This is a genomic window from Micromonospora sp. NPDC047187 (genome assembly GCF_040643355.1).
GTDB classification, from domain to species: domain Bacteria; phylum Actinomycetota; class Actinomycetes; order Mycobacteriales; family Micromonosporaceae; genus Micromonospora; species Micromonospora salmantinae.
Genome location: NZ_JBEYUF010000009.1, coordinates 1 through 55,592 on the forward strand (window position 1 = coordinate 1; position 55,592 = coordinate 55,592).

At 70.6% G+C, this 55,592-nt stretch carries 45 protein-coding genes and 1 pseudogene; 27 read left to right on the forward strand and 19 right to left on the reverse strand.

What is annotated here, in order from left to right; genetic code table 11:
* Positions 1-174 precede the first annotated feature (174 nt).
* The gene (locus tag ABZ794_RS16685; protein WP_357516145.1) at positions 175-1,860 is read left to right on the forward strand and encodes a molybdopterin-dependent oxidoreductase; all 1,686 of its coding nucleotides are present in this window, start codon (positions 175-177) and stop codon (positions 1,858-1,860) included.
* Positions 1,861-2,117: 257 nt separating this feature from the next.
* On the opposite strand, the gene ABZ794_RS16690 is transcribed toward ABZ794_RS16685, so the two are convergent.
* Entirely contained in the window at positions 2,118-2,684 is a 567-nt protein-coding gene (locus ABZ794_RS16690; RefSeq protein WP_357516147.1) for a hypothetical protein, read from the reverse strand.
* A 714-nt stretch (positions 2,685-3,398) separates the two neighbouring features.
* Positions 3,399-3,782 (reverse strand): WhiB family transcriptional regulator, encoded by a 384-nt coding sequence (locus ABZ794_RS16695; RefSeq protein WP_091406539.1) that lies wholly within the window; start codon positions 3,780-3,782, stop codon positions 3,399-3,401.
* 253 nt (positions 3,783-4,035) lie between these two features.
* On the opposite strand from ABZ794_RS16695, the gene ABZ794_RS16700 reads away from it, so the two are divergent.
* A complete protein-coding gene (locus ABZ794_RS16700; protein ID WP_210783334.1) occupies positions 4,036-4,851 on the forward strand; it encodes a response regulator transcription factor in 816 nt (271 codons plus the stop codon).
* A 150-nt stretch (positions 4,852-5,001) separates the two neighbouring features.
* Here the strand turns inward: ABZ794_RS16700 and ABZ794_RS16705 are convergent, their stop codons facing one another.
* On the reverse strand, positions 5,002-5,421 hold the full coding sequence (locus ABZ794_RS16705; protein ID WP_030337860.1) for a DUF5319 domain-containing protein: 420 nt from the start codon (positions 5,419-5,421) through the stop codon (positions 5,002-5,004).
* Between the two features lie 186 nt (positions 5,422-5,607).
* Here ABZ794_RS16705 and guaB point away from each other — a divergent pair, with 186 nt between their 5' ends.
* Complete coding sequence (gene guaB / locus ABZ794_RS16710) at positions 5,608-7,170, forward strand: IMP dehydrogenase (RefSeq protein WP_210783336.1); 1,563 nt, start codon at positions 5,608-5,610, stop codon at positions 7,168-7,170.
* Between the two features lie 30 nt (positions 7,171-7,200).
* Positions 7,201-8,319, forward strand: coding sequence for a GuaB3 family IMP dehydrogenase-related protein (locus ABZ794_RS16715; RefSeq protein ID WP_112589254.1), 1,119 nt, complete (start codon positions 7,201-7,203; stop codon positions 8,317-8,319).
* Positions 8,320-8,390: 71 nt separating this feature from the next.
* Here the strand turns inward: ABZ794_RS16715 and ABZ794_RS16720 are convergent, their stop codons facing one another.
* A complete protein-coding gene (locus ABZ794_RS16720) occupies positions 8,391-9,506 on the reverse strand; it encodes a sugar phosphate isomerase/epimerase (protein ID WP_210783338.1) in 1,116 nt (371 codons plus the stop codon).
* A 212-nt stretch (positions 9,507-9,718) separates the two neighbouring features.
* On the opposite strand from ABZ794_RS16720, the gene ABZ794_RS16725 reads away from it, so the two are divergent.
* Together ABZ794_RS16725 and ABZ794_RS16730 are read left to right on the forward strand one after the other, a co-directional pair.
* The gene (locus ABZ794_RS16725) at positions 9,719-11,116 is read left to right on the forward strand and encodes a M1 family metallopeptidase (RefSeq protein ID WP_238689866.1); all 1,398 of its coding nucleotides are present in this window, start codon (positions 9,719-9,721) and stop codon (positions 11,114-11,116) included.
* Positions 11,117-11,226: 110 nt separating this feature from the next.
* Positions 11,227-12,684: a M1 family metallopeptidase gene (locus ABZ794_RS16730; protein ID WP_357516150.1), complete on the forward strand. Its 1,458-nt coding sequence runs from the start codon at positions 11,227-11,229 to the stop codon at positions 12,682-12,684.
* Between the two features lie 7 nt (positions 12,685-12,691).
* On the opposite strand, the gene ABZ794_RS16735 is transcribed toward ABZ794_RS16730, so the two are convergent.
* Positions 12,692-13,810 carry an LCP family protein gene (locus ABZ794_RS16735; RefSeq protein WP_210783344.1) on the reverse strand — a complete coding sequence of 373 codons (1,119 nt, stop codon included), beginning with the start codon at positions 13,808-13,810 and terminating at the stop codon, positions 12,692-12,694.
* 145 nt (positions 13,811-13,955) lie between these two features.
* Here ABZ794_RS16735 and ABZ794_RS16740 point away from each other — a divergent pair, with 145 nt between their 5' ends.
* A complete protein-coding gene (locus tag ABZ794_RS16740; RefSeq protein ID WP_357516152.1) occupies positions 13,956-15,653 on the forward strand; it encodes a GMC family oxidoreductase in 1,698 nt (565 codons plus the stop codon).
* 66 nt (positions 15,654-15,719) lie between these two features.
* Complete coding sequence (gene guaA, locus ABZ794_RS16745) at positions 15,720-17,276, forward strand: glutamine-hydrolyzing GMP synthase (protein WP_124856346.1); 1,557 nt, start codon at positions 15,720-15,722, stop codon at positions 17,274-17,276.
* Positions 17,277-17,283: 7 nt separating this feature from the next.
* On the opposite strand, the gene ABZ794_RS16750 is transcribed toward guaA, so the two are convergent.
* On the reverse strand, positions 17,284-17,652 hold the full coding sequence (locus tag ABZ794_RS16750) for a PspC domain-containing protein (RefSeq protein WP_210783348.1): 369 nt from the start codon (positions 17,650-17,652) through the stop codon (positions 17,284-17,286).
* 143 nt (positions 17,653-17,795) lie between these two features.
* On the opposite strand from ABZ794_RS16750, the gene ABZ794_RS16755 reads away from it, so the two are divergent.
* From ABZ794_RS16755 to ABZ794_RS16765, 3 genes are all read left to right on the forward strand, one after another.
* On the forward strand, positions 17,796-18,746 hold the full coding sequence (locus tag ABZ794_RS16755; RefSeq protein WP_210783350.1) for an NUDIX domain-containing protein: 951 nt from the start codon (positions 17,796-17,798) through the stop codon (positions 18,744-18,746).
* Positions 18,747-19,099: 353 nt separating this feature from the next.
* On the forward strand, positions 19,100-20,050 hold the full coding sequence (locus ABZ794_RS16760; protein WP_357516155.1) for an NUDIX domain-containing protein: 951 nt from the start codon (positions 19,100-19,102) through the stop codon (positions 20,048-20,050).
* A gap of 345 nt (positions 20,051-20,395) precedes the next feature.
* A complete protein-coding gene (locus ABZ794_RS16765) occupies positions 20,396-21,340 on the forward strand; it encodes a CDP-alcohol phosphatidyltransferase family protein (protein ID WP_210783354.1) in 945 nt (314 codons plus the stop codon).
* A 61-nt stretch (positions 21,341-21,401) separates the two neighbouring features.
* On the opposite strand, the gene ABZ794_RS16770 is transcribed toward ABZ794_RS16765, so the two are convergent.
* The 3 genes and pseudogenes from ABZ794_RS16770 to ABZ794_RS16780 form a co-directional block, all read right to left on the reverse strand.
* Positions 21,402-22,655 (reverse strand): phosphatidylserine decarboxylase, encoded by a 1,254-nt coding sequence (locus tag ABZ794_RS16770; protein ID WP_357516157.1) that lies wholly within the window; start codon positions 22,653-22,655, stop codon positions 21,402-21,404.
* A 643-nt stretch (positions 22,656-23,298) separates the two neighbouring features.
* Positions 23,299-23,481: pseudogene (locus ABZ794_RS16775) on the reverse strand (hypothetical protein); the annotation flags it as partial.
* Positions 23,478-25,250 carry a PspC domain-containing protein gene (locus ABZ794_RS16780; RefSeq protein WP_357516159.1) on the reverse strand — a complete coding sequence of 591 codons (1,773 nt, stop codon included), beginning with the start codon at positions 25,248-25,250 and terminating at the stop codon, positions 23,478-23,480. The pseudogene ABZ794_RS16775 and the gene ABZ794_RS16780, both read right to left, overlap by 4 nt.
* Positions 25,251-25,405: 155 nt before the next feature.
* On the opposite strand from ABZ794_RS16780, the gene ABZ794_RS16785 reads away from it, so the two are divergent.
* The 7 genes from ABZ794_RS16785 to ABZ794_RS16815 all read left to right on the forward strand — a co-directional run bounded on the left by ABZ794_RS16785 (position 25,406) and on the right by ABZ794_RS16815 (position 33,674).
* Positions 25,406-26,671 (forward strand): ATP-binding protein, encoded by a 1,266-nt coding sequence (locus tag ABZ794_RS16785; protein ID WP_091406533.1) that lies wholly within the window; start codon positions 25,406-25,408, stop codon positions 26,669-26,671.
* Positions 26,672-26,673: 2 nt separating this feature from the next.
* Complete coding sequence (locus tag ABZ794_RS16790; RefSeq protein WP_030337843.1) at positions 26,674-27,360, forward strand: response regulator transcription factor; 687 nt, start codon at positions 26,674-26,676, stop codon at positions 27,358-27,360.
* 580 nt (positions 27,361-27,940) lie between these two features.
* The gene (locus ABZ794_RS16795) at positions 27,941-29,578 is read left to right on the forward strand and encodes an ABC transporter substrate-binding protein (protein WP_210783358.1); all 1,638 of its coding nucleotides are present in this window, start codon (positions 27,941-27,943) and stop codon (positions 29,576-29,578) included.
* A 148-nt stretch (positions 29,579-29,726) separates the two neighbouring features.
* Positions 29,727-30,653, forward strand: a complete 927-nt coding sequence (locus ABZ794_RS16800) for an ABC transporter permease (protein WP_210783360.1) — start codon at positions 29,727-29,729, stop codon at positions 30,651-30,653.
* A complete protein-coding gene (locus ABZ794_RS16805; RefSeq protein WP_210783362.1) occupies positions 30,646-31,614 on the forward strand; it encodes an ABC transporter permease in 969 nt (322 codons plus the stop codon). The genes ABZ794_RS16800 and ABZ794_RS16805 overlap by 8 nt, the downstream gene beginning before the upstream one ends.
* Before the next feature lie 25 nt (positions 31,615-31,639).
* On the forward strand, positions 31,640-32,668 hold the full coding sequence (locus ABZ794_RS16810) for an ABC transporter ATP-binding protein (RefSeq protein ID WP_210783397.1): 1,029 nt from the start codon (positions 31,640-31,642) through the stop codon (positions 32,666-32,668).
* Positions 32,661-33,674: a dipeptide ABC transporter ATP-binding protein gene (locus ABZ794_RS16815; RefSeq protein ID WP_210783364.1), complete on the forward strand. Its 1,014-nt coding sequence runs from the start codon at positions 32,661-32,663 to the stop codon at positions 33,672-33,674. Before ABZ794_RS16810 ends, ABZ794_RS16815 begins: the two co-directional genes overlap by 8 nt.
* A gap of 170 nt (positions 33,675-33,844) precedes the next feature.
* Here ABZ794_RS16815 and ABZ794_RS16820 read toward each other — a convergent pair whose 3' ends face one another.
* Entirely contained in the window at positions 33,845-34,234 is a 390-nt protein-coding gene (locus ABZ794_RS16820; protein ID WP_210783366.1) for a chorismate mutase, read from the reverse strand.
* A 326-nt stretch (positions 34,235-34,560) separates the two neighbouring features.
* On the opposite strand from ABZ794_RS16820, the gene pcrA reads away from it, so the two are divergent.
* A complete protein-coding gene (gene pcrA, locus ABZ794_RS16825) occupies positions 34,561-36,966 on the forward strand; it encodes a DNA helicase PcrA (protein WP_210783368.1) in 2,406 nt (801 codons plus the stop codon).
* A gap of 96 nt (positions 36,967-37,062) precedes the next feature.
* Here pcrA and ABZ794_RS16830 read toward each other — a convergent pair whose 3' ends face one another.
* Positions 37,063-37,833 (reverse strand): M23 family metallopeptidase, encoded by a 771-nt coding sequence (locus tag ABZ794_RS16830; RefSeq protein WP_357516163.1) that lies wholly within the window; start codon positions 37,831-37,833, stop codon positions 37,063-37,065.
* A gap of 274 nt (positions 37,834-38,107) precedes the next feature.
* Complete coding sequence (locus tag ABZ794_RS16835; RefSeq protein WP_210783373.1) at positions 38,108-38,815, reverse strand: M23 family metallopeptidase; 708 nt, start codon at positions 38,813-38,815, stop codon at positions 38,108-38,110.
* 486 nt (positions 38,816-39,301) lie between these two features.
* Between ABZ794_RS16835 and ABZ794_RS16840 the strand changes: the two genes are divergently transcribed.
* From ABZ794_RS16840 to sucD, 3 genes are all read left to right on the forward strand, one after another.
* The gene (locus tag ABZ794_RS16840) at positions 39,302-39,706 is read left to right on the forward strand and encodes a cobalamin B12-binding domain-containing protein (RefSeq protein WP_030491849.1); all 405 of its coding nucleotides are present in this window, start codon (positions 39,302-39,304) and stop codon (positions 39,704-39,706) included.
* Between the two features lie 431 nt (positions 39,707-40,137).
* Positions 40,138-41,316 carry an ADP-forming succinate--CoA ligase subunit beta gene (gene sucC, locus ABZ794_RS16845; RefSeq protein ID WP_210783377.1) on the forward strand — a complete coding sequence of 393 codons (1,179 nt, stop codon included), beginning with the start codon at positions 40,138-40,140 and terminating at the stop codon, positions 41,314-41,316.
* 2 nt (positions 41,317-41,318) lie between these two features.
* Positions 41,319-42,206 carry a succinate--CoA ligase subunit alpha gene (gene sucD / locus ABZ794_RS16850; RefSeq protein ID WP_357516166.1) on the forward strand — a complete coding sequence of 296 codons (888 nt, stop codon included), beginning with the start codon at positions 41,319-41,321 and terminating at the stop codon, positions 42,204-42,206.
* A 60-nt stretch (positions 42,207-42,266) separates the two neighbouring features.
* Here sucD and ABZ794_RS16855 read toward each other — a convergent pair whose 3' ends face one another.
* Entirely contained in the window at positions 42,267-42,533 is a 267-nt protein-coding gene (locus ABZ794_RS16855; RefSeq protein ID WP_196919730.1) for a DUF4190 domain-containing protein, read from the reverse strand.
* A 200-nt stretch (positions 42,534-42,733) separates the two neighbouring features.
* Between ABZ794_RS16855 and ABZ794_RS16860 the strand changes: the two genes are divergently transcribed.
* Positions 42,734-44,023, forward strand: a complete 1,290-nt coding sequence (locus ABZ794_RS16860; protein ID WP_357516168.1) for a DUF6350 family protein — start codon at positions 42,734-42,736, stop codon at positions 44,021-44,023.
* Positions 44,024-44,118: 95 nt separating this feature from the next.
* Here ABZ794_RS16860 and ABZ794_RS16865 read toward each other — a convergent pair whose 3' ends face one another.
* Positions 44,119-44,673 carry a DUF4190 domain-containing protein gene (locus ABZ794_RS16865; RefSeq protein ID WP_210783383.1) on the reverse strand — a complete coding sequence of 185 codons (555 nt, stop codon included), beginning with the start codon at positions 44,671-44,673 and terminating at the stop codon, positions 44,119-44,121.
* 289 nt (positions 44,674-44,962) lie between these two features.
* Here ABZ794_RS16865 and purN point away from each other — a divergent pair, with 289 nt between their 5' ends.
* Both purN and purH read left to right on the forward strand, forming a co-directional pair.
* Positions 44,963-45,583 (forward strand): phosphoribosylglycinamide formyltransferase, encoded by a 621-nt coding sequence (gene purN, locus ABZ794_RS16870; protein ID WP_112583771.1) that lies wholly within the window; start codon positions 44,963-44,965, stop codon positions 45,581-45,583.
* The gene (purH, locus tag ABZ794_RS16875; protein ID WP_357516169.1) at positions 45,580-47,151 is read left to right on the forward strand and encodes a bifunctional phosphoribosylaminoimidazolecarboxamide formyltransferase/IMP cyclohydrolase; all 1,572 of its coding nucleotides are present in this window, start codon (positions 45,580-45,582) and stop codon (positions 47,149-47,151) included. Before purN ends, purH begins: the two co-directional genes overlap by 4 nt.
* 117 nt (positions 47,152-47,268) lie before the next feature.
* Here the strand turns inward: purH and ABZ794_RS16880 are convergent, their stop codons facing one another.
* From ABZ794_RS16880 to ABZ794_RS16900, 5 genes are all read right to left on the reverse strand, one after another.
* Complete coding sequence (locus ABZ794_RS16880) at positions 47,269-48,303, reverse strand: dipeptide ABC transporter ATP-binding protein (protein WP_357516171.1); 1,035 nt, start codon at positions 48,301-48,303, stop codon at positions 47,269-47,271.
* A complete protein-coding gene (locus ABZ794_RS16885; protein ID WP_210783389.1) occupies positions 48,284-49,315 on the reverse strand; it encodes an ABC transporter ATP-binding protein in 1,032 nt (343 codons plus the stop codon). The genes ABZ794_RS16880 and ABZ794_RS16885 overlap by 20 nt, the downstream gene beginning before the upstream one ends.
* A 7-nt stretch (positions 49,316-49,322) precedes the next feature.
* Entirely contained in the window at positions 49,323-50,279 is a 957-nt protein-coding gene (locus tag ABZ794_RS16890) for an ABC transporter permease (RefSeq protein ID WP_145789084.1), read from the reverse strand.
* A 42-nt stretch (positions 50,280-50,321) separates the two neighbouring features.
* Positions 50,322-51,260: an ABC transporter permease gene (locus ABZ794_RS16895; RefSeq protein WP_091406336.1), complete on the reverse strand. Its 939-nt coding sequence runs from the start codon at positions 51,258-51,260 to the stop codon at positions 50,322-50,324.
* A 197-nt stretch (positions 51,261-51,457) separates the two neighbouring features.
* The gene (locus ABZ794_RS16900) at positions 51,458-53,059 is read right to left on the reverse strand and encodes an ABC transporter substrate-binding protein (RefSeq protein WP_210783391.1); all 1,602 of its coding nucleotides are present in this window, start codon (positions 53,057-53,059) and stop codon (positions 51,458-51,460) included.
* Between the two features lie 481 nt (positions 53,060-53,540).
* Between ABZ794_RS16900 and ABZ794_RS16905 the strand changes: the two genes are divergently transcribed.
* Together ABZ794_RS16905 and ABZ794_RS16910 are read left to right on the forward strand one after the other, a co-directional pair.
* Positions 53,541-54,401, forward strand: coding sequence for a bifunctional methylenetetrahydrofolate dehydrogenase/methenyltetrahydrofolate cyclohydrolase (locus tag ABZ794_RS16905; RefSeq protein ID WP_088950132.1), 861 nt, complete (start codon positions 53,541-53,543; stop codon positions 54,399-54,401).
* 139 nt (positions 54,402-54,540) lie between these two features.
* Positions 54,541-55,491, forward strand: a complete 951-nt coding sequence (locus ABZ794_RS16910; RefSeq protein ID WP_112583765.1) for a malate dehydrogenase — start codon at positions 54,541-54,543, stop codon at positions 55,489-55,491.
* Positions 55,492-55,592 lie beyond the last annotated feature (101 nt).

Genomic DNA, 55,592 nt, shown 5'->3' on the forward strand with positions numbered 1-55,592 from the left:
CCCACTCCCCCCCCCCCCCGCCCGCGCCGTGTTTAGTGTTGGCTTACCACCCCGGGTGGGGGGGCCCCCCGGGGTTGGGGGGGCCCCCCCCGGCTCGTTCTCGCGGGCTGGTAGGTCATTACCGAACGCTGACGTTGTTGGCGACCGGGCGAGATGATCGCGCACACTGGGCCGATGAGCACCACGTCACGGCGGTACGCCGCGTTGGCCGGAATCACCGCCGCCGCCGTCGCGATCGGGATCGCCGAACCGGTCGCGGTGTTGACCGGTCCCCGGTCGGCGCCCCTGGTCGCGGTCGGCGGGGTGATCGTCGACGCCGTCCCCGAGTCGCTGAAGCAACTAGCCATCGACCTCTTCGGCACCGCCGACAAGATCGCGCTGCTGGTCGGCACTGCCGTGTTGCTGGCAGGCTTCGCCGCGCTCTTCGGCGTACTGGCGGTCCGCCGACTGGCACTCGGCCTGGCCGGTATTGCCGCGTTCGGCGCCATCGGCGTGGCCGCCGCGCTGACCCGCTCCGGCGCTGACCTCGCCGACGCGCTGCCGTCCCTGGTCGGCGCCGGTCTCGGTGCCCTGGTGCTCTGGCTGTTCATCGGCGGACCGTTCGAGCTGGACCCCTGGTCCTGGTCACCACCCACGCCGCCCGCCGACCCGGTGTCGTCCGCTGGCCCGGGGTCGTCGGTTGGTCCGGGGTCGCCGGGTGAGTCGGTGCCGGTGTCTCCGGCGGGGCCGGTGCCGGTGACTCCGGCCGGGCCGACGGCGGCTGTCGAACCGGTCGGGCCTGCCGAAGTGGACCCGGAGTCGCGGCGGCGGTTCCTCACCGGCAGCGGGGTGCTGCTGGGCACGGCCGTGGTGGCCGGCCTCGGTGGGCGGTGGCTGGCGGGACGGCGCGGTGTGTCCGCAGCCCGCGACGCGATCCGCCTGCCCGCGCCGGTCGCCGCCGCACCGGCCGTACCGGCGGGCGCGGACCTCTCACTGGCGCAGCTCGCGCCGTACGTCACCCCGAACTTCGGGTTCTACCGGATCGACACAGCGCTGGTGGTGCCCCAGGTCGACCCGGACACCTGGCGGCTGCGGATCCACGGACGGGTCGGCCGGGAACGCACCTACAGCTACGCGGATCTGCTGGCCCGACCGCTGGTCGAGCGGTACGTCACGCTGGCCTGCGTCTCCAACGAGGTGGGCGGGGACCTGATCGGCAATGCCCTGTGGCTCGGCGTACCCCTGCGGGAACTGCTGGACGAGGTCGAGCCGGACGACGACGCCGACCAGGTCGTCGGCCGGTCGGTCGACGGCTGGACCTGCGGCACCCCCACCGCCGCGCTGCGCGACGGACGGGACGCGCTGCTGGCCGTCGGGATGAATGGCGAGCCGCTGCCGGTCGAGCACGGCTTCCCGGTCCGAGTGGTGGTGCCGGGCCTCTACGGCTACGTGTCGGCCTGCAAATGGGTGACCGAACTGGAGCTGACCCGGTTCGCCGACTTCGACGCGTACTGGGTGCCGCGCGGCTGGTCGCCCCAGGGGCCGATCAAGACCCAGTCCCGGATCGACACGCCCAGAGGACGTAACCGGCTGACAGCCGGCCCGGTGACCGTCGCCGGGGTGGCCTGGGCGCAACACCGGGGCATCCGCCGAGTCGAGGTACGCGTCGACGACGGCCCGTGGCAGGAAGCCGCGCTGGCCCCGACCGTGTCGGTGGACACCTGGGTGCAGTGGTCCTGGCGCTGGGACGCCACACCGGGCGAGCACCGGCTTCAGGTCCGCGCGACGGACGCGACAGGTGAGACCCAAACCGAACGTACGCAGGACGTCGTCCCGGACGGGGCCACCGGCTGGCACACGATCACTGTCACCGTCCGCTGATCCACGCCATGACGTCGCCACCCGGGCGGTGTCCGTGACCTGCTCTGCGGGTCGGCGGGCCGGCTGGTTGACCGGTGGTACCCCAGAACCCGGTCCGCAGATCTTGGACACTTTCCGTTAGGGCCGGACGGAAAATGTCCAAGATCTGCGCACTCAGAGCCAAGAAACGCCGCTGGCCGGCGCCCCGGGTTGCGGGGTGCCGGCCAGTGGTCGGTGTGGTGCTGTGGTGCTCAGGTGCGCGGGTTTCCGCAGTGCTGTCAGCTGTTCCAGTGCTGGGCGACGAGGTCGGTGGCCTGCTGCTCCCACTGGGCGTAGGCGTCCGGGTAGGCCGACACCTGCACCGTCTGCGCGGCGTCGGTCAGCGGCATGTCCTGCCACCCGTCAACCTGCTTCAGACCCTTCAAGAACGCGGTCGTCGAGTACTCAGGGTCGGTGATCTGCTCCGGAGTACCCCAACCCGAACTCGGGCGCTGCTGGAACAGACCCAGCGAGTCATGGTCGTTCCGGTCACCCAGGTGACCCAGGTTCTCCAACTTCGACTCCTGCAGGCTCGTCGCGATCGAGATGACCGCGGCCCGCTCCGGCAGACCGGCCTTCTTGGTGGCCGCGATGATCGCCTTCACATTCGCCGTCTGCTCGTCGTTGAGGGTGATGCGGGACTGCTCGCCCTGCGGCTTCGGCGCCGCCGACTGCACGGCCACCGCAACCGCCTTGGCATCCACGGCCGGGGTAGCGGCGTGGGCGGCGATCGGGCCGGCGAACACACCACCGGCGAACGCGAGACCAGCAACAGACAGCATGCTCTTACGGAAGATCGTGTTCATGGGGGTAGCTCCTTCGGGGGTAGAACACCCACACCGCCAAAGAGGGGGACGGCGGTGATGGGTGTGAGCACCTCGTCCGGCGCTGCACTAAGGGGAAAAGTCTTGGGGGGTGACACCCGGTCGGGCGTCGGGGTCGGCGACCTGGCGAGCGGGGAGCTCGTGGCGCCGGGTCCCTGTGTAACGACCGGGGGGCCGGGGCCATTCCGGGGTCGGCCCATCCATCAGCACCCTCGTCGTGGCGGTGCCCGGTGGTCGTTCGTGGGGACTGTAACGACCCGGTGGAGGCTGGCATTCCGGCCTGTGCGACCAGCCCATGGGTGCGGCGGCCGGTCGGTGGTGCTGCGATCGTCAGGGTGTGTAACGACCCCGGCCCGGCCATGATTCCGGCCCACGAGTGCGCCCGATCACCGGACAAAGGTCGCGTACCTCGCAGCAGCCTAAGCCCTGTACCCGCCTGAATGCCCCCAGAACGGACAAACCTCCCAGGCCGTTTAATCTGCCTGCCCCTCGGACCGGCCACTTGGCATGATCCACTCGGGTTCTTTGAAGTCGGGGGGTGTCCGGGCCGACGGGATGCCCCGACATCAAGGAAGCCGTGTTGATCAAGGCATTGGCGGCGGCGGGGGCCTTGGTGGTGGGGGAACCGCATGAACGACAAGAAACCGCGCCCCCAGGGTGAGGGCGCGGTTTCGTGGATGTTGGAGACGCGTCGGGTCAGGCGACGTTGCGTTGAGCCGGGACGGTCGACTTGTGCGGGCGGCCCAGTCGGGCCTCCAGCCGTGCGACGTCGACCCGGGCGTGCCGGCGGTCTGCCAGGTCCTCCCAGCCGACGGCGAGCAGCCGCAGGCGCTCCGACTCGCTGAAGCCGCCCCACACGCCGTAAGGCTCCCGTACCGACAGGGCATGGGCGGCGCACTCGGCGCGAACCGGGCAGGCGCGGCAGACCGACTTGGCAGCGGACTCGCGACGCAGCCGGGAAGAACCACGCTCACCGTCGGGGTGGAAGAACTGGGCGCTGTCGCGCCCTCGGCAGGCACCGAGTCGCTGCCAGTCCCAGAGATCGACGATGGGTCCGGGCAGTCTACGTACGTTCGACATCAGCACCCCTCCTCCCGCGCGGCTCCGCGAGAATCCTTATGGCCGGCATCCGGGCGGCGGGCCGCGCAGGCGCACCGTTCCCGGCCTGGATCTCCCGGTACCCGGGCTGTCGTCAACTCACACGTCTGTGATCGAAAACGTCCAGGAAATTGCGGCTTTTGCCCCATCTGTCGGAAAAGTTCGAAGGATTGCCGGGAACCCCCTCCCCAGCCGACCGCGTCATGGTCTGCTCGTTGGCGGAGAGGAGACCACAGTGCGTACCGTTCTTGTGTGCGTTCGGACACCACTCGCGGCCCAGCACCTTACTTCTGCTGCCGCGCGGCTGGGGTTGTCCGCGATCGTTCGTACCGCCGTCTCTGATCCCGAGGTGATGCTGCGGCTGGCCGAGCGACCGGCCGACGTGGTCCTGGCCGACACGGCCCTGACCCGGCCGGACAGCGCCGGCTTCGTCCGCCGGGTGTTGGCACGTGCGCCGCAGGCGGCGGTGCTGCTGCTCGGCACCGAGGAGTCCGAGGCCGCGGCGGCCACCATCAGCGCCGGCGCCCGGGGGCTCATCCAGAATGTCGACCATGACCTGACCAGCGCGGTGGCCAAGGCGCTCCTGCTGCTCACGGCGCCTGGCCGAGCCTCCCGGCAGCGGATCACCGATCCGGCCCGCGACGCGGCGGCGGTGGGTGGTTCCGGCCGTTCCGGGCCGTCGCCGCGCGGTTCCGGTGAGCCCGGCTGGGCGGCCGCAGCCGCCGACGGGCCGGCCGGGGTGGCGTCGGTGCCGGTGCAGCGGGGCGACGACGAGGCGGAGGCGGGGACCGGCGAGTCGCCGGCGCAGACCGACCCGGGCCGTCCCGCCCCGAACGCCCGGCCCAGTCGGGCGTCGATCGGCCTCACCGAGCGTGAGCTTCAGGTGCTCCTCGGCATGGCCGAGGGCAAGAGCAACGCGGAGATCGGCCGGGAGCTGTTCGTCTCGGAGGACACCGTCAAGACGCACGCCCGCCGGTTGTTCCGCAAGCTTGGCGCCCGGGACCGAGCCCACGCGGTGGCGGCGGGCTTCCGCGCCGGTCTGGTCGCCTGACATACGCACGCCGCGTGGCTGCAGGGCACCGGGCGCGACTGCAGGGCACGCTGCGCTACTGCAAGCGCCCGGGGCGCGCGGCAGCCGGGGCACGCCGCGCGGCAGCGGGGCACGCCGCGCGGCAGCGGGGGTACCCGCCGCCCGGCGGCGTTACTTGGTGGCGGTCGGGGCGCCCGGCTCGTCCTCGGTGCCCTCGGACAGGGTGTCGTGCACCCCGTCCGCGTACCCCCGGGCGTAGTCCCAGGTCACGTAGTGGTCCGGGTCCGGGTCGTAGGCGGGCTCGTGCACCCGGGGTCGGCCCGAGTTGAGCAGGTGCCGCAGGTTGCCGCGGAGCAGGTCCCAGTCGAAGTAGTGCGGCTCGCGACAGTCCTCGCATTCGATCACCAGCCCGCGAACCCCGATCGGGGCCAGCAGAGCCTGGTAGATCTCCAGGTCAGCGAGGTCTTCCAGCACATCCTGCCGCTCGACGTCGGTCAGCGGATCCGGCGTCGCGTCATCGCCCGGGTCATCCAGACCCGCGGTCGGATCGGCCGGGTCGCCATTGAACGGGTCGATGGGCTCGTCGTGCACCCCCTCACCGTAGACCCAACGCGGCGCGAACGTCCGCCCCCCGGCCTCCGCGCCGGCCCGGCCTGCCACGGACGGGTCGCCCAGCTCACTGGGTACGATGAGGCGACGTGCCGGCATCGTGGCGCGCTCCGGTGCCCGCCCGCGCCACCTCGCTGAAGCCCATCCGAGCAGCTCAGGGGAGCAATCGTGGAAAATTCGCCCAGCACCGATCTTCCGGCCGGCGTCGAGCACGCCGACCTGGGCGGCCACCTGCCCGAGCTGCCGGCCGGCTCCGCCCGGGTGGTTCCGCTCGGCCTCACCTTCGACGACGTGCTGCTCCAGCCGGGCGAGTCGGACGTGGTGCCCAGCCGGGTCAACACCCGGACGAAGCTCACCCGCAACATCGAGTTGTCCATTCCGCTGCTGTCCAGCGCGATGGACACGGTGACCGAGGCCCGGATGGCGATCGCCATGGCCCGCCAGGGTGGCATCGGTGTGTTGCACCGCAACCTCTCCCTGGAGGACCAGGCCCTCCAGGTCGACCTGGTGAAGCGCTCCGAGTCCGGCATGATCACCAACCCGGTGACCGCCAGCCCGGACGACACGCTGCGCGAGGTCGACGAGCTGTGCGGCCGTTACCGCATCTCCGGCGTTCCGGTGGTGGACGGCGACGGCCAGCTGGTCGGCATCGTCACCAACCGGGACATGCGTTTCGTCTCCGAGCCGAACACTCCGGTTCGGGAGATCATGACCCACACCCCGCTGGTCACCGCGCGGGTCGGGGTGAGCAAGGACGACGCCCTGGCGTTGCTGCGTCAGCACAAGGTCGAGAAGCTGCCGATCGTCGACGAGTCGGGCCGGCTGCGTGGCCTGATCACCGTGAAGGACTTCACCAAGAGCGAGCAGTACCCGGACGCCAGCAAGGACGACGCCGGCCGGCTGCGTGTCGCCGCCGCCATCGGTGTGGGCGAGGACGCGTACAAGCGGGCCCGTGCCCTGGTCGACGCGGGCGTCGACGTGCTGATCGTGGACACCGCGCACGGTCACCAGCGGGCCGTGCTGGACATGGTCCGCCGGCTCAAGGCCGACGTGGCGGTCGACATCATGGGCGGCAACGTGGCCACGTACGCCGGCGCGAAGGCGCTCGTCGACGCCGGCGCCGACGGCGTCAAGGTGGGCGTGGGGCCGGGCGCGATCTGCACCACGCGGATCGTCGCCGGGGTCGGCGTGCCGCAGGTGACCGCGATCATGGAGGCGGCCCGGGCCGCCCGCCCGGCCGGCGTGCCGGTGATCGGCGACGGTGGCATCCAATACTCCGGCGACATCGCCAAGGCCCTGGTGGCCGGCGCCGACACGGTGATGCTCGGCAGCCTGCTGGCCGGTTGCGAGGAGAGCCCCGGCGAGCTGATCTTCGTCAACGGCAAGCAGTTCAAGACGTACCGCGGGATGGGGTCGCTCGGCGCGATGCAGTCCCGGGGTCAGGCCAAGTCGTACAGCAAGGACCGTTACTTCCAGCAGGACGTGCTCAGCGACGACAAGCTGGTCCCCGAGGGCGTGGAGGGTCAGGTGCCCTACCGGGGGCCGCTGTCCCGGGTCGCCCACCAGTTGGTCGGCGGGCTGCGGCTGGCCATGGGGTACGCCGGTGCGGAGAACATCCCCGATCTGCACCGCCGGGGCCAGCTCATCCGGATCACCGCGGCTGGTCTGAAGGAGAGCCACCCGCACGACATCCAGATGACCGTCGAGGCGCCCAACTACCACACCCGCTGACCCAACACCCCCAACCACCTGGAGTCCCCCATGCGTGACGTGGTCGAGATCGGGCTGGGCAAGACCGCGCAGCGCGGCTACCACCTGGACGACATCGCCATCGTGCCGAGCCGCCGTACCCGCGACGTCGACGACGTCTCGACGTCGTGGCAGCTCGACGCGTACCCGTTCGGCATTCCGTGCGTCGGCCACCCCTCCGACGCCACCATGAGCCCGGCCTCGGCGGTGCGGCTCGGTCAGCTCGGCGGCCTCGGCGTGCTCAACGTCGAGGGGCTCTGGACCCGCTACGAGAACCCGACCAAGGTGCTGGACGAGCTGGCCGGCCTCGACGAGGAGGCCCGCGCCACCAAGCGGCTCCAGGAGGTGTACGCCGAGCCGATCCGCCCGGACCTGATCGCGGAGCGGGTCCGCGAGCTGCGCGCCGGTGGCAGCACGGTGGCGGTGCGGGTCTCCCCGCAGCACACCCTCGCGCTGGCGCCGGTGATCCTGGACGCCGGGGTGGACATCCTGGTCATCCAGGGCACCATCGTCTCGGCCGAGCACGTGTCGACCACCGATGAGCCGCTGAACCTCAAGGAGTTCATCGCCGACCTCGACCTGCCGGTGATCGTCGGTGGCTGCACCGACTACAAGACGGCGCTGCACCTGATGCGTACCGGCGCGGCCGGCGTGATCGTGGGTATCGGTGGCGACGAGTGGTCGACCACCGAGTCGGTGCTGGGCATCCGGGTGCCGATGGCCACCGCGATCGCCGACGCCGCGGCGGCCCGCCGTGACTACCTGGACGAGACCGGCGGCCGGTACGTGCACCTGATCGCCGACGGTGACATCCAGACCTCGGGCGACATCGCCAAGGCGCTCGGCTGCGGCGCGGACGCGGTGATGCTCGGTGAGCCGCTGTCGCTCTGCGACGAGGCCCCCGCCGGTGGTGCCTGGTGGCACTCGGCGGCGAGCCACCCGTCGCTGCCCCGGGGTGCCTTCGAGGTCTCCGGTGAGCCGCTCGGGTCGATGGAGCAGCTGCTCTTCGGGCCGGCGGACGAGGCCGACGGCCAGCTCAACCTGTTCGGTGGGCTGCGTCGGGCGATGGCCAAGTGCGGTTACCGCGACCTGAAGGAGTTCCAGAAGGTCGGTCTGGTCCTCGACCGCTGACCGATCCGTCAGACGCCGGAAGGCCGGCCCCGCCTGGTGCGGGGCCGGCCTTCGTCGCGTTCAGCGCGGAGTCACTTCTCCACGTAGATGGTCAGGTCGGACATGTTGCGGTAGCTGGTCGCCGCGAAGTCGAGCGATTGGCCCTTGTTGTCCACGCCGCCGGGGGCGGTGTCCATCTCCCAGTTGGCGTGGTGGAAGTTGCGTTCGCCGATGGTCTGGAAGAACTGCTGGAAGTTGAGGTCGCCGTCGCCCAGCGGGGTCATCTGGTACCCGTTGGGCACGCTGGTGTCCCGGTCGCCGTCCTTGGCGTGGAAGAGCGGGAACCGGGTGGTCCGGTCGGCCACGGTGAGGATCGGGTCGAACAGGTCGGTCACCTCCTGGCCGGCCGGGTTGACGTACTTCTGGTGCTTGTAACGGGCCACGTAGGCCCAGTAGATGTCCAGCTCGAAGAAGACGTACCGCGGGTCGGTGATCTCGAAGAAGTACTCCAGCCGGCGGATGCCGGAGGACCGGGTCTGCCGGCCCTGCGCGTCGCGCGGGCCCCGGTCGATGAGGAAGTTGTACGCGGCGTCGTGGTTGTGCGTGTAGAGCCGCATGCCCCGGGCCTTGGCCTGCCGGCCCAGCTCGTTCCAGATGTCCGCGGCGGCGTCCCACTCGGCCTTGTACGCGCTGCTGGTCGGGTCGCTGCCGGTGCCGATGTTCTTCATGCCGAGTTCCTCGGCGATGTCCAGCTGTTGCTGGAAGGTGGCCGGCTGGATCGAGGCGTGGGTGCCGTTGGCCACCAGGCCGTTGTCGTCGAGGATCTTGCGGATCTCGGCGGGGGTGATCTGCCGGCCCAGGATCTCGGTGCTCTGGGTGTAGCCGGCGAACTCGATTTCCTTGTAACCGATCTCGGCGAGTCGGGCGAGGACGCGCTCGAAGCCGTACGGCACCCCGCTGTCGTCGGGTGCGGCGGTGATCCGGTCGCGGACGCTGTAGAGGATGATGCCGCGGTTCCTGGCCGGGATCAGCGGCTCCACCCGCAGCTTGCTCGCGTTGCCGGGGTTGGCGAGCGCGGGGGTGCCGGTGGCGAGGACGGGTAGCCCGGCCGCGCCGATCGCGGCGGCGGCGCCGGCGGAGGCGGCGAGCAGGGATCGGCGGCTGAGCCGGCCGGTGGGGGTGGCGTCGGGGGCGGTGTGGTCTGGCATGGTTCCACCTTTCGCGACGGTGGTCGGAGACAGACACTAACGTCGGTCTAAGTCGAAAGAAAGGTTCGATCGACGGCAGCTTTTGTTCGATTCGACGAAAGTCACTGATGATCGTCGATACCGGCCGCTCGGCCCGCGATGCTGACTACGCTCGTCCTGACCGGAACGCCGCGAAAGGCCGGAACGCCGCAGGAGGGGTGCGCGTGGTCCTGATCAGACGGAGACTGAGCGTCGCCGCCGCGCTGACCTGCGCGATCGGGCTGGCCGCCGCCGGTTGTACCGGCGATGACCGCGACGGCTTCCGGCCCGGCGCGGCCGACGTCGGCGACCCGTACGTGCCGGGGCACGGCAACGGCGGCTACGACGTCGGGCACTACGGCCTCGACGTCCGCTACGACCCGTCGACCGACCGGCTGACCGGTCGAGCCGTCATCACGGCCACCGCCACCCAGGACCTGTCCCGGTTCAACCTGGACCTGGTCGGCCTGGAGGTTCGCGCGGTCAGCGTGGGTGACGCGGCGGCCGAGCACAGACGCGGCGACGGCGAGTTGGTGGTGACCCCCAGCGACGGACTGCCGCGCGGCCGGCAGTTCACAGTGACCGTCGAGTACGCGGGCGTCCCCACGGCCGTCGACGACGGGGCGTTGGGCAGCGGCGGCTTCCTGCACACCGCCGACGGCGCGGTGGCGCTCGGCCAACCCGAGTCGGCCGCCACCTGGTTCCCGGTCAACGACCACCCGTCGGACAAGGCCACCTACGACCTGGCGGTGACCGTCCCGGACGGCCTGGCCGCGCTGAGCAACGGCGTTCCCGGGCCGAAGAGCAGCGCCGACGGCTGGACCACCTGGCGCTGGTCGGAGCGCGCCCCGATGGCCAGCTACCTGAGCACGCTCGTGATCGGTGACTACCGGGTGGTGACCGGCACGCACGCCGGCCGGCCGATGGTCACGGCGGTGGCCGCGAGCCTGCCGGCGACCGGCGGCGCGGCCACCTCGCTGGCCCGCACCGGCGCGATCGTCGACTTCCTGGCCAGCCGCTTCGGCCCGTACCCGTTCGACTCGTACGGGGGCATCGTGATCGCCGACGACCGGATCGGCTACGCGCTGGAGACCCAGTCCCGGCCGGTGTACGGGCCCGGCTTCTTCGCTGACGACCGGCCGAACCCGAGCGTCGTCGCGCACGAACTGGCGCACCAGTGGTTCGGCGACAGCGTGTCGCTGACCAGGTGGAGCGACATGTGGCTCAACGAGGGCTTCGCCAGCTACGCCGAGTGGTTGTGGGAGGAGCACGACGGCGGCCGGACCGCCCAGCGCAACTTCGAGATCCAGTACGCGGCGACCGACTGGACGCAGCCGTCGGTCGAGCCGGGCCGGGAGCAGATGTTCGGCACCGCCGTCTACAAGCGCGGGGCGCTCGCCGTGCACGCGTTGCGCCGGACCGTCGGTGACGACCTCTTCTTCCGCATCCTGCGTACCTGGACCAGCGAGCGGGCGGCGGGCAACGCGACCACCGCGGACCTCGTCGCGCTGGCCGAGCGGGTCGCCGGGCGGCAACTGCGTCCGCTCTTCGACGCCTGGTTGGTGGGTGGGTCGGCCCCCACACTGCCGTGACCCGGCCCCGCTGCCCGGTCGATATGCTGCCGCCTGCGAACGGCGGGTGGGTGCCCGTTCGCGCGGGACGGCGGAGGCCGTGACCGGCCACCGTGCGGAAAGGGTGTGGGATGCGGGGGACGCGGCACAGACTGCGAGTGGCTGCCGGCCTGCTGGTGACCGGTGCGCTCGCACTGTCCGGATGCGACTCGGCGGGGCCGGAGACGGCCCTACCACCGAGCGCGTCCCCCACGCCGGCGCGGACGTTCACAGCGGGCGCCGACGGGGTCGGCGACGCCTACTTCCCGACCTACGGCAACGGCGGCTACGACGTCGGGCGGTACACGGTGAAGGTGCGCTACGACCCGGCCAAGGACCAGTTGACGGGTACGACCACAGTGCGGGCCACCGCGACCGCTGACCTGTCGACGTTCAACCTCGACCTGGCCGGCCTGACCGTCGGCGCGGTCACCGTGGACGGCGCACCGGCGATCCACAGCCGCAAGCGGAACGAGCTGGTGATCAAGCCGGCTTCCGGTCTGATCAACGGCAACGGGTTCGTCGCCGAGGTCACCTACGCCGGCAAGCCGAAGCCGCTGAAGAACGAGGCGCTCGGTGACGGCGGTTTCCTGCACACCGCCGACGGTGCCATCGCGCTGGGTCAGCCCGAGTCGGCCAGCACCTGGTTCCCGGTCAACGACCACCCGTCGGACAAGGCTGCCTACGACTTCGAGGTCACCGTTCCGGACGGCCTGACCGCGATCAGCAACGGCGTTCCCGGCGGGAAGACCAGCACGGGCGGTTGGACCACCTGGAAGTGGTCGGAGAAGTCGCCGATGGCCAGCTATCTGAGCACGCTGGTGATCGGCAAGTTCCGGATCACCACCGGCGAGCACAAGGGCCGTCCGGTCTACAACGCGGTCACCACCACCGAGGCCAAGGGCAACGCGGACGCGTCGATCGCGCAGACCGTCGCTGTGGCCGACTACCTGGAGAGTGTGTTCGGGCCGTACCCGTTCGACGCGTACGGCGGGGTGGTGATCTCCGACAGCCGGATCTCCTACGCCCTGGAGACGCAGAGCCGACCGGTCTACGCGGCGAGCTTCTTCCGGCAGGGCGAGAACACCGAGGTCGTCGCCCACGAGCTGGCCCACCAGTGGTTCGGCGACAGCGTCGCGTTGGCCAAGTGGGAGGACATCTGGCTCAACGAGGGCTTCGCGACGTACGCGGAGTGGCTCTGGGCCGAGCACACCAGGGCGTACACCGCCAAGGAGGCGTTCGACAGTCGGTACGCCAGCATGTCCGCGCAGGTGTGGCAGACACCGCCGGGCAAGCCGGGCGTGGAGAAGCTGTTCAGCGAGTCGGTCTACCAGCGCGGCGGGATGACCCTGCACGCCCTGCGGGTGGCCGTCGGCGACAAGGCGTTCTTCGAGATCGTCAAGACCTGGGCGGCGGAGAAGCGCGACGGCACCGCCACCACTGCCGAGTTCGTGGCAGTGGCCGAGCGGATCTCCGGCAAGCAGCTCGACGCGATCTTCGACGCCTGGCTCTACGGCACCAGGAAGCCGGCCCTGCCGAAGCGGCTCTGAGCGGCGGTCAGTTCTTGACGACCAGTTTGGGGTTGGCGGCCAGGTAGGCGTCGGCGCGTCCGGCGCGGAGTTCGGTGAGGAACTTCCGGCCCTCGCTGGTCAGCTGTTCACCCCGGTAGGCGGTGCCCTTGCCGACGCCGGAACCGGGTAGCCCGACCAGCGTGAAACGGTTCTCCGGCAGGCCACTGAGGGCGTACGCGATGTCCACGATCCGGCGCCCGCCCACGTAGACCAGCGTGTCGCCCAGCGCGGAGACCACCTGGTCGACGCGCTCCGGTTGCCGGGCCAGGCCCTCGTCCAGGATCTTGCGGGTCATCGCCCGGATCAGCTGCTGCTGGTGACGCTGCCGGGCGTAGTCACCGCCGGTGATGTAGCGCTGCCGCGCGTAGTCGATCGCCTGCCAGCCGTTGAGGTGCCGGTCGCCCTTCTCGTAGACCTGCTGCGGCCCCTTGTAGCCGCCCGGCGCGCTCTCCCGGTGCTTGCCGTCCGGTCGGCGGTGCAGCGACTCGACCCGCTGGTCGACGTAGATGTCCACCCCACCCAGGGCGTCGACCAGCCGGTCGAACCCGTTGAAGGTGAGCACCGCGCCGGCGTCGATGCGCAGCCCGGTGTAACCGCTGACAGTGCTGCGCAGCAGCTCGTACCCCTGGGCGGTGCTGGGTTGTTTGGGTTTGCCCGGCACCCGGCTGCCGAAGCTCATCGCGTGCGTGAGTTTGGTCTTGCCGCCCTTGTAGCCGGCCTTCGGGAACGCCGGGATGTCCACCAGCAGGTCGCGGGGGAGCGAGAAGAGGTACGCCCGATCCAACCCCTTGGGTACGTGCAGCACCAGCACGGCGTCCGAGTGCGGCTCCCACCCGGGCACGCTGACCCGGGTGTCCACACCGACCAGCAGCAGGTTGAGCGGGCCGGTGATGTCCGCGCCCGGCGGTGGGCCGCTGGGGCTCGGCGTCGGCGTGCCGATGGGCGTCGGGGTCGGTGAGCCGGCCACCGGAGCGCCGCCCGGCTTGTTGTCGCCGGTCAGTCGGGTGATCACCACAGTGCCGGCCGCGATCAGCGCGACGACGGCCAGGGCCGCCAACCCCAGCAGCAGCCACCGTCGGCGCGGCGCCATCGACCCGAGAACCATGTTGGATTCCTTCCACCCGTCTGGTGAACAACGCTCCGACGGGTGCTCCGGGTTGCGGCCGGAAGACGCCGGGTCGGTCGGCCGGAGCATGATCGCGCGAAAAGTGCCGCTGGCGCGAGCGCTACTCGCGAGTAATGATGCGTCCATGCGGTACGACGTGGTCGTCATCGGGTCCGGCTTCGGTGGCAGCGTCACCGCGCTCCGACTGGCCGAGAAGGGCTACTCGGTAGCGGTGCTGGAAGCCGGCCGCCGCTTCGCCGACGACGAGTTCCCGCAGACGTCCTGGCGGGTCCGCCGGTTCCTCTGGGCACCGAAGCTGGGCTGCTACGGCATCCAACGGCTCACCCTGCTCCGCCCGGCCGACAGGCGATCCGGCGGCGGGGTGCTGGTGCTCTCCGGCGCCGGGGTGGGCGGCGGTTCGCTGGTCTACGCGAACACCCTCTACGAACCGCTGCCGGCCTTCTACAGCGACCCCCAGTGGCGGGACATCACCGACTGGCGCGACGAGTTGGCCCACCACTACGACCAGGCGAAACGAATGCTCGGCGTCACCACGTACCCGGTGCACACCGGCGCGGACCGCGCCATGCGCGCGGTGGCCGAGCGGATGGGGGTGGGGCACACCTTCCACGCCACCCCGGTGGGCGTGCACATCGGCCGGCCCGGCCAGCGGGTCGCCGACCCGTACTTCGGCGGTGCCGGCCCGGAACGCACCGGCTGCCTGCACTGCGGCTCGTGCATGACCGGCTGCCGGCACGGTGCGAAGAACACTCTGGTGAAGAACTACCTCTGGCTCGCCGAACGGCTCGGGGTCACGGTCCGTCAGTTGACCACTGTGACCGCCGTCCGGCCCGCCGACGGCGGCGGGTACGAGGTGCACACCGAACGCACCGGCGCCTGGCTGCGCAAGACTCGGCAGGTCATCCACGCCGACCAGGTGGTCTTCGCCGCCGGGGCGCTCGGCACCCAGCGGTTGCTGCACGGGATGCGGACCGACGGTGCGCTGGCCGGGCTCTCGCCCCGTCTCGGCGAGCTGACCCGGACCAACTCGGAGGCGATCCTCGGCGCCTCGGTGCCACGGCAACGGGCCCGGTCCGAGCGGTTGGACTACACCGAGGGGGTGGCCATCACCAGTTCGTTCCACCCCGACCCGCAGACACACATCGAGCCGGTCCGCTACGGGCGGGGCTCCAACGCGATGGGGCTGCTCCAGTCGCTGCTGGTCGACGGCGGCCCGCACCGGGTACGCCGCTGGCTGGGCAGCATCGTGCGGCAGCCCCGGTTGGCGGCGCGGATGCTGTCGGTACGCGGCTGGTCGGAACGGACGGTGATCGCCCTGGTCATGCAGTCCGTGGACAACTCGCTGACCACCCGGTGGCGGAGTGGCCCGCTCGGCAGCAGGTTGGTCACCGGCCCGGGCCACGGCACGCCCAGCCCCACCTGGATCCCGGCCGGCAACACCGCCGCCCGAATGCTCGCCGACGAGATCGGCGGCACCCCCGGCGGCTCACTCACCGAACCCTTCGACATCCCGATGACCGCGCACATCCTGGGCGGGGCGGTCATCGGCGCCACCCCGGCCGACGGGGTCATCGATCCCTGGCACCGGGTGTACGGGCACGTCGGGCTGCACGTGGTCGACGGCGCGGCGGTCTCGGCCAACCTGGGTGTGAACCCGTCCCTGACGATCACCGCGCAGGCGGAACGGGCGATGTCGTTCTGGCCCAACAAGGGCGACAAGGACCCCCGCCCGGCGCTCGGCGCCCCGTACCGCCGCCTCACACCCGTACCCCCGTGCCACCCGGCCGTCCCGGCGGACGCCCCTGGTGCGCTGCGTTCCTGAACCCTGCCGGCCGCCACGGCGAGCCGGTGCCGGCTGCGGCCGTGACTGTCGGTAGGCTTCGTGCACATGAGCCTGCCTCGCCCCGTCCTCGTGGTGGACTTCGGAGCCCAGTACGCCCAGCTCATCGCCCGCCGGGTCCGTGAGGCGAAGGTCTACTCCGAGATCGTGCCGCACTCGATGCCGATCGCCGAGATGCTGGCGAAGAACCCCGCCGCGATCATCCTCTCCGGTGGTCCGGCCAGCGTCTACGCCCCGGACGCGCCGCAGATCGACGCGGGCGTGTTCAGCGCCGACGTGCCGGTCTTCGGCATCTGCTACGGCTTCCAGGCGATGGCCCAGGCGCTCGGCGGCACTGTCACCAGGACCGGCAACCGTGAGTACGGTGGCACTCCGCTGCGCCCCCGCCTCCTCGACCCCGGTGTGCTGCTGCGTGACCTGCCGGCGGACCTGCCGGTCTGGATGAGCCACGGCGACTGCGTCACCGAGGCGCCCGAGGGCTTCACTGTGACCGCCGAGTCGGCGGGCGCGCCGGTCGCCGCCTTCGAGGACCTGGCCGGGCGCCGGGCCGGCGTGCAGTTCCACCCGGAGGTCGGGCACACAGCGCACGGCCAGGAGATGCTGACCCGCTTCCTCTACGACATCGCCGGCATCGAGCCGACCTGGACTCCCGAGAACATCATCGACGAGCAGGTCGCCCGGATCCGCGCCCAGATCGGCGACAAGGAGGTCATCTGTGGCCTCTCCGGCGGGGTGGACTCGGCGGTCGCCGCGGCGCTCGTGCACAAGGCCGTCGGTGACCAGCTCACCTGTGTCTTCGTCGATCACGGCCTGCTGCGCGCCGGCGAGGCCGAGCAGGTGGAGAAGGATTACGTCAGCGCCACCGGCATCAAGCTGAAGGTGGTCGACGCCACCGACCGGTTCCTCGGCGCGCTCGCCGGGGTGACCGACCCGGAGCAGAAGCGCAAGATCATTGGTCGGGAGTTCATCCGGGTCTTCGAGGCCGCGGCCCGCGAGATCGCCGCACACGGCGACGTCGAGTTCCTCGTCCAGGGCACCCTCTACCCCGACGTGGTGGAGTCCGGCGGCGGCACCGGCACCGCCAACATCAAGAGCCACCACAACGTCGGCGGCCTCCCGGAGGACCTGAAGTTCGCGCTGGTCGAGCCGCTGCGCACCCTGTTCAAGGACGAGGTCCGGACGCTCGGCCTCCAACTGGGCCTGCCCGAGGCGATGGTCTGGCGGCATCCGTTCCCCGGCCCCGGTCTGGCCATCCGGATCATCGGCGCGGTCGACCAGGAGCGCCTCGACCTGCTCCGCCAGGCCGACCTGATCGCCCGCGAGGAGCTGACCGCCGCCGGCCTCGACCGGGGTGTCTGGCAGTTCCCGGTGGTGCTCCTCGCCGACGTGCGCAGCGTCGGTGTGCAGGGAGACGGGCGCAGCTACGGGCACCCCGTGGTGCTGCGCCCGGTCTCCAGCGAGGACGCGATGACCGCCGACTGGTCCCGGCTGCCCTACGACGTGGTGGCCCGGATCTCCACCCGGATCACCAACGAGGTCGCCGAGGTCAACCGGGTGGTCCTGGACGTCACCAGCAAGCCGCCGGGCACCATCGAGTGGGAGTGAGCGCCGCTCAGGCCGCCGGCGGCGGGCTGGACGGGGTCGTCGGCGGGTAGGGCGGCGTGGGGGCGTACCCCTGCGGTGGCCCGCCGGGCGCGGGCCCGGCGGTGGGCGGCGGGCCGTTCTGCGGCGCGACGCCCGCGGCGTGCGGCCAGGCCGGCGCGCCGGTGGGCTCCTCCGGCATCAGAAACCACATGATCGGGTACGCGAACAGCGCGAGCCCGCCGGTGAGCAGGCCGGTGACCGCGAAGATCACCCGGACCAGTGTGGGATCGACGGCGAAGTAGCGGCCGACGCCGCTGGCGACCCCGGCGACCATGCGGTCGGTGGTGGGTCGCCGAAGCTGCTTGTACGGGGCACGGGGAGCGGTGGTCGATGTCATACCCCCACGGTCCGCGCTGGCGCCGGGCCCGCCCTCGGTGACCGCCCGGATCCTTACCCTGACCAATCCCTGACCGGGAACAGATAGTCAGGAATCCGACTCTTTTCCGTTCCGGTAACCCGGCCCGGGGAGAATTTGCTTCCGTGACCACCTTGCTCAAGCCGCTCCGCAGGATCGCGGCATACGCAGTTTGTGCTGATTCAAGCGGCCGAGTCTTGCTGGTCCGCGCATCGGAGCGCTCCGGCACCCCCGGCGCGTGGTCGCTGCCCGGCGGGGCGGTCGACCACGGCGAGGACCCGAACCACACAGTCGTTCGCGAGACCGCCGCCGAAACCGGCCTCTCCGTCGCCGTCTCCGGCCTGGCCGACGTGCTCGCCGACATGCGGGCACTCCCCGACCGTGGCATCACCATCCACACCGACCGGCTGATCTACCGGGTGGCCGTGCGTGGTGGCACCCTCGCCGACCGGGTCGGCGAGCGCCCCACCGACCTGGCCCGGTGGTACACCCTCGACGAGGCGCGCGAGCTGCCGCTGCGCTCGTTCACCGCACGCGCCCTCGGGCTGCCCGCCTCCTCGGCCGACGTGGTCCCCGACGAGGCACCCGAGTTCCCCTCCTTCTACGCCGTGCCCGGCCCCGACGGGCTGCACCGGGCCCAGCGCTTCGCCGCGTACGCGGTCTGCACCGACCCCGCCGGCCGAGTGCTGCTCACCCGCATCTCCGACGGCTACCCCGGCGCCGGCTGCTGGCACCTGCCCGGCGGCGGCACCGACTACGGCGAGCAGCCCGGCGCGGCACTCATCCGGGAGCTGATCGAGGAAACCGGCCAGGCCGGCCGCCTCGTCGAGCTGCTCGGCGTCGCCAGCCACCGCGACGCCGCCTCACTCGGCCCCGAGGGCTACCCGATCGACTGGCATGGCGTACGCGCCTTCTACCGGGTCGTCGTCGACCAGCCCAACCCACTGACCGTGGCCGACGTGGGCGGCTCCACCTGTGAGGCCCGCTGGTTCGGCCGCGAGGAGTTGGGCGCCCTCCCCACCGACCGCCTCACCGAGGTGACCGCCGAGGCAGTCCAAGCCGCCCAACTCACCTGACCCCGACCAGTCCGCGAGGGGTCAGCGCGCACCGCGCCGCCGGCCGTGCCTCGCCCCACGCTGCCTCCAGCCTGTGATCAGCGCTGGACTCGACCTGCCGTGACGCGAATGGACTCGACAATGAGGGTTGATGGGGTGAAGCGGGCCGGTCGCGAAACGGGCTGAAGGGCGCTGAACGAGGCTTGTCGGTTGTCGTCAAGGGCCGGCTACCTCGGCCCGAACGCGCCGGCTCGCCAAGCTCCGCGGGTTCCCCGTGCACCGTCTCGCGTTGATCATGAAGTTATTGTCGGAACGCGAGATGGACGGCGATAACTTGATCAACAAGTGTGGGTGCGAAGCGGGGGCGAGCAAAGGTGCAATTCACGCGTCGAGTCGGGGCCTACGGGCTCTTGCGGGACTCGGGCCGGGTCTTTGTGGTTCGGGACGGGGTGGAGGGTGAGTTTCCCGGCGTCTGGCGGTTGCCGGGCGGTGCCGTCGGGCATGCCGAGGACCCGGAGCGCGCCGTGGTCCGCGAGGTCGCCGAGCAGGCCGGGTTGACGGTCGCGGTGACGCGACTACTCGCGGTGGTCGCCGATGTGGCCACCTTTCCGGAGGACAAGGCCGCGCTGCACACCGACCGGCTGTTGTTCGAGCTCAGCACTCCCCACGGCGCACCGTCCGACGGTTCGGGGCCTGAGAGCGTGCGGCTCGGGGGCGGGTTGCCGGGCGTCGAGGCTGGACTGGTTGATCACGCTTGCTGGCTTTCGCCGGCGGAGGTGGCGCAGTTGCCGCTGACCCCGTTCACCGCCGAGGCGCTCGGCCTGCCGGTCACCCCACTGTCGCCGGCGGCGCACCGGTCGCGGGACCTGTTCCCGCAGCAGCACCCCGACCGCCGGCTGCGCTTCGGGGCGTACGGGCTGGTCAGCGACCCCGCTGGGCGGATCCTGCTCACCCAGATCGCAGCGGGCTACCCGGGGGCCGGGCTGTGGCATCTGCCCGGCGGTGGCACCGACCACGGCGAGCAGCCGGCCACCGGGTTGTTGCGGGAGTTGGTCGAGGAGGGCGGGCAGGTGGGCCGGGTCGTGGAGCTTCTCGGCGTCAACAATCTGCACAATCCGGCCGCGCTGGGCCCGGAGGGCCGACCTCTGGACTGGCACGGCGTACGGGTGATCTATCGGGTGTTGGTGGACGTACCCACCGACGCGGTGGTCACCGAGTCCGCCGGAGGGTCGACGGCGCGGGCGGGGTGGTTCACCCGGGACGAGGCGACTGACCTGCCGTTGAGCGACATCGCTGTCGTGGCAATCGGACAGAGTGGCCGATAGCACCCCGCTCGGTGAGCCGACTTGGTGACCCTCCGGTACAGTCAAAGGCGGGAATGATGGAGGAAACGGGCGATGACGCCCGGGATGGGAACAAGCGAGCGGTTCGAGCGGTTTAAGCCAGATATAAGTACCGCCGGCAGCTATCGCCAAGCCATGTTCCCCTATGCGATGGTGTACTCCGCAAAACGGCTGCCGGGCCATGCAAGGTCCGGCACGAGACAGCCGGACACCCGCCACTCGGCGGTCAGCAGATCCGGTGATGGAGGAAACGTGCCGAGAGCCCCATGGCGCCGGCGTCGTACTACTGACAGTCCGCGCCCAGCAGGGCGTCGCTGGGCGGGCCGGTTGCGCCGCAGCAGCACGTTCGCCCGCCAGGTGCTCTTGGTCCGGGTCGGTCGCCGCGACGGCGACCTGCACCCGACCGACCTGGCCCCGACCGAGCACCGGTACGCCGATCGGCAGCGCCGTCGCTACGGCCTGGACCGGCTCAGCCGGCCGACACTGGGCGTGGACCCGACACTGGGCCTGGACCGAGCCGACGCGGTCATGCCGGTCAGCCCGGCGATGCCGCCGATGACGCAGACCGACGAGGCCCACTCGATCCCACTGCTCCCCGGCGAGCGCACCATCGCGCGCCGGATGAAGTTCGGCCTGGTCAACGCCTGCACACTGGCCAGCCTGATGCTCGGCATGCTGGCCATCTTCCTGGCCATGCAGGGCGAGGTGCGCATGGCGGCGCTCTGCCTGATCGCGTGCGTCGGCTTCGACGGTCTGGACGGCGCGCTGGCCCGACGGCTCGGGGTGGCCAGCCCGTTCGGCGCGCAGATGGACTCCCTGGCCGACATGTGCTCGTTCGGTCTCGCCGCGCCGGTAGTGGTCTACGCCTCGCTCGCCGGCTCCGTCTCCACGGCGGCGGCGGCGGTGGCGTGCGCCCTGGTCGCGGCGTGTGCCGCGATTCGACTGGCCCGCTTCAACGTCTCGCCGAAGGACGGCAGGTTCTTCTGCGGGGTGCCCACCACCATGGCGGCCGCGGTGCTCGCCGTGACGGTGGCGATCGGCCTGCCGGTGCCCGGCGCCGTGCTGGTCGCCGGGGTGGCGCTGCTGGCCTTCGCGATGGTTTCGAGCTTCCCGTACGCCAAGCTGGCCCGCCTGGTGAAGTTGCCGCCGTGGCTCTGGCTGGCCCCGGTGATCGGCGCGCTTGTCGACATCCGGCTCACGTTCGCCCTGATCGTGGTGGGCTACCTGGTCAGCGGGCCGGTTCTCTGGCTGCGGCAACGTCGTACCGCTTGATCTGAGCAGACAGAAAGTACGGGGCGCCGCGGACAGCGGCGCCCCGTTCCTCGTGTGCGGGTCAGCGCCAGCGGGCGATGACAGTTGACCCGCCGACCACCTTGTCGCCCGGCCCGACCAGCGGGTCCGCGCCCTCAGCGGGCAGGTAGACGTCGGTCCGGGAACCGAACCGGATCAGCCCGAAGCGCTCGCCCTTGGCCAGCAGCGCGCCGATCGGCGCGCGCTGCACGATCCGGCGGGCGATCAGCCCGGTCCGCTGCGCGACCACCACAGTGCCGCGAGCGGTGTCCAGCACTGTGTACGCGGCGACGTTGTGCTCGGCGTCCGGCTTCATCGCGTTGACGAAGCCGCCATCGGCGACGAAGTAGTCCACCACCTTGCCGGCGACCGGGGCGCGGTTGACGTGCACGTCCAGCACCGACAGGAACACCGCGATCCGCAGCCACTCGCCGTCGCCGAAGCGCTCGTCGTGCAGCCGCTGCACCGACAGAACCTTCCCGTCCGCGCTGGCGACCACGGCGCTCGGGTCCTCCGGCACGTCCCGTTCGGGATCCCGGAAGAACGCGGCGACCGGCCCGGCGGCCAGGGCCGGCAGCAGCCACAGCTTGGACGACGGGCGCGCCACCTGGGCCAGCGCAGCGAGGCCCAGCGCGATGCCCGCCGCCGCCACGCCGTTGGAGTCGATGTGCATGCCCCTGGTCACCGGCACGCTCGACGGCCGGTACGCGGGGGCCAGGCTGTCGGCCGTGGCCGGGCTGGCCGGGGTGAACCGCAGTCGGTAGACCCGCACCGGTGGGGAGTTACGCAGCACCAGGTCGGCGCCGACGCCGTAGAGGGCGTCCTGTCGGGCCAGCTCGGCGGCGGCACCCTCGGTCCGGCCGGGGGTGGCGGCGGTCGCCACGCTCAGCACCGCCCCGTCGGTCAGGTACTTGGCCAACCCCTCGACGCCGCTGCGGGTGGCCTCGGCGGTGCCGGTGAACGCCTCACCGGCGACGACGACAGCGGCGGCCTCGGCTTCGGCCAGTGAGTCGACGACGCTCACCCGGTCGGCGACCCAGCGGCCCTGGGATGTGACGTGCTCGCGGAGCGCCGCGGCGCCGAACGGCTCGGCGGGCACCACGGTGAGCCGGTCACCGGGGAGCAGCGCGTCGACCGCCGCGGCCAGCACGGCGGAGTCCGGGGTCACCCCTACCAGCAGGGCGGCCTTGGGGTCGTTGATCCGGGCCAGCTCGGCGACGAGGGTACGGGCGGCTCGCTCGCCGATGCGGACCGGACCGGACCGGCCGGTGGTACGCACGGCGGGGGACTGGGTCATGTCGGGCGGGCTCCTGACGGGGGTAGAGACGGGAATCGCGGCGGGACCGCCATGGGCGGGACGGGCCGGCCGGCGGAGGCGAGATCTCCACCAGCCAGCATATGCGTCCGTCCGCGCCGGCCGCACCGCCGTGGGGATGCGGTGCACCGACGCGGACAGCCGCCCGAGGTCAGGCTTCCCTGCGCGGACCCTCCCGGTCGTCACCCGCCTGGTCGCCGACGGCCTCGACCGGTTGGTCGGACCGGGTCGGCTCGTCCCCCTCCGACGAGGCCGGTCGGGCGAGGCTCCCGACGGTCGGCTCGTCGTCTCCGTCGCCGGGTTGGGCAGGGATGGGCTCGGTCGGCGGCTCCGACGGCGGGTGTGCCAGCCAGGCCGGGTGGATCACGTCGGTGGCCGGCACGTCCTGCGCCCGCACCTCGGCGGTCGGCGTCTCCAAGGTCCGGTCCGAGACGAGCGTCGGGTCCGAGGAGGGCGGGTCCCAGGTGGACCGTTCGGCTTCCCAGACCGGCAGGGCCGTGCCGGACGTCGACGTGGCGGCACCGGAGACCGGTACGGGAGCACCGGAGACCGGTGCGCCGGAGACGGACGTGCCGGAGACGGGCGCGACGGCCCCGGCCTCGGCAATCGGCTCCGACTGGTTCGGTCGACCCGAGCGCAGCGCGCCGACCAGCCCGAAGACCCCGATCAGGATGAGTGCGCCGGCCAGGAACCAGCCGACCGGCGGCAGCGCGAGCCCGAGCAGTTGGGCGAGCAGCCACCAGGCGGACAGCGCCAGGAACACGAGCCCGAAGGCGAACGACACCAGATCCGTGCGGTGAGCCTTCACCGGGTCACCTCCAGGTTGCCGGCATTGACATGGATGTAGAGGCGCAGGGTTCCGCCGCCGGGCCCGTCCGCTCCGACGTCGGTGGATTCCCGCAGGCGGCCGTCCAGCCCGCCGGAGCGGTTGCCGAAGATGGTGGCGTCACCCGCGTTGACGTCGGCCACTGTGGTGACGTCCACGTTCGGCGGCACGACCACAGTCGCCTGGCCGAAGTTGACGGCCACTGTCACCTGGCTGTCCCGTTTCGCGAAGTCGATCCCGCGCAGGTCGAGCACGGCGTCACCGAAGCTGTTCTCGTACCGGTCCGCCAGGTCGCGGTAGTCGGTGGGCGCCCAGGTCACTGCGCCGTCGACCCCCCGGATCCGGTCGTAGGACTCGGCGACGGTCGCCGTGCCCAGCGCCGCGGCGGTCACCAAACCGAGCGCGATGAGCCAGCGCGCCCGCCCGAACCACGTGCCGACCAGCAGGCCCAGCGCGATCGTGGCCAGCGCGGCCGCGAAGTACGCCGAGGCGCTGATGGCGAAGACGTCCAGCAGGTCGAGCAGGGCGACCAGACCGAGCACCAGGAAGATCAGCGAGAAGGTCACCGCGCCGAGCGGCGACCGCTCCTTGGGGCGCTTCGGCGGCTTCGGTGGCTTCGGCGGAGGAGGCGCGGCCGGGGTCGGCGAAGCGTACGGGCCGTGTGGCGCGAACGGGGGGCGGTAACCGGAGGGCGGCGGGGCGGTCGGATAGCCGGCCGGGGCCGCGGGTGTGTTCACCGGTGCCGACGGCCAGCCGGCGCTGGGCATGGCGGTGCTCGGCCAACCGGGCTGGGCGGCCGTCGTGCCGGCCGGTTGCCCGGACACCGGGCCGACCCCGGACACCGGCTGCGTCGCGCTGGTCGGCGGCGCGTCGTACGCCGGGATGGTGACGGTGGGCGTCGCCCCCGTCGTCGCGGTGGGGTACCCCGGACCGGTGCTGAACATCGGCGGCGTCGCCGCCGGGCCGGTCGACGGTGCCACGCCGTACGACGGCCAGGTCACCGGTGGGACGACCGCGCCGGACGGTGCGGCGGGCGGCGGACCACCCGGGGTGCCGGGTCGTGGGTTGCGGCCGTCCCGGTTGAGCAGGAGCGCGCCGGCGACCAGGATGGCCGCGCCGAGCAGCACCGCGCGGAAGGCGTCGGTGACGATGTACGCGAAGCTGGCCGCGACCAGGATGCCCAGGACGATCACCGTCACCGGGGACATGCTGGAGCGACCGCGACCGAGCATTGACTCGACGGGGGACGCGGTGTCGCCCTCGTTCGGGATGATCAGCCAGGCGGCGACGTACACCAGAATGCCGATGCCCCCGAAGAACCCGAGCACCGCGAGCAGCACCCGCCAGAGCACCGGATCGGTGTTGGTGGCCCGCCCGATCGCCGCGCAGACACCGGCCAGATACCGGCCCTCGCGCGGCCGGACCAGCCCGTACCGCGAGGTGAAGCCGGTGCCGCCCAGCGGCGGTGGCGGCGCGGACGGACCGGGACCGCCCGGCCCGGTTGGCGTGCCGCCCGGGCCGTAGCCGGTGCCCGCCGCGAACCCCGGGCCAGGGCCGTAGCCGGCCGTGGGCGGCGCGTGACCGCCGGCCGGCTCGCCGGGCGCGGTGCCGGCGGTCGCGTCGGTGCCGGAGTGCGGACCGAACGTGCTGGGCTCGGTCCATTCGGTGGGCGTGGTGGTGGGCGGGGGCGGTGCTGAACCGCCCGGCTGTGCCGACCCCGGTCGGGGCGGCGGGGCAGCTTCCTCGGTCATGCTTCGATCCTGCTGCCCGGTCCACCCGAACGACCTCAGGACCCGACCCTGACCCCACCCTGAGATCCGGCGGCCGGAATGTCGGGGGCGTCCCCGTGGTCGCGGACGCCGCAGCGTGTGACGATCGAGTCACCGACCTCGACCTGTCCGCCACCGTGACCAGGGAGCCTCCGATCAGCACCGTGACCCCGCCCCCGCGCCTGTACCGCGCCCCGGAGCACCGGATGGCCGCCGGCGTTGCCGCCGGTATCGCCGACCATCTCGGCATCTCGGTGCTGCGGGTGCGCGTCGCGTTCATGGTCCTGCTCGGGCTGAGCGGGCTCGGCCTGCTGCTCTACGCCGCCTTCTGGGCGGTGGTGCCGCTGCGTCCCGGTGACACAGCGGTGCCGCCCCGGCGGGACGTCGCCCAACTCCTGCCGTTCGTGGGGATCGGGCTCGGTGTGCTGTTGATCCAGGTGATGGTCTTCGACTCGGTCGGCGCGGCGGGCACCGCCGGGTGGTTGGTGGCCATCATCGCGGTCGGCGCCGGGGTCATCTGGCACCAGTCCGCGCCCGAGCGGCGGCGGCAGTGGGGCGACGCGATGCCGGTGCCCTGGCTCGGCGCGGTCGTCGAGGAGAGCGACCGGCGGGCCTTCGTGCTGCGGTTCATCGGCGGGGGAGTGCTGGTCGCGGTCGGCATCATCGGCGTCGCGGCCGTCTACTCACCGGCACAGAACTTCGACGCGGTGATCAATGGCGTGATCTTCGCGTTGGTCGGGCTGGCGGGTGTCGGAGTGGTCGCCGCGCCGGTGCTCTGGCGGACGTACAGCCAGCTCCGCTCGGAGCGCGAGGGGCGCATCCGCGAGCAGGAGCGGGCCGAGTTGGCCGCGATGGTGCACGACCAGGTGCTGCACACGTTGGCCCTGATCCAGCGCAACGCCGGCGACGTCAAGACGGTGCAGCGGCTGGCCCGAGGGCAGGAGCGTTCGCTGCGCAACTGGCTCTACAAGCCGACCGCTTCGCCGAGCGAGCGCTTCGCCGCCGCTCTGGAGCAGGCCGCGGCCGAGGTCGAGGACACCTTCGCGATCAGCGTGGAGACGGTGGTGGTGGGGGACCGGGAGACCGACGAGAAGGTCGGGGCGCTGGTCGCGGCCGCGCGGGAGGCGTTGGTGAACGCCGCCCGGCACGCCGGTGTGCAGACCGTGTCGCTCTACGCCGAGGTGGAACCGGATCAGGTCAGTGTCTTCGTCCGGGACCGGGGGAAGGGCTTCGATCCGGATACCGTGGAGGACCACCGGCACGGCGTACGCGGCTCGATCATCGGGCGGATGAAGCGGCACGGCGGACGGGCCGAAATACGGTCCGGCCCGGGGGAGGGGACCGAGGTCCGGCTGATCCTGCCGATCTCCCGGGACTCGTCCGCAGCGGAGAGGAACAGATGACCATGGCCGAGCAGTCGACCGAGCACCTCGACCCGGCGGATGCCCGCCCCGAGCGGCTGCGGGTGTTCCTGGTGGACGACCACGCCATGTTCCGAGCCGGGGTGCGCGCGGAGTTGGGCGCCCACGTCGAGGTGGTGGGCGAGGCGAGCACTGTGGCCGAGGCGGTCACCCGGATCGCCGCCGTCGGCCCGGACGTGGTGCTGCTCGACGTGCACATGCCCGACGGCGGCGGTCGCGCGGTGCTGGAGGCGATGCGGCGTACGCACCCGCAGGTCAAGTTCCTCGCGTTGAGCGTCTCCGACGCGGCGGAGGACGTGATCGGGCTGATCCGTGCCGGCGCCCGCGGGTACGTCACCAAGACCATCTCCCCGGACGAGTTGGCTGCCGCGATCCGTCGGGTGGCCGACGGGGACGCGGTGTTCAGCCCACGGCTGGCCGGGTTCGTGCTGGACGCCTTCGCGGCCCGGCCGGACGCGCCGGTGGCCGACCCGGAGCTGGACCAGCTCACCAACCGTGAGCGTGAGGTGCTGCGGCTGCTGGCCCGGGGGTACGCGTACAAGGAGATCGCCAAGGAGCTCTTCATCTCCATCAAGACGGTGGAGACGCACGTGTCGAACGTGTTGCGCAAGCTTCAGATGTCCAACCGCTACGAGCTCTCCCGTTGGGCGGCGGATCGCCGCCTCGTGTGACGGCGGGTCGGCACCGACGAGGATCAGAGAAACGTCCGGCGCGCCCTCGTACACCCAGCCGATGATCGTGTCCGGGTAGCCGTGGGGGCCCTCATCCGGATGGGTCGAAACATGAGTCGTGACGGACGTCCCACCGGGCTCGGGTGACCTCGGGGCTCGTGCGGGGGCCGAGGCCGACTGTTCGGGTGGCGCAACGTATTTCCTGCTCAGTGCCGCCCGCGTCGGGCGTTTTATGATCATTTTTCAAGTATCGGCAACGTGGCGGGCAACTAACGGCTTGATAACGGCACCTTCACGGAAGAGGCCAGTGGGTGTCACAGTGGCAGCACCTCACCATCGGTGTGTGGCACTCCGTACGCCCCACGACCACGATTTCGCCGATCTCGGCGGCCCGTGGCTGTGTCGATTGCGTCGTGCCAAGCCTCGTTGGTGGGGGAGCCCGGCGGATCGGAACATCAGGGGTGTCCCCAACTTCCCTGTGGTCCCGGCGACCCGCGCCCCGGGGTGGTCGGGCGGTGTCACCCCCAAACGTGCGTGAAACCCACGACGGAACCTGGTTAGAAAGAGGAGGCCCCTCGGAATGAGAGTCTCGAAGCGGGCGACGAGCGCCATCGCGCTCAGCGCGGCTGCCGCGCTTGTCGCGAGCGGTTGCTCGAGCGGCGGCGACGGCGACACTGCCGCCAGCACGGATGGCTCGATCGTTGTTCACGGCGTCCAGCCGGAGAACCCGCTGGTCCCGTCGAACACCACGGAGACCGGTGGCGGCAAGATCATCGACTGGATGTGGACCGGCCTGGTCGAGTACCCGAACGACGGTGGGGCCCCGCGTAACGCGCTGGCGGAGTCCATCAACACCACGGACTCCAAGGTCTTCACGATCAAGATCAAGGCCGGTACCAAGTTCCACGACGGTACCGAGGTCAAGGCGAAGAACTTCGTCGACGCCTGGAACTGGGCCGCCTACTCGCCGAACGGCGCGCAGAACGGCACCTTCTTCGCGGACATCGCGGGCTTCGACCAGACCTACACCACGGACCCGGATGGCGCGGACGGCCCGAAGAAGGCCCCGACGCCGACGACCGACAAGATGTCCGGCCTGAAGGTCATCGACGACCAGACCTTCGAGGTCACCCTGGCGGCGCCGACCGCGGTCTTCCCGACCAAGCTCGGCTACAGCGCCTTCATGCCGCTGCCGGACGTGTTCTTCACCATGAAGCCGGAAGAGTTCGGCCGCAAGCCGATCGCCAACGGCCCGGTGAAGTTCGTGTCCTGGGAGGACAACGCCCTCATCAAGCTGACGCGCTTCGACGACTACAACCTTCGCGACAAGATGAAGGTCAAGGACGTCGACGTCAAGCTGTACCAGGACGACAACGCCGCCTACGCCGATCTGCTGGCCAACAACCTCGACTTCATGGAGGTTGTTCCCACCTCGGCGCTCGCCGGTGACAAGTGGAAGACCGACCTCGGTGACCGGGGCCGCTCGACCGTCACGCCGTCGACCGCGTTCATCGCGTTCCCGATCTACGACAAGCGCTTCCAGAACCCGAAGCTGCGTCGTGCCGTGTCGCTGGCGGTCAACCGGCAGGAGATCTCGGACAAGATCTTCTTCGGCACCCGCAAGCCGGCCGACAGCTGGGCGAACCCGCTGACCCCTGGCGCCAAGCCGGGCAACTGCACCGCCTGCAAGTTCGACCCGGCCACGGCCAAGACGCTGCTCGCCGAGGCCGGTGGCTTCACCGGTGAGATGGTCTTCTACTACAACGCGGACTCCGCCCACAAGGACTGGATGGACGCCGTCGCGCAGCAGGTCAAGACCAACCTCAACATCAACGCTCGGGCCGAGGGTGTGCCGACCTTCGCGGTGTTCCGCCAGAACATCAACGCCCACAAGATGACCGGCCCGTACCGTGCTGCCTGGCAGCAGGACTACCCGGACGTCGAGAACTGGGTCAACCCGCTGTTCGTCACCAACGGCTCCTCGAACGACGGCCTCTACAGCAACACCGAGGTCGACGCCCTTGCCAAGCAGGCCAGCGGCGCTCCGAGCCTGGAGGCCTCGCACGAGGCGTTCGCCAAGGCGGTCGAGAAGGTCGACCAGGACGTCCCGAGCATCCCGGTCTACTTCTACGGTCAGCAGTCCGGCCACTCGGAGAAGATCAAGAAGCTCGAGCTGAACAACGTCGGCGAGATCGACATCACCTCGGTCGAGCTCTGATCCGAACGGTCTGACCCCGGGTCGGGCTCGCCACATCCGGTGAGCCCGACCCGGGGCCGTTCCGCGATTGGGTGTTACAACACTCCACTCGCACGTTGTCACCACCGTGTCGGCCGTCCGACGCGCCCCCTGTCTGGAGGACCACCCCATGGGCCGTTATCTGTTGAGACGGCTGCTCCAACTCGTGCCGGTCTTCATCGGTACGACGTTCCTGATCTACTGGCTCGTCTGGGCCGTTCCGGGCGATCCGTTCGCCGGCAAGTGCGGCGAGCGTCGCTGCCCGGACCAGTACATCGCCTTCATGACCGAGAAGTACCACCTCGACCAGAACGTCTTCGTGCAGTACGGCAACTACATGAAGAACCTGCTCCAGGGCGACTTCGGTCAGACGTTCCAGCAACGCGAGATCAGCGACATCATCCTGACTGCGTACCCGAACACCCTGAAGCTGGCCCTCGTGGCGCTCGCCATCGAGGCGATCATCGGCCTCGGCGCCGGCGTGCTGTCCGGTCTTCGGCGTAACGGCTTCCTGGACAACCTGGTCCTGGTCTCCACCCTCTTCCTGATCGCGCTGCCGGTCTTCGTGGTCGGCTTCGTGCTGCAGTGGCTGCTGGGCGTGCAGTGGGGCATCATCAAGCCGACCGTCTCCTCCGAGATGCGGTGGTCCGAGCTGATCGTGCCGGGCTTCGTGCTGGGCAGCGCGTCAGTGGCGTACATCGCCCGGGTGGCGCGAACGAGCATCGCCGAGAACCGTCGCGCGGACTACGTGCGCACCGCCATCGCCAAGGGCCTGCCGATGCGCCGGGTGGTCGGTGTGCACCTGCTGCGCAACTCGCTCATCCCGGTGGTGACCCTGCTCGGCACCGACCTCGGTGCCCTGATGGGTGGCGCGATCGTCACCGAGGGAATCTTCGGCATCAACGGAATCGGCCGCCAGGTCTTCCGGGCGATCATCACCAAGGAAAGCGCCACGGTGGTAGGAATCGTGGTCGTCCTGGTGCTGGTCTATCTCGTGATGAACCTGCTGGTTGACCTGCTCTACGCCGCCCTGGACCCGAGGATCCGTTATGAGTGACCCGAGTACCGCATCGATCGTCAGCACCCCTGGCGCACACCCGACCGACTCCGCCGCCCCCGCCACCGCGGGCCAGCCGCAGAGCAACGAGAAGCCGCGCGGCCTGCTCGGCGACGCCTGGCGGGACCTGCGGCGCAAGCCGCTGTTCTGGATCTCGGCCACGCTGATCGTGATCTTCCTGCTGATGGCCACCTTCCCGGCGCTGTTCGCCCCGGGCGACGCGGTCAACGGCTCGCTGTCCCGCAGCCTCGACAAGCCGTCCGCAAATGGCTGGTTCGGCTACGACGTGCAGGGCCGCGACGTGTACGCCCGGGTCATCTACGGCGCACGGGCCTCCATCGTGGTCGCCGTGCTCTCCGTGATGGGCACACTGCTCATCGGCGGAACCATGGGCATCATCTCCGGTTACCGCGGTGGTTGGGTGGACGGGCTGCTCAGCCGGATCGCCGACGTCTTCTTCGGTCTGCCGTTCGTGCTCGGCGCGATCGTCATCCTGACCACGTTCAACGGGTCGGGCGCCGGCAACAGCAAGGCCCAGATCATGGGCCTGGTGATCGCGTCACTGATCGTGCTGAGCTGGCCGGTCGTGATGCGGCTGATGCGCTCCTCGGTGCTCGCCACCAAGGAGGCCGACTACATCGTGGCGGCCCGCGCGCTGGGCGCCGGCACCGGCCGGATCATCCTCAAGCACCTGCTGCCGAACTGCCTGGCCCCGCTGCTGGTCTACGGCACGATCATGGTCGGCTCGTTCATCGGCGCCGAGGCCACCCTGTCGTTCCTGGGCGTCGGTCTGAAGTCGCCGGTGGTGTCCTGGGGCATCATGATCAGTGACGGGCAGAATTTCGTCCGGGTCGCGCCAGGGCTGGTGTTCTTCCCCGCCGCGTTCCTCGTCACCGCAGTGCTGAGCTTCGTGATGCTCGGTGAATCGGTCCGCGAGGCCCTCGATCCGAAACTCCGCTAGGGGAGATCCAGTGTCCGACATTCTCGTGTCCGAGCAGTCCGCGCCGGGACCCGGCGGGTCCGGGCGTCCCTCCGGCCGCCTGCTCGAGGTCGAAGACCTGCGGGTGGAGTTCCGTACCCGGGACGGCGTCGCAAAGGTCATCAACGGGGTCACGTACCACGTCGACGCGGGGGAGACCCTCGCCGTGCTCGGCGAGTCCGGCTCCGGTAAGAGCGTCACCGCACAGACCATCATGGGCATCCTCGACACGCCGCCCGGCTTCGTGACCGGTGGGCAGGTCCGCTTCCACGGCAAGGACATGCTCCGCATGGCCGACGAGGAGCGCCGCCGCATCCGCGGTGAGGGCATCGCGATGATCTTCCAGGACGCGCTCTCCGCGCTGAACCCCGTCTTCACCGTCGGGTTCCAGATCGCCGAGCAGTTCCGCGTCCGGCGGGGCATGGGCCGCGCCGAGGCCAAGAAGCGCGCGATCGACATGCTCGACCAGGTCAAGATCCCGAACGCCAAGGGCCGGTTCAACAACTACCCGCACCAGTTCTCCGGCGGCATGCGGCAGCGCGCGATGATCGCGATGTCGCTGGCGCTCGACCCCGAGGTGCTGATCGCGGACGAGCCGACCACCGCCCTCGACGTGACAGTGCAGGCCCAGATCATGGACCTGCTGGCCGAGCTTCAGCGCGAGCGGCAGATGGGCATGATCCTGATCACCCACGACCTCGGTGTGGTCGCCGACGTCGCGGACCGGATCGCGGTCATGTACGCGGGCCGGATCGTCGAGGAAGCCAACGTGTACGACCTGTACGCCAAGCCGGCGCACCCGTACACGCTGGGTCTGATCGACTCGATCCCGCGCATGGACGAGAAGGGGCAGCAGCTCCGGACGATCAAGGGCCTCCCGCCGAACCTGATGAACATCCCGCCGGGCTGCCCGTTCAACCCGCGGTGCCCGATGGCTCAGCCGGTGTGCCGGGAGAAGGTCCCGCCGCTGCTGCAGGTCGGCCCCGCCCGGGCCAGCGCCTGCCACTTCGCCGAGGAGCTGGTGAACCGTGTCTGAGAACATCCTCGAGGTCAATGACCTGGTCAAGCACTACCCCGTCACGCAGGGTGTGGTGTTCAAGAAGACCGTCGGTCAGGTCAAGGCGGTCGACGGGGTCTCGTTCGGTCTGCGCGCCGGTGAGACGCTCGGTGTGGTCGGCGAGTCCGGCTGCGGCAAGTCGACGCTCGCCCGGGTGCTGATGAACCTGGAGAAGCCGACCGCCGGCAACGTGGTCTACAAGGGCCAGGACATCTCCAAGCTGTCCGGTGGGGCGCTGCGGCGCCTGCGCCGGCAGATCCAGCTGGTCATGCAGGACCCGTACACCTCGCTGAACCCGCGGATGACCGTCGGTGACCTGCTCGGTGAGCCGTTCGAGATCCACCCCGAGGTGGCCCCGAAGGGCAGCCGCCGGGCCAAGGTTCGCGAGCTGCTCGACCTGGTCGGGCTCAACCCGGAGCACATCAACCGGTACCCGCACCAGTTCTCCGGCGGTCAGCGTCAGCGCATCGGCATCGCCCGCGCGCTCGCGCTGCGGCCCGAGATCATCGTCTGCGACGAGCCGGTGTCGGCGCTGGACGTCTCCATCCAGGCCCAGGTCATGAACCTGCTGGAGCAGTTGCAGGGCGAGTTCGGCCTCTCGTACGTCTTCATCGCGCACGACCTGTCGGTGGTCCGCCACCTGTCGGACCGGGTCGCGGTGATGTACCTCGGCAAGATCGTCGAGATCGGCACCGAGGACGAGATCTACGAGCGACCGACCCACCCGTACACCCAGGCGCTGCTCTCCGCGGTGCCGGTGCCGGACCCGACCCAGCGGCACAACAAGACGATCATCCGGCTCACGGGTGACGTGCCGTCGCCGATCAGCCCGCCGTCGGGCTGCCGGTTCCGGACCCGCTGCTGGAAGGCGCAGGACGTCTGCGCCGAGCAGGTCCCGCTGCTGGAGATCCGTCGGGACTCGGACCACCCGAGCGCCTGCCACTTCGCGGAGAAGCGCGAGATCGTCGCCAGCCACGAGGTGTGAGTCACCGAAACCGCCTGCCGCCGTCGCCACGACGACGGCAGGCGGTTTCGTCTGTCCGTGACCCGCATCGGCCGCGCGGCACCCGGCCGCCCACGCGGCGTCAGCAAGCACGACGGGCGGTGCGGCTCACCAGGTGGCCGTGGCCCGGTTCAGCGCGGGCTGGGGGCGGCTCACAGCGGGCCGCGGCCCGCGCGGAGCAACAGCAACGCCAGTTGCGTGCCGTCGGCGCCGAGCGCAACCCGGAAACGCTCCAGGATCTCCCGTTCCCGGGAGAGCACCAGGCGGGTCCCACCGGACGCGATCCGGGTCACCCCGACCTCCTGGGACAACGCGGCCCGCTCCTGCCAGAGCGTGATCAATGCGTGGTCGATCTCGTCGATCCGTTCCCTGATCTGCACGATCCGCGCCGAGGCGGACGGCTCCTGGGTGCCGGTCTGCTGCTCGGCCGGCTCGGCGTCCGCACCCGTCGGTGGTGTGGCCACCGCCGGCTCAGCCCCCTGCACGACGGGCTGCCCCGGTCGGATCGGGCTGCCGCTCTGCTCCATCACGTCTGTCATCATCGGGTACCTCTCGCACTGTGGTGCCCGGTGCCCGGAACCTGGGACGGAAAAAGCCCCGGACTCCAGGAGCCCGGGGCTTTAGCAGGTCTGAATCGATCAGGCGCGACCTACGGCAGCCGGACTCCCGGTGCCATAGTAAAAGTAGAAGCGCGCAGCGATCACGCCGTCGAGTATGCCCACGTCGTTGCCGGGTGCGCAAGCATTCGGCGTCGTGAAGGGCACCTTCCCGGCGGTTGGGCGTCCCGAATGGTGGTGCGCGCCGTCGGGCACGAGCTGCTGAGCGCCAGCGGCGCAGTGTCCGGCCCGCGGCATAGACTTGTCGGGCGATGCATCCTCTCTTCGACATCCCCGCGTCCCCGCCTGCGCCGGAGTCCGCGCCGGCCCGCCCGCACCGACCCGGGGCGGCCGCCGCGCGCCTCGATCCGCAGCAGCTGCTCGCCGGTCTGAACGGGCCGCAGCGCGACGCCGTCAGCCATGCCGGCTCGCCGCTGCTGATCGTGGCCGGCGCCGGGTCCGGCAAGACCCGGGTGCTCACGCACCGGATCGCCTATCTGCTCGCCGCTCGGGACGTGCACCCCGGTGAGATCATCGCGATCACCTTCACCAACAAGGCCGCCGGCGAGATGAAGGAGCGCGTCGCCGCGCTGGTGGGCCCCCGGGCCCGCCTGATGTGGGTGTCGACGTTCCACTCGGCCTGCGTGCGGATCCTGCGTGCCGAGCACCAGCACGCCGGCCTCAAGTCGACGTTCTCGATCTATGACGCGGACGACTCCCGCCGGTTGATGCAGTTGGTCACCCGCGAGCTGGATCTCGACCCGAAGCGCTACCCGGCGCGTGGGCTGGCCGCCCAGGTCTCCAACCTCAAGAACGAGCTGGTCGACCCGGAGCAGTTCGCGGCGCGGGCCACCGGGCCCAACGAGCGGGCGCTGGCCGAGGCGTACACGCTCTACCAGCGTCGGCTGCGTGAGGCACATGCCCTGGACTTCGACGACCTGATCATGACCACGGTGCACCTGCTCCAGTCCCACCCGCATGTCGCGGAGAGCTACCGCCGACGGTTCCGGCACGTGTTGGTGGACGAGTACCAGGACACCAACCACGCCCAGTACGTCCTGATCAAGCAGCTGGTCTCCGGCACCGACGGGCTGGAGCCCGCCGAGCTGTGCGTGGTCGGCGACGCCGACCAGTCGATCTACGCGTTCCGGGGTGCGACGATCCGCAACATCCTGGAGTTCGAACGGGACTTCACCGACGCGCGGACGATCCTGCTGGAGCAGAACTACCGCTCCACCCAGACCATCCTCAACGCGGCCAACGCGGTGATCGACCGCAACACCTCCCGCAAACCGAAGCGGCTGTGGAGCGAGGCCGGCGCCGGCGAGCAGATCGTCGGCTACGTGGCCGACACCGAGCACGCCGAGGCCGACTGGGTGGCCCGGGAGATCGACCGGCTGGTCGACGCCGACGAGACCCGCCCCGGCGACGTCGCCGTCTTCTACCGCACCAATGCGCAGTCCCGCGTCTTCGAGGAGGTGTTCATCCGGGTCGGCCTGCCCTACAAGGTGGTCGGCGGGGTGCGCTTCTACGAGCGCAAGGAGGTCCGCGACGCCTTGGCGTACCTGCGTTCGGTGGTCAACGACGACGACACGGTGAGCCTGCGGCGAGTGCTCAACACCCCGCGCCGGGGCATCGGCGACCGCGCCGAGGCTTGTGTCGAGGCGCTCTCCAGCCGCGACCGGATCTCCTTCGGCGCGGCGCTGCGCCGGGCCCGGGAGGCGCCGGGCATCTCCAGTCGGGCGGCCAACGGCATAGCCGATTTCGTGGCGCTGCTCGACGGCGCTCGCGAGCTGGCCGAGACCGGGACCCCGGAGGAGGTGCTGGAGGCGCTGCTGACCCGCTCCGGCTACCTCACCGAGCTGGAGGAGAGCCTCGACCCGCAGGACGCCGGCCGGGTGGACAACCTCCAGGAGCTGGTCAGCGTCGCCCGCGAGTACACCGAGCGGATCGAGGCGCTGGGCGAGGAGGGCGAGCGGGCCACCCTGGCCGGCTTCCTGGAGCAGGTGGCGCTGGTCGCCGACGCCGACCAGATCCCCTCCGACGACCCCGACCACCAGGGCGTGGTCACCCTGATGACGCTGCACACCGCCAAGGGACTGGAATTCCCGGTGGTCTTTCTGACCGGGCTCGAGGACGGCGTCTTCCCGCACCTGCGCTCGCTGGGCGACACCCGCGAGTTGGAGGAGGAGCGCCGCCTGGCGTACGTCGGCATCACCCGTGCCCGGCAGCGGCTCTACATGTCCCGGGCGGTGACCCGCTCGGCCTGGGGGCAGCCGTCCTACAACCCGCCGTCGCGCTTCCTGGAGGAGCTGCCGACCGAGTTGGTGCACTGGGAGCGCACCGAGGGGTCGTACACCTCGTGGGCTGGCGGGGGCGGCGGCGTCGGTGGTCGCGCGGACCGCGCGCCCGGCGTGCGCGGCAACTTCACCGGAGGCACACCGAAGGCGGCGCAGCTGGCCCAGCGGCTCGGCGTGGACGCCAGCCGGCTGACCACGGCCAGCGAGCTGCCGCAGGGGCCGAAGGTGTCAGCGGGCGACCGGGTCAACCATCAGCGGTACGGGTTGGGGCGGGTGCTCGCCGTCGAGGGGCACGGCCCGGGTGCCCGCGCGCAGATCGACTTCGGCGACCAGACCATGTGGCTGGTGCTCCGGCACGCCCCGGTCGACAAGCTCTGACCCCGTCGCGCCCGCACCATCGCACTGAAGCAGGGAAGGAGTGGCCTCACGCCACTCCTTCCCTGCTGTTGCGCGTGGACCGAGGGGGATGCCGCCTCAGCAGCCCAGGTCGACGCCACGGGCCCGCATGAACGGGGCCGGGTCGATCTGGTTCCACATGCCCTGGTGCACCTCGAAGTGCAGGTGCGGACCGGTGGAATCGCCGGTGGCGCCCTCGTACCCGATGACCTGGCCGGCCTTGACCTTCTGGCCGACGGTGACAGCGATGCGGCTCTGGTGGGCGTAGTGGGTCAGGTACCCGTTGCCGTGGTCGATGAAGACGGAGTTGCCGTACCCGTCGGAGGCGTCGCCGGCCTGGGTCACGGTGCCGGCGGCCGCTGCGTGGATCGGCGTGCCGGAGGGCAGCGCCAGGTCGATACCGGCGTGCAGGGTGCCCCAACGCTGCCCGTAGCAGGACGTGACGGCTGCGCCCGGCATCGGGTCGACCCAGGCGGGTGTGGGCCTGGTGGTCTTCTTCGGCTTCGGCTTGGCCTTCGCGGCGGCTTTCTTCGCGGGGGTCGGGCTGGCGCTGACCGCCGACGGGCTGGGCGTCGGGCTGAGCGAGGGGGCGACCGGGGTGCTCGACCCACGGACCGAGCGGTCGGCCCGGCTCGCGGCCTCGGCCCGGGCCTGGGCGTCGAGGGAGACGGCGGCGGGTGCCGGGTGGTCGCCGCCTGTGGTGGCGACGGCGACGCCACCGAGGCCGAGGGCCACCAGGGCGGCGGCGTTGAGCACGACGAGGCGGTTCCGCCGGCCGGCGCGCTGCGGCTGCTCGGTGTGGGGGGTGTCGGGGGTGTTCTCGTTCTGGACGGGGCTGTCTTCCTGCACGGCGGACCTTCAGAAGTCGAGGGGCACTTGACCTCGAAATACTGGTGTCGGGCCGAGCCGGGGTGGGCGCGGGGACCGGGTGACCGCGCGGCGGGCGAAGTGATGGCTGCCCGGATATGACCCGCTCTACGGCGCTCTATCCGGAAAAGTGATCATGCTGTGTGGTGTCACCGGTCACAATCGCCGATGTGACCCGGGATACATCCACCCGGCCGAGGCAACGAAAAACCGCCCGGATCGACAGATCCGGGCGGTCAACGGTCGTTACACAACGTCAGCCGGCGGCTACCTCGCTGTAGATTGCCTCGACTTGCAGCTTGATGTCCACTCCGCGTTCCTGGAGGAACGGCACCGGGTCGATCGGCTGCCCCTTGACATGGATCTCCAGGTGCAGGTGGGTGCCGTACGCGTGGCCGGTCTGACCCACGAGGCCGAGCTGGTCGCCCGCCTTGATCTGCTGGCCTTCCTTGACGCTCACCGCGGAGGAGTGGCCGTAGATGGCCTCGCTGCCGTCGGCGTGCTGGACGATCACCGCGTTGCCGTACCCGCCGAACCAGCCGGCCTTGGTGACCAACCCGTCGTGGATCGCCACGTAGGGCGTGCCCTCGCCGGCGACCAGGTCCACGCCGGTGTGCATCTTGCCCCAGCGGACGCCGTACGGGGAGTTGAAGTCGTAGCCCTGCAGCGGCAGCAGCCAGACCTCGCGCTCGACGCTGTCCTTGCTGCGGCTGTCCCGGGAGGCGCGGTCGGCGTTGTCCGCACGGGCCGCGGCGTCCTGGCTGGTGACCGACGCCTGCTTGAGCTCGTCGAGGACCGTCGGGCTGACGTCCTTGGCGTCCGGCAGGGCGCTCGCGCCGAGGGCCACGATGCCGGCACCGACGAACGCGGTGGTGACGACAGCGGCGTAACGGCTGCGGGGTGGGGTGGGTACGCGGCGGCGACCGCGATATCGATCGGGCTCAGACGACAGGCGCTGGCGCACGCACACCCTCCGTTGTCGGGGTTCCGAAGCGGCCGGTGGGCGTCCCCTGAAGGTCCAGTGAGACGTCCGCTGACCGCGTCGTCACCCGTCCATGGACCTGATGACAACCGTGGACACGTTAGCCAACCGCCAGGCGAGTCACAAGCTAGACGGAAAAATTGGCGTGTCGATCTGTCCGTTTGCGTCCGTGATTGTCATGCATCGCGACGCCGAACGGTGCCCCCGTCGCTGCCCGTTCGTCGCCGAGCGTGACCGTTCCGGCGGAGTCGTCCGGCTTGACTCCGGGCAGTGTCGGGATGGTGTCCCCGGCCCTGCCGGCGGCGCGGTGGCGACGAAGCGGTGACGGCGCCAGGCCGGACCTCTCCGGGTTGCGCGGTGGACACGCCGGGTAACGGCCGGTGACGGAGCCCGGATTTCCCGGGCCGGGCCCGCCGGGTTACCGTTCGTTAAGGTGAAGGCGGTCAAGCCGGTGAAAGGTGTGCGCTGATGAGCTCTCGGATTCGGGTCGTCGTCGCGAAGCCTGGCCTGGACGGCCACGACCGGGGCGCGAAGGTCGTCGCGCGCGCCCTGCGGGATGCCGGGATGGAGGTCGTCTACACCGGCCTGCACCAGACTCCCGAGCAGATCGTGGAGACCGCCATCCAGGAGGACGCCGACGCGGTCGGCCTGTCAGTGCTCTCCGGGGCGCACATGACGCTCTTCCGGCGGGTGCTGGAACTGCTCGGTGAGCGGGACGCCCGCGACATCGTCGTGTTCGGTGGCGGCATCATTCCGAACGGCGACATTCCCGAGTTGGAGAAGCTGGGCGTCGCGAAGATCTTCACGCCTGGCGCCACCACTCAGGCGATTGTCGAGTGGGTCCGACAGAACGTGGCCCAGCCGGTTTCCTGAGGCACGCCAGTCTGCTGCGCCACCGATTTTGGGCACGGGGGAGGGGCCGGACGCACCCCTCACACGTCCGGCCCCTCTATGCACGATGCCCCGCCGCCACCCCTCGACCGACAGGGCATCGGCCGTATCCCGTCTTTGCGCTGTTCAGCGCTCCGACATCTGACTCAACGACGCCCCCACGGCAGGGTTACGCAAGCCGGACAACATCGCCCGGACGGTGGATGCCACCCGAGTCATGGCCGGAAACCGGCCACACCTGATCTCCGGTTGTGCATTACCGCACACCGTGCACCCGCTCGGTTGCCGGTGGTGCCGACCTCGCTAGGCTGCGGCCAATGGCCTGTTTCAACTGATGACAGGCGTCAAACTGTTTTCTGAACGCTGGTGGCGGCGCGACGGCGCGCCGCGGAGACGGGACGGGACGCGCAATCGTGGACCTGTACGAGTACCAGGGGCGGGACCTGTTCGAGCGGCACGGCTTGCCCGTGCTGGCCGGCGGCGTCGCCACTACCCCGGAAGAGGCCCGCGCGATCGCCGAACGCCTTGGCGGCCGTGTGGTCGTCAAGGCGCAGGTAAAGGTCGGCGGCCGAGGTAAGGCCGGCGGCGTCAAACTGGCCGAGGGCCCGGATGAGGCGGTGGCCCGGGCCACCGACATCCTCGGCATGGACATCAAGGGTCACACCGTCCACAAGGTCATGATCACGGTGACCGCGGACGTGGCCGAGGAGTACTACTTCTCGTACCTGCTCGACCGGGCGAACCGCACCTTCCTCTGCATCGCCAGCGTCGCCGGCGGCATGGACATCGAGCAGGTCGCCGCCGAGACCCCCGACAAGGTCGTGAAGGCCCCGATCGACGCCGTGAAGGGCGTGGACGAGGCCAAGGCCCGCGAGATCGTGACCGCTGCCGGCTTCCCGGCCGAGGTCGCCGACCAGGTGGTCGAGATCGCCGTCGGCCTGTGGCAGGCGTTCGTCGCCGAGGACGCCACCCTGGTCGAGGTCAACCCGCTCGCCAAGAACGGCGACGGCCGGATGCTGCTGCTCGACGCCAAGATCAGCCTCGACGAGAACGCGGGGTTCCGGCACCCGGACCACGAGGCGCTCGTCGACCAGGCCGCTGTGGACCCGCTGGAGCAGGCCGCCAAGGCCAAGGACCTCAACTACGTCAAGCTCGACGGCGAGGTCGGCATCATCGGCAACGGCGCGGGTCTGGTCATGTCGACCCTCGACGTGGTCGCGTACGCCGGTGAGCGGCACGGCAACGTCAAGCCGGCCAACTTCCTCGACATCGGCGGCGGCGCGAGCGCCGCAGTGATGGCGAACGGGCTGGAGATCGTGCTGTCCGACCCGGCCGTGAAGAGCGTCTTCGTCAACGTCTTCGGCGGCATCACCGCCTGCGACGAGGTCGCCAACGGCATCATCCAGGCGTTGGCCCTGCTCGAGCAGCGCGGCGAGCAGGTCACCAAGCCGCTCGTCGTCCGTCTCGACGGCAACAACGCCGAGGCTGGCCGGGCGATCCTGGACAGCGCGAACAACCCGCTCGTGCAGCGGGTGGACACCATGGACGGTGCGGCCGAGCGGGCCGCCGAGCTGGCAGCTGCGGGGGTCTGATCATGGCTATCTGGCTGACCAAGGACTCGAAGGTCATCGTCCAGGGGATGACCGGTTCCGAGGGTTCCAAGCACACCCGGCGGATGCTGGCCGCCGGCACCAACGTGGTGGGTGGCGTCAACCCGCGCAAGGCGGGCCAGACTGTCGACTTCGACGGCACCGAGCTGCCGGTCTTCGCGTCCGTCGCGGACGCGATGGCCGAGACCGGGGCCGACGTCACAGTCATCTTCGTGCCGCCGCAGTTCACCAAGGCCGCCGTGGTCGAGGCGATCGACGCCGCGATCCCGCTGGCCGTGGTGATCACCGAGGGCGTCCCGGTGCACGACACCGCCTCGTTCTGGGCGTACAACGTGGCGCAGGGCGAGCAGACCCGGATCATCGGGCCGAACTGCCCGGGCATCGCCTCGCCGGGCGCGTCCAACGCCGGCATCATCCCGGCCGACATCACCGGCTCCGGCCGGATCGGCCTGGTCAGCAAGAGCGGCACGCTGACCTACCAGATGATGTACGAGCTGCGCGACATCGGTTTCTCCACCTGCGTCGGCATCGGCGGTGACCCGATCATCGGGACCACCCACATCGACGCCCTCGCGGCGTTCGAGGCCGACCCGGATACCGACGCCATCGTCATGATCGGTGAGATCGGTGGCGACGCCGAGGAGCGGGCCGCCGAGTTCATCAAGGCCAACGTCACCAAGCCGGTGGTCGGCTACATCGCCGGCTTCACCGCTCCGCCCGGCAAGACCATGGGTCACGCCGGGGCGATCATCTCCGGCTCCGCCGGTACCGCCGAGGCGAAGCAGGCGGCGCTGGAGGCCGTCGGCGTCAAGGTCGGCAAGACGCCGACCGAGACCGCGAAGCTGATGCGGGAGATCATGTCCGGCAACTGAGCCGGTCAGGCATGACGAAGGGGGTCGACCGGTCACGGTCGACCCCCTTCGGCGTACGCGTCAGTCGTTGTTCCAGAACGGGTAGTTGCCGGTCGAGCGCAGGATCGCCCCGCCGATGATGTTGATCACGCCGAACGCGATGGCGAGGTAACCGAGCAGCGGGGACTGCCCGTACCGCCGGGCGTCGCGGATGGACAGGTAGCCGAAGACGATGCCGAAGATGCCGCAGCAGATCAGCCCCAGCACGATGCCCAGCACGCCCCAGAGGGTGGTCCGGTCGCGTCCTCGGGCCGGTGGTGGTGGGGGAGGCGGGTATGGCGTCGTCACAGCGTCCTCCGAGCGGTCATGGGCGACGTGCCGGCCCGGACCGCGACCGGCGGGCCCGTCCCGGGTGGCGGCGACTCGCGCCCCCTCAGGGCCGAGGCTAGACCGGCCCGGGTGGGCAGGACGTCGGTTCGGTGAACTCGCCGACCTTAGGAGGGGTTAACGGACTGCCACCGCCCGCGCGACGTGCCAGAGTAGAGCGGATGTCCCCCGTCACCCCTGATCGTCCCAGCCGTCCCGGCGGTGTGAGCGCCGACGACCGGCCGGTCGACCGCGCCGCACCGGCCCGGCGGGTGCCCGCGCCTCGCGCGGGCGGGTCGCCGCGCGGGCGGGCGCCGTTGCCCGTCGCCGCCGGGGTGGCCGCCTGCTGGGCCGCCCTCACCTCCTACCTGCCGGTCGCCATCGTGCTCGGCCTGGTGCAGCTCGGCGCGGACTCCACCACAGTGACCGGCACCCTGCGCACCGCGCTGGCCGGCTGGCTGCTCGGGCACGGCGTGCCCCTGCACACCGAGACCGGGCCACTCGGGCTCGTCCCGCTGGCGCTGACAGTGCTCGCGCTCTGGCGGCTGACCCGCGCCGGCGTGCACGTCAGCCGCGCGATCGGTGCTCGCGACACCCGCTCACCGCGCCGGGCACTGCTCGCCGCGGTAGCGGTCGGCATCGCGTACGCGCTGCTCGGCGCGCTCGCGGCGGTGCTGGTCGGCACGGGTGGGCCGAATGTGTCGCTGATCCGGGCGGGCGCCACGTTCGCGGCGGTCGGCACACTCGCCGCGCTGGTCGGCGCGGTCCGGATCACCGCAGTGACCCGGCTGCTCGTCACCCAGCTTCCGGGCCCGGTGCGCGACGGGGTTCGCACCGGCCTGGTGGCCGGGCTGCTGCTGCTCGGCGCGGGCGCGGGCGCAGCCGGCCTGGCGGTGGCCACCGGCGGCGGCGACGCGGCCGACATGATCGGGGCGTACCGGACCGGAGTCGCCGGGCAGGCCGGCATCACTCTGGTCAGCGTCGCGTACGCGCCCAACGCGGCGGTCTGGTCGACCAGTTACCTGCTCGGGCCGGGGTTCGCCGTCGGGACCGACACCGCGGTCCGTACCAGCGAGGTGTCGGTCGGCGCGCTGCCGGCCGTGCCGCTGCTCGCTGGCCTGCCGCGTGGCCCGGTGGACGGCTTCGGCACCCTGCTGCTCGCGGTGCCGGTGCTCGCCGGGATGGTCGCCGGTTGGCTGCTCGCCCGGCGGGTGGCTCGACTCGCCGTGCCGGAGCGGGCCGCGCAGCGCTGGGCCGAGTTGCTGGCGCCGGCGGTGCTGGCCGGGCCGGTGGCCGGGGTGGTGCTCGGGGCGGCCGCAGCGGTCTCCGGCGGGCCGCTCGGCGTCGGTCGGCTGTCCCAGGTCGGGCCGGTGGGTTGGCAGGTCGGGGCGGTGGCGGCCGGTGTCATAGCGGTCGGCGCGCTGCTCGGCGCCGCCGCCACCCGGGCGCTGAGCCGCGGTCCCGCGCAGTAGAGCCGCCACCCGGGCGCTGACCTGTCGACCCGCGCTGTAGACGAGCGCGGGGCGCCCCGGGTGGAACCCGGAGCGCCCCGTCGAATCCGAGCCCGTCAGGGCTGGGTGGGCAGGTTGACCTGCGCCACGACGCTCAGGATGAGCAGCAGGATGCCCAGCCCGACGCCAACCGCGCCGCAGATCAGACCGGCCTTGGCCTGGCCGGCGTTGTTGGCCTGGCCCTGGGCCACCTTCTGCTTGGCGAGGTAGCCGGTCACGATGCCCGCGATGCCGACCGGGATGCCCAGGTAGAGGCAGCAGATCAGCGGGATCGACGCGATACCGAGGATCATCGACACCAGGCCGAGGGTGTTGTTCTGCCCCTGTGCCTGCGGGTACCCGGCGTTCGGGTAGGTCGGGCCGGCGCCGTACGGGGGCTGCTGCTGCGCGTACGGGTCCTGGTACGGCGGCTGCTGACCGTACGGCTGCCCCGAGGTGGGCTGCTGACCGTACGGGGCCTGCGGCGCGGCGTACGGGTCCTGCGGCTGCTGACCGTACGGCTGGCCGGAGGTGGGCTGCTGGCCGTACGGGGCGGCCGGCGGCTGGGGAGCGGTCGGGTCCTGGTTGGGCTGCTGGCCGTACGGGTCCTGACCGGGGTTACCGGGCTGCATTCGAGAAGCTCCTTGGACTGGTTCCGTCAGTTGGTGCTCTTTGTTTCCATCCATGATCGCGGTCAGTCCTCCCAAAGCCCAGTACAGCAACAGGACGACATGTCTCCCAAAGCAGGCAAAAGGCCCTTGTCAACCGCTTGGTGTGCCGGATCAGGGGCGGTGTGTGGGCCGGCGCGGCGTTCGGCCCGAGCGAGCGGCAGCGTACCGGGTCGACGCACGTCGGCACTGCCGAAGATCGGCGTACCGCCCAGTCGAAGGGTGTCCCTGACCTGCCCGATAGGGTGGCCCGGTGACCGAGCCCGCGCCTGTCGCCCGCATCGTCGTCCTCATCTCCGGCTCCGGGAGCAACCTTCAGTCGCTGCTGGATGCCGCCGCCGACCCCGCGTACGGCGCACAGGTCGTCGCGGTCGGCGCGGACCGCGACGGCATCGCGGGCCTGGACCGGGCCGAAGCGGCGGGGGTGCCGACCTTCGTCGAGCGGGTCCGCGACCACGACACCCGGGAAGACTGGGACCGCGCGCTCACCGCGCACGTCGCGAAGCACCAACCCGACCTGGTCATCTCCGCCGGTTTCCTCAAGCTGGTCGGCCCGCACTTCCTCGCCGCCTTCGGTGACCGCTACCTGAACACCCACAACACGCTGCTGCCGGCGTTTCCCGGCATCCACGGCCCGCGTGACGCCCTCGCCTACGGCGTGAAGCTCACCGGAGCCACCCTCTTCTTCGTCGACGCCGGCATGGACACCGGGCCGATCGTCGCGCAGGTCGCGGTGCCGGTGCTGGACGACGACGACGTCGACACGCTCACCGAGCGCATCAAGGAAGCCGAGCGACGCCAGCTCGTCGAGCAGGTCGGTCGGCTGGTCCGTGAAGGCTGGACCATCACCGGAAGGAAGGTCACGGTTCCGTGAGTCCCACTCAGGACGGGCGCCGCCCGATCAGGCGGGCGCTGGTCAGCGTCTACGACAAGACCGGGCTGGTCGAGCTGGCTCAGGCCCTGCACGCGGCCGGTGTGGAGATCGTGTCCACCGGCAGCACGGCGGGCACCATCGCGGCAGCCGGGGTGCCGGTGACGTCGGTGGAGACGGTGACCGGGTTCCCCGAGGTGCTCGACGGCCGGGTGAAGACCCTGCACCCGAAGGTGCACGCGGGTCTCCTCGCGGACCTGCGCAAGGACACGCACGTGGCGCAGCTCGACGAGTTGGGCGTGGCGGCGTTCGACCTGCTGGTCTCCAACCTCTACCCCTTCCAGGCGACCGTCGCCTCCGGCGCCGACGTCGAGGAGTGCGTGGAGCAGATCGACATCGGTGGTCCGGCCATGGTGCGGGCCGCCGCCAAGAACCACGCCTCGGTCGCCGTGCTCACCGACCCGGCCGGTTATCCGGCGTTGCTCGGCGCGCTCAGCGAGGGTGGCTTCACAATGGCCCAGCGTCGTGCGCTGGCCGCTCGGGCGTTCGCCGACATCGCCGAGTACGACGTCGCGGTGGCCCAGTGGTGCGCCCAGGAGTTGGCCCCGGCCGACGACTGGTGGCCGCAGTTCGCCGGGCTGGCGCTGCGCAAGTCGACAGCGCTGCGCTACGGCGAGAACCCGCACCAGCCCGCCGCGCTCTACACCGACCCGGACGCCCCGGCCGGGCTGGCCCAGGCCGAGCAGCTGCACGGCAAGGAGATGTCGTACAACAACTACGTCGACGCCGACGCCGCCTGGCGGGCCGCGAACGACTTCGCCGACCAGCCGGCGGTGGCGATCATCAAGCACGCCAACCCGTGCGGCATCGCGGTCGGCGCGGACGTCGCCGAGGCGCACCGCCGGGCGCACGCCTGCGACCCGGTGTCGGCGTACGGCGGTGTCATCGCTGTCAACCGGTCGGTCTCGGTCGAGTTGGCCCGGCAGGTCGCCGAGATCTTCACCGAGGTGGTGGTCGCCCCCGGCTTCGACGAGGGCGCGGTCGAGGTGTTGCAGGGCAAGAAGAACATCCGGCTGTTGCGGGCACCGGCCTGGAAGCCGGCGCTGGTGGAGTTGCGGCCGGTGACCGGTGGTGTGCTGGCCCAGGTCGCCGACCGGGTGAACGCCCCCGGCGACGACCCGGCGAGTTGGCAGTTGGTTACCGGCGAGGCCGCCGACGAGGAGCTGCTGCGGGACCTCGCGTTCGCCTGGCGGGCGGTCCGCGCGGTGAAGAGCAACGCGATCCTGCTCGCCAAGGACGGCGCCACCGTCGGCGTGGGCATGGGCCAGGTCAACCGGGTCGACTCGGCGCAGCTCGCGGTCAGCCGCGCCGGCGCCGACCGGGCCCGCGGCTCGGTCGCCGCCTCGGACGCGTTCTTCCCGTTCGCCGACGGCCCGCAGATCCTCATCGACGCCGGTGTCCGCGCCATCGTGCAGCCCGGCGGCTCCATCCGCGACGAAGAAGTCATCGAAGCGGCCAAGAAGGCCAACGTAACCATGTACCTAACCGGCACCCGCCACTTCTACCACTAACCCCACCCCGGCTCCCCGTCCCACCGGCGCTCGACCCCGTCGATCATGAAGTTGTTGCCCCGCACGTCGGCGTGTCAGGGCAATAACTTCATGATCAACCGCAGGGGTCCGGCGCGGTCAGGCCGGGGTGGGGCGGAGTTCGGCGAAGTGGCAGGCGGAGGGGTGGGGGTCGGCTGCCCGCGGGACCGTCGCCGGGTCTTCGACGGCACAGATGTCCTGGGCCTTCCAGCAGCGGGTCCGGAAGTGGCACCCGCTCGGCGGGTCGGCCGGGCTGGGCACGTCGCCGACCAGCCGGATCATGTTGCGCTGGTCGCGGGCCTCCGGGTCCGGCACCGGCACGGCAGAGAGCAGAGCCTGGGTGTACGGGTGGGTGGCCCGCTCGTAGATCTCGTCCTCGGTGCCGATCTCGACGATCCGGCCGAGGTACATCACCGCGACGCGGTCGGCGATGTGCCGCACCACCGACAGGTCGTGCGCGATGAAGATGTACGAGAGCCCCAGCTCGCCCTGCAACTGCTTGAGCAGGTTGATCACCTGGGCCTGGATGGAGACGTCGAGCGCCGACACCGGCTCGTCGCAGACGATCACCTCGGGCTTCAGCGCGAGGGCGCGGGCGATGCCGATGCGCTGACGCTGACCGCCGGAGAACTGGTGTGGGTACCGGTTGATGTGCTCCGGGTTGAGCCCGACCAGGTCCAACAGCTCCTGGACCCGCTTGGCCTTGCTGCCCTTCGGCGCGGCATCCGGGTGGATCTCGAACGGCTCGCCGATGATGTCGCCGACGGTCATCCGCGGGTTCAGCGAGGTGTACGGGTCCTGCATCACCATCTGCATGTTGCGGCGCAGCCGGCGCAGCTCAGCCCCGGAAGCCTTGAACAGGTCCTTGCCCTCCAGGGTGGCGCGTCCGGAGGTGGGCGTCTCCAACCGCATCAGCAGCCGGGCGAGGGTGGACTTGCCGCAGCCGGACTCGCCGACCACGCCGAGCGTCTCACCCCGACGCAGCTCGAAGCTCACCCCGTCGACGGCCTTCACCGCCCCGATCTGCCGCTGGAACAGCACGCCCTGAGTGATCGGGAAGTGCTTCACCAGGTTGTAGACGGAGAGGATGGTCTCGCCGCGGACCTTGGTGGGGTTAGCGGGCGACGCTGTCATCACGGACCTCCTGCGCGAAGTGGCAAGCGCTGGTCCGGCCGTCGCCGAGGACCAGGTCGTGCGGCACCTCGTCCACGCAGACCTGCTGGACGTACGGGCACCGGGGGTGGAACGGGCAGCCGGACGGGATGCGCATCAGGTTCGGCGGCAACCCCTTGATCGTCGACAGTTCCTGGCCGCGAACGTCCAGGCGCGGGATCGACTCCAACAACCCCTTGGTGTACGGGTGGGCGGGCGCCTTGTAGAGCGAGCGGACGTCGGCGTGCTCGACGATCCGGCCGGCGTACATGACAGCGATCCGGTCCGCGACACCGGCGACCACACCCAGGTCGTGGGTGATCAGGATCATCGCCATGTTGAGTTCCCGGCGCAGGTCGGCCAGCAGGTCCATGATCTGGGCCTGCACTGTCACGTCGAGGGCCGTGGTGGGCTCGTCGGCGATCAGCACCTTCGGGTCCAGCGCCAACGCCATGGCGATCATGACGCGCTGCCGCATGCCGCCGGAGAACTGGTGCGGGTAGTCGCCGATCCGCTTGGCGGCACCCGGGATCTTGACCAGGTCCATCAGCTCGACGGCCCGACGTCGAGCGTCGGCCCGGGACATGCCGGCACGCTGGCGCAGCGTCTCACCGATCTGCCAGCCGACCGGGAAGACCGGGTTGAGGGCGGAGAGCGCGTCCTGGAAGATCATCGCGATCTCCTTGCCGCGTACCTGCCGGCGTTGCTCCTCGGAGCGGGTGAGCAGGTCCTCACCCCGGTAGAGGATCTGGCCGGAGCGGACGAACGCGGGCGGGGTGTCCAGGATTCCCATGATCGCCTGGGCGGTGACCGACTTGCCCGAGCCGGATTCGCCGAGCACGGCAAGGGTCTCGCCAGCGTCCAGGTGGTACGACACACCGTTGATCACCCGGGCGACACCTTCGTTGGTGCGGAACTCGACGTGCAGGTCCCGCAGCTCCAGCAGGTGACCGCCCTCAGGTGTGGCAGAGGCGGGAGTTGGATTGACGGTCATGGTGTTCTCACCGCAGCTTCGGGTCGAAGGCGTCACGGATCGCGTCGCCGAGCATGATGAACGCCAGCACGGTCAGCGCCAGGAAGGCCGACGGGACGATCAACGGGGTGGCCGCCTCCCGCATGTGGATCCGGCCGGTGTCGATGTCCTGGCCCCACGAGATGGTGGGCGCCTTCAGGCCGATGCCGAGGAAGGACAGCGTCGCCTCGGCCGCGATGAAGGAGCCGAGCGCGATGGTCAGTACGACGATCGCCGGGGCCAGCGAGTTCGGCAGGATGTGCCGCCACATGATCCGGCTGTTGCCGGCGCCGAGCATCCGGGCCGCCGCGACGTAGTCCTGCTCCTTCGCGGTGATCACCGAGGACCGGACCACGCGGGCGGCCGTGGTCCAGCCGAGGAGAGCCAACACGAAGACGACAGCGCCGATCCGAGCCGCCTGGCTGTCACTGGACACCCGCTTGAGCAGCACGATCGCGGCCAGCAGCAGCGGAATGCCGAGCACCACGTCGATCACCCGGGAGAGCACCGCGTCGACCCAGCGGCCGAAGTAACCGGCCAGCATGCCGACCACCAGCGCGATGATGCCGGTGCCCAACGCGGCGAGCGCACCCACCAGCAGCGACGCCCTGGTGCCGTAGACCGCCCGGGAGTACGTGTCGCAGCCCTGGAAGTCGTACCCGAAAATGGCCCCGCCGGACGGCCCGGCGTGCTGCCGGGAGAGCAGGCAGTCGTTCGGGTTGTTGGCCGTGAAGACCCCCGGGAGTAGCGCCATCAGGGTGAAGATGACGACCAGTGCCAGCGAGATCCAGAAGATCGGGTTGCGGCGCAGGTCGCGCCAGGCGTCCCCGGCCAGGCTGCGGGGCTTGTTCGCGGCGCCGACCTGATTGGGCGTGCCCGGCTCCCCCGAGGGGCCCCGTCGCGCGGCCTGGTTCTCGGTGGCCGCCACGGTCTCAAAGTCACTCATGCCTGCACCTCGCTGCGCTCGGCGCCGGCACTGTCGCTGCGCTCACTCATAGCGGATCCTCGGGTCGAGTACGGCGTACAGGACGTCCACCACCAGGTTCGAGACCAGGTAGACCACGACGAGCACGCTGACGATGCCCACCACCAGGGGGCCGTCCTCGGTGCGGATGCCGCGGAAGAGGTTGAAGCCCACGCCGGGGATGTTGAAGACGCCCTCGGTGATGATCGCGCCGCTCATCAGGTTGCCCAGTTCCACACCGAGGAAGGTGACCACCGGGATCAGCGAGTTGCGCAGCACGTGGACGACGACGATGCGCCGCTTGACCAGACCCTTGGACCGGGCGGTCCGGACGTAGTCGGCGCGCAGGTTCTCCGCCACCGAGGCCCGGGTGAGTCGCAGGGCGGTCGCCAGCGACAGCGAGCCGAGCACGATGCCCGGCAGCAGGAGCGCGTAGAACGTCGGGTCGGAGCCGGCGGTGGGTGGGAAGAGCTGCCACTTGACGCCCAGGAAGTACTGCGCCAGCGGCGCCAGCACGATGGTCGGGATGCCCAGCACCAGCAGGGTCAGCACCAGCGTCGAGTTGTCGAAGATGCTGGCCCGGCGGATGCCGGCGAGCACCCCGGCGGTGACGCCGAAGATGATCGCCACGGCGAGCGCGATGAGCGCGAGCCGCACGGTGACCGGCCAGGCCTGCTGGAGGATGTCTCCGATGCTCCGACCGGTGAGCGACTCGCCCAGGTTGCCCTGGAGCAGGTCCTTCACGTAGTCGAAGTAGCGGTAGAAGAAGCCGCCGACGCCCGTCTGATCCAGGTTGTACTTCTCGGTCAGGTAGGCCCGTTGGGCTGGCGTCACCGGCCGTTCGCCGGCGAGCGCCTGGATCGGGTCGCCCTGCCCGGCGAATGTCAGCGCGTAGACGATCAGGGTGGTCCCGAAGAACGCCAGGACCATCTGCAGTAGGCGCCGCAGGATGTAGCGGAACATGCTTAGCAGTCTCTCCGGAAATGTGCGAAAGGGTCGCAGGACGGCATCTCTGGTCGTACCCGAAATATCCGAGACGTGCCGTCCGGCCCGGGGGAGCCGGCACCACCGACGCCGGGCACGCTGCTGCGGCCCGGCCCCGGTGGTGCGGTCCGGGCCACCCGGGCGTCGTCGCCCGGATGGCCCGCACCATGGTCAGCTCAGCTGGCTGCTTCGATCTTGACGAGGTTGACCCGCTGGAACAGGTCCATCTCCACGTTCTTGACCTTGGACGAGTGGCCGAACACGTTCTCGCCGAAGCGGAGCGGGATCACCGGCATGTCCTTGGCCAGGATGTCCTCCGCCTGCTGGTACTTGGCGATCGCCTCGTCCTGCGTCTTGGCGGCGGAACCCTCCTTGACCAGCTTGTCGAACTCCGGGTTGCTGTAGCCGTAGTAGTTCGACGAGCCGTTCGTGCTGTACAGCGGGCCGAGGTAGTCCTCCATGGTCGGGTAGTCCATGACCCAACCCATCCGGAACGCACCCACCGGCGTCTTCTTCTCGACCTTGGTCAGCAGGTCGGCGAACTTCGGCTCGGCCGAGCCGACCGCGTCGACGCCCAGGTTGGCCTTGAGCTGGTTGACAGTGGCGTCGACCCAGTCCTTGTGCCCGCCGTCGCCGTTGTACGAGATGACGATCTTCGACGGACCGCCGGCGGCCTGGTAGAGCTTCTTGGCCTCGGTCGGGTTGAACTCGGCGGCCTTGCCCGCGGTGTTCTCCCGGTAGCCCGGCAGGACCGGCGAGACGAACGAACGCGCCGACGTCTGCGAACCCTTGAAGACCGACTTGGTGATCTCGTCACGGTCGATCGCCATCGAGATGGCCTTGCGCACGTCCGGGCTGCTGTAGTCCTTGTCGAACGTCGGGAACGCGAGGAACTGGAACGACGACATCGGGCTGGTCCTGTACCGGTCACCCAGGTCGCTCGGCGCGGTGCTCAGGCTCTCGGTCGGGATCGTGGGCAGCACGTCCAGGTTGTCCGCCAGGACGTCCGCGTAGGCCGCGGTGAGCTGCTGGTAGATCCGGAACTCGATGTTCTTGACCTTGGGCTTCTCGCCCGGGTACGCGTCGTAGCGCTCGACGTCGATCTTGCTGTCGTGCTGCCAGGTGCCCTTCATCTTGAAGGGGCCCTGCCCGATCGGCGCCTGCTCGTAGGAGTCCTTGAGCACACCCGGGGCCGAGAATGCGGCGTCCGGCATCGGGTAGAACGAGGTGTAACCGAGCACCGTCTTGAAGTCGATGTACGGCTCGGAGAGCGTCACGGTGAAGGTGAGGTCGTCGACCTTCTTCAGACCGGACATCTCCTTGGCCTTGGGCGTCTTGCCCTGCAGGTCCGCGTAGCCAGCGATCTTCTCGAAGAAGTAGTTGCTGTCCTGACCGTTGGGGGCGTACGCGCCGTAGTTCCACGCGTTGACGTAGTCCTCGGACGTGACCTTCTCGCCGTTGTGGAAGGTGAAGCCGTCCTTGAGCTTGATCGTCCAGACCTTGTTGTCGGACGAGGTGATCGACTGCGCGGCGACCTCGTACGGCTTGTTCTGGGCGTCGTAGTCGACGAGCGGGCTGAACAGGCCGGTGAGCACCTGCGCGCCGGACACCTCGGTGGTGTTTGTGGGAACCAGGTGCTTCGGCTCGGCGATCTGAATGCTGACCACCGAACTGTCGCTGCCACCGGATCCACCGTCTCCGCCGCTGCCGCAGGCCGCGAGGCCCAGCGTCACCGCGAGCGGGAGGGCGGTCCAGGCGGCGAGTCTACGAACTCGCATTGAGCCTCCTCATCTCCTCACGCTGCGCAGTCAGGCCCGACGCTGGGTTACGCTGCGCAACAAGCGGTAACGGTAGGTCGGCGACGGGCCTTCGACAACGACGCGGTTGCGAGTGAGTAACGGTCCGGGGGTGCCCCTCTTGTCGGGGACGAGCGAATCTGCTAGCCCAGGCCGGGTTTAGCGGCGGTGGCCTGCGGAAATCGCGATGGTTGACGGCGCGTTTGGCCCCGCTCGGCCGTCCCAGCGCCGCCTGGGGCAGGCGTCCGGTCTCCGCAGTACCGACTCGGCCTGTCTGGTTCGACCGTGATCGAACCCACAGATCGTCACCGAAAGTGACTAGCAACACCTCACACACGGTTACCCCAGCGGCGGTCACCACACCGTGGCCGGCCCGCCCGATGACCGCCCCACCGAAGCGGACGGCGGACGGCCCGAGCGAGGTCGTCTGATCCGCAGGCGGTGGCCGTGAGACGATCTGGTCGTGACGGCGACGCTTCTGGACGGCAAGGCAACCGCAGCGGAGATCAAGGACGAGCTGCGCATCCGGGTGAAGGCACTCGCGGAACGCGGCATCACTCCAGGGCTCGGCACGGTCCTGGTCGGGGCGGACCCGGGCAGCCAGGCGTACGTCAACGGCAAGCACCGCGACTGCGCCGAGGTGGGCATCGCCTCGATCCGCCGCGAACTGCCTGCCGACGCCACCCAACAGCAGGTCGACGACGTGCTGGCCGAGCTGAACGCCGACCCGGCGTGCCACGGCTACATCGTTCAGCTGCCGCTGCCGGCCCACCTGGACACCCAGCGGGTGCTGGAGTTGATCGACCCGGACAAGGACGCCGACGGCCTGCACCCGGTCAACCTGGGTCGGCTCGTGCTCGGCTACGACGGTCCGCTGCCGTGCACGCCGCGCGGCATCGTCGAGTTGCTCCGCCGGCACGACGTGGCGCTGCGCGGGGCCACCGTCGCGGTGGTCGGTCGCGGCAACACGGTTGGCCGACCGCTCGGCCTGCTGCTCACCAGGCGCAGCGAGAACGCCACTGTCACCCTCTGCCACACCGGCACCCTCGACCTCGCCTCGCACACCCGGGCCGCCGACATCGTCATCGTCGCGGCCGGCGTACCGGGTCTGCTCACCGCCGACATGATCAACCCCGGCGCTGTGGTGGTGGACGTCGGCATCACCCGCGTGATCGGCGCGGACGGCAAGGGCCGCTACACCGGCGACGTGGACCCGGAGGTGGCCGAGACGGCCGGCGCGCTGGTCCCCATGCCCGGCGGCGTGGGCCCGATGACCCGGGCCATGCTGCTCACCAACGTCGTCGAGCGCGCCGAGCGCGGCTGACCCGCACATCGGCGGCGCCGAACCAGGACGGCGGTGACGTTCGCCCCATCCCGGCGATGGCCGCCGCCCCTGGCCTGATCGGTGCCAGGATGACTGATACGGTCCGGAAAACCGACTGGTATCAGGGAGTGGGACGACCATGGGTAAGAAGGTCACTGTCGTCGGGGCTGGCTTCTACGGCTCCACCACCGCACAGCGCCTGGCCGAGTACGACGTCTTCGACACCGTAGTGATCACCGACATCGTGGAGGGCAAGCCTGCGGGCCTCGCGCTCGACCTCAACCAGTCCCGGGCCATCGAGGGCTTCGAGACGAAGGTGGTCGGCGTGACCACCGGCCCCAACGGTGAGGGCTACGAGAGCATCGAGGGCTCCGACGTCGTCGTGATCACCGCTGGTCTGCCGCGCAAGCCCGGCATGAGCCGGATGGACCTGCTGGAGACCAACGCCAAGATCGTCCGCCAGGTCGCCGAGAACGTCGCCAAGTACGCCCCGAACGCCGTCGTCATCGTGGTCTCCAACCCGCTGGACGAGATGACCGCGCTGGCCCAGCTCGCCACCCAGTTCCCGAAGAACCGGGTGCTCGGCCAGGCCGGCATGCTCGACACCGCGCGGTTCAGCAACTTCGTCGCCGAGGCGCTGAACGTTCCGGTGGCCTCGGTCCGCACGCTGACCCTGGGCTCGCACGGCGACACCATGGTCCCGGTGCCGTCGAAGAGCACCGTCAACGGCAAGCCGCTGCGCGACGCCATGCCGGCCGAGCAGATCGAGGAACTGGTCGTCAAGACCCGCAACGGTGGCGCCGAGGTGGTCGCGCTGCTCAAGACCGGGTCGGCCTACTACGCCCCGTCCGCCGCCGCGGCCCGGATGGCGAAGGCCGTCGCGGAGGACTCCGGCGAGGTCATGCCGGTCTGCGCCTGGGTCGACGGCGAGTACGGCATCTCCGGTGTCTACCTGGGTGTCGAGGCCGAGATCGGCGCCGAGGGCGTCAAGCGGGTCGTCGAGACCGACCTGGACGCCGACGAGCGCGCCAGCCTCCTGGAGGCCGCCGAAGCCGTCCGCGCCAAGCAGGGCGACATCTCCAGCATGTAGTTCCCCCGAACCACAGCACCAGCGAAGGGCCGCGCGGCGGTGACCGCCCGGCCGACCACCACCCCCCACCCCCCCCCCCCCGAGCCCGGGGAGACGGGGTC

What these genes read in the sequence shown, in the direction of transcription:
- ABZ794_RS16685 (WP_357516145.1), top strand. Translation starts at nt 175, where the DNA reads ATGAGCACCACGTCACGGCGGTACGCCGCGTTGGCCGGAATCACCGCC.
- ABZ794_RS16690 (WP_357516147.1), bottom strand. Translation starts at nt 2,684, where the DNA reads ATGAACACGATCTTCCGTAAGAGCATGCTGTCTGTTGCTGGTCTCGCG.
- ABZ794_RS16695 (WP_091406539.1), bottom strand. Translation starts at nt 3,782, where the DNA reads ATGTCGAACGTACGTAGACTGCCCGGACCCATCGTCGATCTCTGGGAC.
- ABZ794_RS16715 (WP_112589254.1), top strand. Translation starts at nt 7,201, where the DNA reads ATGCGTGACGTGGTCGAGATCGGGCTGGGCAAGACCGCGCAGCGCGGC.
- ABZ794_RS16720 (WP_210783338.1), bottom strand. Translation starts at nt 9,506, where the DNA reads ATGCCAGACCACACCGCCCCCGACGCCACCCCCACCGGCCGGCTCAGC.
- ABZ794_RS16730 (WP_357516150.1), top strand. Translation starts at nt 11,227, where the DNA reads ATGCGGGGGACGCGGCACAGACTGCGAGTGGCTGCCGGCCTGCTGGTG.
- ABZ794_RS16735 (WP_210783344.1), bottom strand. Translation starts at nt 13,810, where the DNA reads ATGGTTCTCGGGTCGATGGCGCCGCGCCGACGGTGGCTGCTGCTGGGG.
- ABZ794_RS16740 (WP_357516152.1), top strand. Translation starts at nt 13,956, where the DNA reads ATGCGGTACGACGTGGTCGTCATCGGGTCCGGCTTCGGTGGCAGCGTC.
- guaA (WP_124856346.1), top strand. Translation starts at nt 15,720, where the DNA reads ATGAGCCTGCCTCGCCCCGTCCTCGTGGTGGACTTCGGAGCCCAGTAC.
- ABZ794_RS16750 (WP_210783348.1), bottom strand. Translation starts at nt 17,652, where the DNA reads ATGACATCGACCACCGCTCCCCGTGCCCCGTACAAGCAGCTTCGGCGA.
- ABZ794_RS16770 (WP_357516157.1), bottom strand. Translation starts at nt 22,655, where the DNA reads ATGACCCAGTCCCCCGCCGTGCGTACCACCGGCCGGTCCGGTCCGGTC.
- ABZ794_RS16780 (WP_357516159.1), bottom strand. Translation starts at nt 25,250, where the DNA reads ATGACCGAGGAAGCTGCCCCGCCGCCCCGACCGGGGTCGGCACAGCCG.
- ABZ794_RS16790 (WP_030337843.1), top strand. Translation starts at nt 26,674, where the DNA reads ATGGCCGAGCAGTCGACCGAGCACCTCGACCCGGCGGATGCCCGCCCC.
- ABZ794_RS16795 (WP_210783358.1), top strand. Translation starts at nt 27,941, where the DNA reads ATGAGAGTCTCGAAGCGGGCGACGAGCGCCATCGCGCTCAGCGCGGCT.
- ABZ794_RS16800 (WP_210783360.1), top strand. Translation starts at nt 29,727, where the DNA reads ATGGGCCGTTATCTGTTGAGACGGCTGCTCCAACTCGTGCCGGTCTTC.
- ABZ794_RS16805 (WP_210783362.1), top strand. Translation starts at nt 30,646, where the DNA reads ATGAGTGACCCGAGTACCGCATCGATCGTCAGCACCCCTGGCGCACAC.
- ABZ794_RS16820 (WP_210783366.1), bottom strand. Translation starts at nt 34,234, where the DNA reads ATGATGACAGACGTGATGGAGCAGAGCGGCAGCCCGATCCGACCGGGG.
- pcrA (WP_210783368.1), top strand. Translation starts at nt 34,561, where the DNA reads ATGCATCCTCTCTTCGACATCCCCGCGTCCCCGCCTGCGCCGGAGTCC.
- ABZ794_RS16840 (WP_030491849.1), top strand. Translation starts at nt 39,302, where the DNA reads ATGAGCTCTCGGATTCGGGTCGTCGTCGCGAAGCCTGGCCTGGACGGC.
- sucD (WP_357516166.1), top strand. Translation starts at nt 41,319, where the DNA reads ATGGCTATCTGGCTGACCAAGGACTCGAAGGTCATCGTCCAGGGGATG.
- ABZ794_RS16860 (WP_357516168.1), top strand. Translation starts at nt 42,734, where the DNA reads ATGTCCCCCGTCACCCCTGATCGTCCCAGCCGTCCCGGCGGTGTGAGC.
- ABZ794_RS16865 (WP_210783383.1), bottom strand. Translation starts at nt 44,673, where the DNA reads ATGCAGCCCGGTAACCCCGGTCAGGACCCGTACGGCCAGCAGCCCAAC.
- ABZ794_RS16880 (WP_357516171.1), bottom strand. Translation starts at nt 48,303, where the DNA reads ATGACAGCGTCGCCCGCTAACCCCACCAAGGTCCGCGGCGAGACCATC.
- ABZ794_RS16885 (WP_210783389.1), bottom strand. Translation starts at nt 49,315, where the DNA reads ATGACCGTCAATCCAACTCCCGCCTCTGCCACACCTGAGGGCGGTCAC.
- ABZ794_RS16890 (WP_145789084.1), bottom strand. Translation starts at nt 50,279, where the DNA reads ATGAGTGACTTTGAGACCGTGGCGGCCACCGAGAACCAGGCCGCGCGA.
- ABZ794_RS16895 (WP_091406336.1), bottom strand. Translation starts at nt 51,260, where the DNA reads ATGTTCCGCTACATCCTGCGGCGCCTACTGCAGATGGTCCTGGCGTTC.
- ABZ794_RS16900 (WP_210783391.1), bottom strand. Translation starts at nt 53,059, where the DNA reads ATGCGAGTTCGTAGACTCGCCGCCTGGACCGCCCTCCCGCTCGCGGTG.
- ABZ794_RS16910 (WP_112583765.1), top strand. Translation starts at nt 54,541, where the DNA reads ATGGGTAAGAAGGTCACTGTCGTCGGGGCTGGCTTCTACGGCTCCACC.